A 56,508-nucleotide genomic window follows, 5' to 3' on the forward strand; every position below is an offset into this window, starting at 1 on the left:
TCGCCGCGGGCCAGGGCGTCGACCATGCGGGCGTGCGAGTTGATCCACGCCTCGTGCGCCGACCGGGCGGCCTCCACCGCTTCGGCGCCGGCCTCGAGGGCAGAATCGCGTCCGTACTCCTCGAGGATGCCGCCGAGTCGCGACATGTTGGTCCCGAAGGTGTCGTCGTACGCGCCGGTCGTGTCGCGCCGGGCGATCAGCAGGGTCTCGGCGGTACGCGACTGCTGGGCGAGGATCCGTCCCTCGGTGAGATCGGCGAGCGGTGCCGCGCCGCGGTCGATGGCGCGTTCGGTTGCGCTCGACGAGGCGAGGCCGGCGACGAGCAACCAGCACAGCAGCGCCCCGGTGGCACCGATCGCGACGAGGAGCCCGGGATTGAGGGTGCGACGACAGAGGCGGCTCACGACGACGTGCGCCACGCACAGTGCGGCGACCGTGACGAGGAGCAGTCCGATCGCGAGCCAGGGCGGCCGCACCGCGTCGCGCTGGGTGTCCTCGACCGCGGCGACACCGCGCGTGTGCAGTTCCTGCGCGGCGGGGAGCAGTTCGGTCTGCATCAGGTGCGAGGCCTCGCCGAGATATGCGGCGCCGACCGGATGCCCGGTGCGGTTGTTGGTGCGGGCCGTCTCGATGAGACCCGTGTAGACGGGCAGCAGCCGCCCGATCTCCGTCAGGTTGTGTGCGGTCTCGCGGTCGGCGTCGGTCAGACCGGTCGCCGCGATGACGAGATATTCCGCGGCCTCGTTGGTCGCCTGGACGTAGCGACTGCGCACCGCCTCCGGTTCGAGTCCGCCCGAGATGAAGCCCGTGACGGCGGCGGCGTCGGCCACCGACAGCGCGCTGTAGAGATTTTGCGCCGCGCTGGCGAGAGGCTCGATGGACGAGAGGAGACGGTCGTGGGTGGCCTGCCTGCCGGAGACGGTGGTCGCGGAGACCACCGCCGAGGCGACGAGCAGCACGGTGAGCACCACCCCGAGGACCACCAACCGGACCGGCGTGGATCGCAACAGCGCGCGGGCGTCGTCGAACCGGGCGTCCGGAGTGTCCGTGTCGGCGTCGTCGCGGATGTGGCTCTCGACGGGCGCGAAGGGAGGGGTGATCCGTACGTCCACCGGGCACTCCCTTCCTCGTGTCGAGCGGTCTGAGGGGAGCATATAAGCAGCCCGGCGGTATTGTTGCCGTCCACGGACGGCGGGATCCGGTACCGGGCACAGGTCCGGGCGAGGGCGGATCGGAGAGGCGGACGCAATGCGTGGAGACGGTGACGGCTGGGCGGTCGGACCGGACGGTGAGAAGCGTTGGGGACGACACGGCGCCGCAGGTCTGCTGCTGCGCGCTCCGCTCGCGGACGGTCGCCCCGCGGTTCTCCTGCAGCACCGGGCGGCGTGGTCGCACCAGGGTGGGACGTGGGCTCTTCCCGGTGGAGCGCGCGACTCGCACGAGAGCACCGTCGACGCCGCCGTGCGGGAGGCCCACGAGGAGGCCGGTATCGACGTCGCGGCCGTGACGGTGCGCGCCGAACGCGTCACCTCCGGTCTCGCGGGCGGATGGACCTACACCACCGTCGTCGCCGACGCCACCGAAACGCTCGTGACCAGCCTCAACCAGGAGAGCACCGAACTACGCTGGGTGCCCGAACCGGAGGTGGAGACGATGCCGCTGCACAGCGGCTTCGCCGAGGCGTGGCCGTCGCTGCGCACCTCACCGGTGCGCATGCTGCTCGACACCGCGAACGTGCTCGGAGCGAGCGGCCCCACCGGATGGTGGCGCGACCGCCCCGGCGCGACGAGCGCCCTGCTCGCCGACCTCGCCGCGGTCCTGCCCCGCACCGTCGAATTTCCCGACGGGACGTTCGGCTGGGTCCCCCGCGTCGAAGCGGTCCTCGCAGGGCACGCCCGCGACGCGACGATCGACGACGTCCGGATCCCGGTGCACAGCGCGGACGGCAGCGGCGACGACGAACTGGCCCGGCTGGCCTCCACCGCGACGGCCGTGGTGGATCCGGGGGTGACGGTCGTGGTCACCGCGGATCGTGGCCTGCGCGCGCGGTTGCCCGAGGGCACGATCGCGATGTCGCCCTCGGCCGTGCTGGGCTGGTTGTAACGCCTCAGGCCGGCAGCAGCCCTCAGGCCGGCAGTGCGGCCTTCAGTGCTGCCGCGGCTGCCCGCGGATCGGAGGCCTTCGTGATCGCCCGCACCACCGCGACCCGCGTGGCCCCGGCGTCGAGCACCTCGGGGAGCCGCTCGAGATCGATCCCGCCGATCGCGAACCACGGCCGCGCCGGCTGCGACTGCGCGACCTCGCGCGTCACCTCCAGCCCCGCCGCGGTCCGTCCGGGCTTGGTCGGGGTGTCCCACACCGGCCCGGACGCGAAGTAGTCGACGCCCTCTTCGATGTCGGCGAGCGCGGCCTGCGCCCGGCTCGACGTCGAGCGGCCGATGACGATCTCGTCGCCGAGGATCTGCCGCGCGTGCCGCACCGGCAGGTCGCCCTGACCGAGGTGCAGGATGTCGGCGCCCGCCGCGAGCGCGATGTCGGCTCGGTCGTTCACTGCGAGGAGCGCACCGTGGCGTGCACAGGCCTCGCCGATGATCTCGAGGGCGGCGAGTTCCTCGCGTGCCTCGAGGCGTCCGAACTTCTTCTCGCCGGCCGAGTCCTTGTCGCGCAACTGGACGATGTCGACCCCGCCGGCGAGGGCTTCCTCGACGAACCGTGCGAGGTCGCCGGTGTCCCGGCGAGCGTCGGTGCACAGGTACAACCGGGCGGTCGCGAGGCGGCCGCGCGGGTCGGGATGGTTGCCGCGATAGGTGGTCACGACCAAGACGGTAGCCTCTAGGCAGAAAGTGTGACGACACGGGAGTCCCGAGGTTCGCGGGGCTGAGAGGGGGCCTGCCGGCCCCGACCGTTATGACCTGACCCGGATCATGCCGGCGCAGGGAGTGAGGTGGACCAATGACAACTGTGGCCGTCGTGGGTGGCGGAGTGATCGGGCTGTCGATCGCATGGCGCGCGGCCCGCTCGGGGCACATCGTGACCGTGCACGACCCGAATCCCGGCAGCGGCGCCTCGTGGGTGGCCGGGGGAATGCTGGCCCCGCTGTCCGAGGGCTGGCCCGGTGAGGACCACGTGCTCTCGCTGGGCGCGTCCTCGCTCGACCGCTGGCCCGGATTCGCGGAGGCACTGCGCGCGGAGACCGGTGTCGACGTGTTCACCGCCGAGGCGTCGCTGACCGTCGCACTCGACGCCGCGGACGCGGCCGACCTGCGGACCGTCGCCGAATGGGTCGGGGAGCGGGGGCACGAGATGCGACTGCTCTCCCGCGCGGAGATCCGCGAGTTCGAACCGTCGCTCGGCCCGAAGGTGCGCCTCGGACTGCTCGCGCCGACCGAGTCGTCGGTCGACAACCGCGCGCTCGTCGACGCCCTGCGTGTCGCGGCCACCGGGGCCGGGGTGCGTTTCTCCGATGCCGCCGTGCACGACCTCGCCGACCTGCCGGACGATCAGGTGGTGCTCGCCGCCGGTTCGGCGTCGGTGCGACTGTGGCCAGGCCTTCCGGTCCGTCCGGTCAAGGGCGAGATCCTGCGCCTGCGGGTGCGGCCCGGCGCGACCCCGCCGCCGCAGCGCATCGTGCGCGCGAGTGTCCACGGCCGCCCCGCCTATCTGGTGCCCCGCCACGACGGTCTCGTCGTGGGCGCGACGCAGTACGAGGCGTCCGACACGCAGGTCACGGTGGCGGGCGTGCGCGATCTGATCGCCGACGCCGAGAGGATCTTCCCGGCGCTCGGCGAGTACGAGCTGTTCGAGGCGAGCGCGGGCCTGCGCCCGATGACCCCCGACAACCTGCCGCTGATCGGGCGGCTCTCCGATCGTGTCGTCGCCGCGACCGGCCACGGCCGCAACGGTGTGCTGCTCACGCCGCTCACCGTCGACGCGGTGCTCGCCGAACTCGGCGGGCGGTCGCTGGCCGACGCGCAACACGCCTGTCCTGGACGAATTACGGAAGCGAGTGTGGGATGACGAACGTGTCCGTGGGCATCACCGTCAACGGTGAGGACAAGTACTACGACGCGGCCCCGACCGTGTCGCAGCTGCTGAACGAGCTCGGTCTGCCCGAGAAGGGAATCGCGGTCGCCGTCGACGGTGTCGTGTGCCCTCGCGGTCGCTGGTCGGAGCCGGTCACGCGCGGAGCGAGCATCGAGATCCTCACGGCGGTCCAGGGTGGCTGACACACAGGACCCCGGCGCCGACCTGCCGCAGCTGACCATCGCCGGCCGCACCTTCGGGTCGCGGCTGATCACCGGAACCGGTGGCGCGGCGAACCTGGCCGTGCTCGAGGAGGCGCTCGTCGCGTCGGGCACCGAACTGACCACCGTCGCGATGCGCCGCGTCGACGCGGCTTCCGGAACCGGTGTTCTCGACCTGCTGCGCCGCCTCGGCATCGAACCGCTGCCGAACACCGCCGGGTGCCGCGGTGCGAAGGAGGCCGTGCTGACCGCGCAGCTCGGGCGGGAGGCGCTGGAGACCGACTGGGTGAAACTCGAGGTCATCGCCGACGAACGGACGTTGCTGCCCGACGCCATCGAACTCGTCTCCGCGGCCGAACAACTCGTCGACGACGGCTTCGTCGTCCTGCCGTACACGACCGACGATCCCGTCCTCGCGCGACGCCTCGAGGACGTCGGCTGTGCCGCGGTGATGCCGCTCGGCTCGCCGATCGGGACCGGCCTCGGCATCTCGAACCCGCACCACATCGAGATGATCGTCGAGGCCGCGGGTGTGCCGGTGATCCTCGACGCGGGCATCGGGACCGCCTCCGACGCGGCGCTCGCGATGGAACTCGGTTGCGACGCCGTGCTGCTCGCGACCGCCGTCACCCGCGCGAAGGATCCGGCGCTGATGGCGTCGGCCATGCGCCACGCCGTCGAAGCGGGATTCCGTGCCCGGCACGCAGGCCGGATCCCGAAACGCTTCTGGGCCCAGGCATCTTCGCCGCTGGAGCCGTGACCGTCACGGGAAACCCCTGAGCACCTTGGTGTTCAGGGGTTTTCCGATTATCGGGCGACGGGATACCGATCGGTATGTACGATCCCCGGGCATGACAATTGCACACAGAATTCTCTCTGCCGCCGCTGCCGGGCTCATGGGTGTTGCCGTCGCCGTCGCGGCGCCGGGTGTCGCGGGCGCCCAGGAACCGTGTCAGATGGGCTGGTCGAACACCGGACCGAGGTCGTGCGCGACGACGGAGTTGTCCACACCTCCGGTGCTGACATTGGGCGACGGCATCTGCGCCGGCATCGTGCGCGCCGGTGGAACCGCCTTCGACGGCCCGCTCTACGAGTACTCCTCGGCGCCGGGTGCCACCCACGGGATCGAACTGCGGATCACGCAGGGCTACTCGCTCCTCGGCGAGTGGACGCCGAGCATCCTGAACTGCGATGTCACCGTCGCTTTCGACTGGCACAACCTCGACACCGGCGCCCGCGGTACGGAGACCCGATTCGTGCCGGCCTTCCACACGAGCACCCGGCCGATGGTCATGCACGTGTTCCCCGGGCCCGGCCGCGTCGCCCTGACGATGCGTACCGAACGACCGAGCATCCCGGTCACCACCGAGGTCTTCGTCCCCTGATGCACCGCGTGCGGCTCCGGGGTGCGTGATCGGATGCGCTCGCCGGAGCCGCACGTAGGGTGGTGCGCATGATCGAAGTGACCGGCTTGACCAAGACCTTCGGGTCCACGACCGCGGTCGACGACCTGACGTTCACGGTCCGTCCCGGCATCGTCACCGGCTTCCTCGGCCCCAACGGGGCGGGGAAGTCCACCACGATGCGCATGATCCTGGGGCTGGACCGGCCGACCTCGGGAACCGCACTGATCGAAGGGAAGCCGTACAGCGAGCTGACACGGCCGCTCACCACCGTCGGGGCGCTGCTCGACGCGAAGTGGGTGCATCCCAACCGGTCGGCGCGGTCGCATCTCGCCTGGCTGGCCGCGTCGAACGGTCTGCCCGCCTCGCGCGTCGACGAGGTGCTGCGCCAGGTGGGTCTGACGGAGGTCGCGGGCAAGCGCGCCGGCGGCTTCTCGCTCGGCATGTCGCAGCGGCTCGGTCTCGCCGCCGCACTGCTCGGCAACCCGCGCGTGCTGCTGTTCGACGAACCGGTCAACGGCCTCGACCCCGAGGGCATCGTGTGGATCCGGCGGTTCATGCAGGCGCTCGCCGCGGAGGGCCGCACGGTGCTCGTGTCCAGCCACCTGCTCTCGGAGATGGCGCAGACCGCAGAACATCTCATCGTCATCGGCCGTGGACGGCTCATCGCCGACACCTCGGTGAAGGAGTTCGTCGACCGCGCCTCCGACTCGTTCGTCGTCGTGCGCAGCCCGCAGCTCGACGAGCTGCGCACCGCGCTCGCCGAGCGCGGGCACACCGTGCGGGAGGACGACGGCGCCCTGCACGTCTCGGGCGCTCCGGCCGCGGAGATCGGCGAACTCGCCGCGACCCGGTCGATCGTGTTGCACGAACTCGCGGGACGCAACGCGTCGCTCGAGGAAGCGTTCATGAAACTCACCGGCGGCGAGGTCGAATACCACGGATCCGGAGTCGACGACGTCATGAAGGGTGGACTGTGATGAGTACGGCGCTCGACACTCTGCGGGCCGAACGGATCAAGCTCACGTCGGTGCAGTCACCGCTGTGGTGCACCGTCGTCATCGTCGCCCTCGGCCTGGGGTTGGCCGCGATCCTCGGGTCGGTCTCCCGCGCGTCGGCCGGAATGGACGACGAGCTGGGACGCTTCTATCCGACCGTGGACGTCGCGGTCAGCGGCGTCACCGGCTTCGGCGTGCTGGTGCTCATGATCCTCGCGGCACTGTCGGTCACCAGCGAGTACCGCTTCGGGGTCATCCGCACGACCTTCCAGGCCACCCCGAACCGCACCCTGCTCCTGACGATGAAAGCCCTGCTCATCGGTGTGCTCGGCGCGGTGCTGACGCTCGCGGTCTCGTTCGGTGCCTTCTACCTCGCGAAGGCGCTGGCCGGGCCGGACGCCGGTCGCGAACTCGTCCTCAGCGGTGAGACGGCGTGGCGCGCGGTCTACGGCACCGCGATCTACGCCTTCCTGTGTGTCTTCCTCGCGATCGGTGTCGGCACGCTGCTGCGGCAGTCGGCCGGCACGATCGCACTGCTGATGCTGTGGCCGCTGCTGCTCGAGTCGTTGTTCGCGTTGTTCGGTTCGGTGGGCCGCGAGATCCAGCCGTTCCTGCCGTTCGCGAACGCGAACAACTTCCTGGGCATCGGGCAGGGAATCGAATTCCACTGGGGTCCATGGGGTTCGCTCGTGTACTTCGCGGCCTTCTCGTTCCTGGTGTTCGCGGCCTCGCTCGTGGTGGTCAACCGCCGCGACGCCTGAGGTACTACCTCGACACGCTGCAGGTTCTGCCTCCACACACTGCGCCGCACGGTTTCCCCGTGCGGCGCAGTGCTTTTTTGTACGCTCGGGCGATGGCGCGGGCGCAGACGAGATACGGCATGCGGGGAGCGGCGCTGATCGCCGCCGGTGTACTCCTGACGGCGGGATGCTCGGAGGCGGAGGTGGAGGCGCCGCCCGTCGACCCGACGGCGCTCGCCGACGCCGTGCAGCTCGATGCCGTCACGGCGCACCTGACGGAACTCGAACGGATCGCCGGCGAGAACGACGGCAACCGTTCGCTCGGGACCCCCGGTTACGATGCGAGCGTCGACTACGTCGCCGGAGCCCTGCGCGACGCCGGATTCGACGTGCAGACACCGGAGTTCGACACGACCCTGTTCGCCGTCGAGAACGAGCAGCTCACCGTCGACGGGGAGCCGATGGGCGTGAGCGCACTCGGCATGTCGCCGTCGACGGGACCGGAGGGGCTCACCGCGCGTGTCGTGCGCATCGCCCCCGACGACACCCCCGGCTGCGAGGCCACCGATTACGACGGTGTCGACGCGGCCGGTGCGGTGGTGATCGTCGATCGCGGCGTGTGCACCTTCGCCGTCAAGGAGCAGGTCGCCGCCGAACGGGGAGCGGCCGCGCTGCTCGTCGCCAACAACGAGGACGGCCCGCTCGAGGCCGCCGGTCTCGGCGCGGAATCGAACCCCCGCATCCCGGTCGGGGGTGTGGCGGGGGTCGACGCCGAGCGTCTGTCCGCCGCGACCTCGGTGACGGTGACGCTCCAGACCCGCACCGAGGACCGGAAGTCGCGCAACGTGATCGCACAGACCCGCACCGGCTCGACCGACGACGTGGTCGTCGTCGGCGCGCACCTCGACAGCGTCCCCGAAGGACCGGGGATCAACGACAACGGAACCGGTGTCGCCGCAGTCCTCGAGACCGCGCTGCAACTCGGCAGCGAACCGGGCGTCACCAACGCGGTGCGGTTCGCGTTCTGGGGCGCCGAGGAGGTCGGACTGGTCGGTTCCACGAGGTACGTCGAGTCGCTGTCCGACGAGGAACGACTCGACATCGCCCTGTACCTGAACTTCGACATGCTCGGCTCACCCAACGCCGGATATCTGGTGTTCGACGGCGACGATTCCGACTCCGTCGGCGAAGGACCCGGACCGGAGGGTTCGGCGGGTATCGAACGGACCTTCGCGCAGTTCTTCGACGAACGCGGAATCGAGGTCGGCGGAACGGATTTCGACGGTCGCTCCGACTACGGCCCGTTCGTCGCCTTCGGCATCCCCGCGGGCGGGGTGTTCACCGGCGCCGACGACGTCAAGACCCCCGAGCAGGCCGACCTGTGGGGTGGCACCGCCGACCAGCCCTTCGACCCGAACTACCACACCCCCGAGGACACCCTGGCCGGCATCGACCGCGACGCGTTCGCTGCAGCGGCCGCCGCCGTCGCCTACGGCACGGCCGTCTACGCGAATTCGATCGACGGACCCGACGGGGTGCCGATAGGCGACCAGCGGGCCGAGGTGCGCGCCGAGTTCACCGAGTGAGGGCGGGCGCGGTCAGCGCTCGTGCAGTCGCCACAACGGGTTGACCGGGCCGTGGCCGTGACCGAGGTCGTAGGACCACTCGAGGCACTTCGTGATCCATTCCTTCGCGAACTCGACGGCCTCGGGCACCGACCGGCCGTGCGCGAGGGCCGACGCGATCGCGGCTGCGAGCGTGTCGCCGCCGCCGTGGTCGTTGCCGGTCTCGATGCGCGGCGTGCTGAACTCGAGGAAACGGTCGCCGTCGAACAGCAGGTCGGTGCTCTTCTCCGAGCTGCGCAGGTGGCCGCCCTTGACGATCACCCATTGGGCGCCGAGCGCATGGAGCGCTTCGGCGGCGCGCCGGGCGGATGCGTCGTCGACGACGTCGATGCTCGTGATCAGCCGTACCTCGTCGAGATTCGGGGTGACGACGGTGGCGAGGGGGATGAGCACCCCGCGGATCGCGTCGAGTGCGTCGGAGTGCAGCAGCGGATCGCCGTGCATCGACGCGCACACCGGGTCGACGACGAGCGGCACCTCGTTGTCGCGGCCGATGCCCACCTCGCAGCACACCTGCGCGACGGCCTCGATGATCTGCGTGGAGGCGAGCATGCCCGTCTTCGCTGCGGACACCCCGATGTCCTCGACCACGCACCGCACCTGGTCGGCCACGGTCTCGGCGGGGATCTCGTGGAACCCGCGGACGCCGACGGAGTTCTGGACGGTCACGGCGGCCACCGCGACGCACGCGTGCACACCGCACATCGCCATCGTGCGGGAATCGGCCTGGATGCCGGCTCCGCCTCCGGAGTCGGTGCCGGCGATGGTGAGGGCTCGAACCGGGGTCTCGCCTCGAGGCGACAGGGGCAGAAGGTCCACGCGGACACCCTACCGAGGGTGTGTTCGATCACGGCCGGGCGGCGCTGAGGCGGGTGCACTTTTCGAAACACCACAGCGTTGCCGTCGGTGGTCGCCCCGTTGCTCTATAGTGGCATAGGTCACAGTTCGATCACGCACCACCCCTATTGGAGGCGCTCATGAACACGAGTTCGCCGGACCTCGCCGTGTCGGACAACGCCGACCAGAACCGGTTCGAACTGCGCCTCAACGGCGATCTCGTCGGCATCCTGGGGTACTACGACTTCGAACGCGTTCCGGCGCCGAACCCGCCGGTCGTCGACTTCATGCACACCGTGATCGTCGAGGATTTCGGCCATCGGGGTCTCGCGGCCGTCCTCGTCGGTGGTTCGCTCGATCTCGCCCGCAGACGGGGTTGGCGGGTGCGACCGGTGTGCACCTATGTGCAGCGGTTCCTGTCGTCGCACGAGAACTACCGTGACGTCGTCGTGCCTCTCGAGCCGCCACGCACGGAACCCCACCGCAAGGAGACCCGGCGCAAGCAGCCGCAGCGCAAGGTGCCCGCCCGCAAGGCCTGATGCCTGCGCGGGCGGTTCACCCGATGCGGGACCTGCTCAGAGGTCGAGGTCGACGATGACCGGTGCGTGGTCGCTCGCGCCCTTGCCCTTGCGTTCGTTGCGGTCGATCTCGGCGCCCGTCACCCGTGCCGCGAAGGCCGGCGATCCGAGGACGAAGTCGATCCGCATGCCCTGCTTCTTGGGGAAGCGCAGCTGGGTGTAGTCCCAGTAGGTGTAGACCCCGGGGCCGGGCGCGTACGGACGGACGACGTCGGTGTAGCCGACCTCGGCGAACGCGTGGAAGGCGTCGCGCTCGGGCTGCGAGGTGTGCGTCTTGCCCTCGAAGAACGCCGGATCCCACACGTCGTCGTCGGTGGGGGCGACGTTCCAGTCGCCGACCAGCGCGATGGGCTGCTCGGGCGTTGCGGTGGCCCAGGCGTGCGCGTCGGCGCGCAGCTTGGCGAGCCAATCGAGCTTGTAGGTGTAGTGCGGGTCGTTCAGGTCGCGGCCGTTGGGGACGTACAGGCTCCACACACGCACACCCGCGCACGTCGCGCCGATGGCACGCGCCTCGAGCGCCGGATCGACCTCCGGGTCCTTCGAGAAACCGGGCTGGTCCTCGAAGCCGATCTGTACGTCGTCGAGGCCCACGCGCGACGCGATGGCCACACCGTTCCACTGGCTCAGGCCGACGTGCGCGACGCGGTAGCCGAGTTCCTCGAAGCGTTCGTACGGGAACTGCTCGTCCTTGCACTTGGTTTCCTGCATCGCGAGCACATCCGTGTCGGTTCGCTGCAACCAGTCGAGGATGCGGTCGGTACGGGCACGGACGGAGTTCACATTCCAGGTAGCAAGGCGCACACGCCCACTGTAGGCGACCTATCCGACGGGTTCGGAGGCGTACCGGTAGCGGTGGTGATCGACGAAGCCGAGTTCGCGGTACAGGGCGCGGGCCGCCGTGTTCGACTCCTCGACCTGCAGATATGCGTGGGTCGCGCCCTGCTCGCGGGCCCAGCGCAGCAGGGCACCGCACACGAGGGTGCCGAGTCCGCGACGCCGGTGCTCGGGCGCGACCTCCACGGTCGACAGACCCACCCAGCGGCGTCCGTCCGGTGCGTCGGTGATCGCCGCGCGGCAGATCGCCAGGGGCGGCTGCCCGGGTGCACCGATGCGGCCGAACCCGAGGATCCCCGCGGCCACCGAGCCGAGCACGTCCTGCGCGAGCAACGGGCCGGCGTCGGCGCGGTGGAGCGACATCCAGTCGGCGTCCGGCCGGTCGGTGATCGTGACCGGGGTGGGCTCCGGAGGCAACGGCACGTTCGCGAGGTCGGCGCCCATCACGAGCACCGGCTCGGAGGTCGGCCACCCCTCGGGGATCCGGGCGAGTCGATCGGGCACCAGCAGCCGCAGCGGCAGTCCGCGCGCCGCGAACCATTCACGGAGCCGGGCGCGGACGGCCGGATCGGTGGGGTCGGCGACGGTGCCGCGTTCGCCCAGCGGCGTCGCCGAATTGGCGCGCCGGGTGAAACCGTGCCCGGCGCGCACGAGCCAGCCGTCCACCCAGGCCGATTCGAGACCGGGCCACCCCGCGGCGGCGGCGTGCTCGAGCGCGCGGATCTCCGACGCTCGGATCGGCCGCGCCGCGATCGGCTTGAGCGCGACGACCGAGGTGGGGGACACCTGGACGACGCGACCGTCGGCGGTGCGCACCGCGACCACCGGTTCGACGGAGACGAGTTCACCGATGACGTCGGTCATCGGATGGCTGTAGCCGGCGGGCAGGCGGTACCGCAGCACCACCCGGGTGCCGAGGGGTACGGACGGGGCCGGACGGTCGGTCGTCATCGACGGTTCGTCGGTCGCCTCGTCACTCCTCCTCGTCGTCGTGGCCGAACGGGTCCTCCACCGAACCGGGGAGCCAGGTCAGGCCCGGGACACCCCATCCGGCGCGCTTGATGGTCTTCTTCGCGGCGCGGGCGTTGCGTCCGATCAGGACGTCGACGTACAGGAAGCCGTCGAGGTGCCCGACCTCGTGCTGCAGCATGCGGGCGAAGAATCCGTGGCCCTCGATCTCGACGGGCTCACCGTTCTCGTCGGTACCGGTGACCTTCGCCCAGTCGGCGCGACCGGTGGGGAAGTTCTCGCCGGGCACGGACAGGCAGCCCTCGAGATCGTCCTCGGGGTCGGGCATCGTCTCGGGGATCTCCGAGGTCTCGAGGATCGGGTTGACGACGACACCGCGGCGGCGCGCGACCTTGCCGGACTCGTCGCGGTCGGGGCAGTCGTAGACGAACAGTCGCTTGTCGACACCGACCTGATTGGCGGCGAGACCGACCCCGTTGGCCGCGTCCATCGTCTCGAACATGTCGGCGATCAGCTGAGCGAGTTCGGCGGGTGACTCGGTCACCGGCCGGGTCGGGTTGTGCAGGACGGGGTCGCCGACGATGACGATGGGAAGAATGGCCATGGTGACACAGGATAATGGGATCGACTCGCGGCGTTCTCGAACCGGTATGTGTCCCCACCCCGTGATTGAATGACTTCCGCCGGGACGCAAGGACTCTTCGTCACGGTGTGATCCAGTCAGTCGAGGAGGGAAATGGACGGCGCAGCAGCGCACGGCAACGACCGGTCCGATCTCGTGTCCCCGCAGGGCGACGGTGCATCCGCGCAGGAGCCCACCGGCGACGAGGCGAACGGCCTGAGCCGTCGCGATCTCGACATCCTGGCGTTCGAGCGGCAGTGGTGGAAGTACGCCGGTGCCAAGGAGGACGCCATCAAGGAACTCTTCGGTCTCTCCGCCACCCGCTACTACCAGGTGCTCAACGCTCTGGTGGATCGTCCCGAGGCGCTCGCGGCCGATCCGATGCTGGTCAAGCGGCTGCGGCGGTTGCGTGCGAGTCGTCAGAAGGCCCGCGCGGCCCGTCGGCTCGGTTTCGACACCCGTTAGACGGGCGGCCCGAGGGCCGGATACTGCGATGTCGACACGCGCGGCCGGTCGGCAGCGCTGCGTGTGCTCGGGCAACTATGGTCGAGGTCGTGAGCAGAACCCCCGAGATCCCCAGCCGCGCGCCCGCACCCTCGGGACCGCCTCTGCGTGCGTTCGCGATGGTCCTGATCTCCCTGGGCATCCTGTTCGCCGGTCTCGGCTTCGCCTCGCTCGGTGATTCCGACGACGAACCCGCTCCCGCGGCGGCACCCACGACGACGACCGCTGCCGCGCCGTCGACGCGCTCGGCCGCGGTGCCCTCTGCGCCGGCCCCCGCCGCCGCGAACGGTGGCACGTCCGCCCCCGCCGCCGCGAACGGTGGCACATCCGCCGCCGGGACCGGCGCGACCACCACCACTGCGGCCGCGTCCTCGGCTCCCTTGCCGGTGGCGAGCGGAACCTCGTTCGCCTCCGACACCTCGGCCGCCGCGGCGGCGCCGGTCCGCGTGTTCAACAACTCCGAGATCGCGGGCCTGGCCGCGCAGACCGCCACCTACCTCGAGGACGAGGGCTTCACCATCTCCGAGACCGGCAACTACAGCGAGGGCCTGCTGACGCAGACCTCGGTGTTCTACGGGTCGTCGCCCGGCGAGCAGCAGACCGCGACGGCCGTCGCGGAGTCGCTCGGTGTCACCGCGCAACCGCGCTTCGAGGGCATCCGCGATGCCGCCCCCGGAGTGATCGTCATCGTCACTTCGCCGTAGTACCGGAAGCGTGTCGGTCCGCCACTGGGTGAGCGCCGGAGACGCCCGGTTATGATCGGGTGACTTTTCGGCACTTCGAAGGAGCGGTTTGATGGTCTCCAGTTCCACCCGTCGCATGTCCTGGCGTGCTCTGGCCCCGATCGTCGCGATCGCTGCGGTGGGCCTGACTGCGTGCTCGAACGGCCAGGAGCCGACCACCGAGCCGGGGACGACGCCGCCGGTGTGGACGGGATCCGCCGCACCCGCTTCCGAAGCTCACGGCGACGATCACGGCACCGAGGGCGGAAGCGAGTCGCACGCCGGTGGTTCCGCCTCCGCTGCTGCGCTCACCGCAGAGCTCACCACGGTCGACGGTGAGTCGGCCGGCACCGTGTCGTTCGCCGAGAGCGGCGGCAACGTCGAGGTGACCGTCGAGGTCGAGGGTCTCGAGCCCGGATACCACGGTGTCCACATCCACGAGTTCGGTCGTTGCGAGGCCGAGTCCACCGCTCCGAACGGCGGCGAGCCCGGCGCGTTCCTGTCCGCCGGTGCCCACCTGCAGGCCGGCGGCAACACCTCCGTCCCGGAGAGCGGCGACCTGGTCTCGCTCGTCGTCCGTGAGGACGGCACTGCCACCGCCACCGTCACCACCTCGGCCTTCGGCCTCGAGGACCTCGAGGGTGAGGACGGCGCCTCGGTGGTCGTGCACCAGGACAACCTCGGCGCACGCCTCGCGTGCGGCGTCATCGAGTGACCGGAGACCTCATCTCCTGAGACTCGATCTCGCAGGTAATTCCCGACACAGGGCCCCGCAGACGGACATCCGTCGGCGGGGCCCTGTGGTTGGATCGAGACGTGGCAGTTGCGTTTCCGGGATCACCCCGTCCCACGATCGGCGTGGAATGGGAGATCGCTCTGGTGGACAAGACCACCCGCGATCTCTCGAACAGCGCGGCGGTCGTCTTCGACAGGGTGAAGGAGATCGCGGGGGAGACCCCGCGGTTGACCAAGGAGTTCCTGCGCAACACCGTCGAACTCGTCACCGGCGTCCATGACACCGTCGCCGAGGCGGTCGACGACCTGTCCGAGTCGCTCTCGCTGCTACGACGTGCCGCCGACCCGAACGGCGTGGACCTGATGTGCGCAGGTACCCACCCGTTCGCGCAGTGGACCGACCAGACCGTCACGCCCTCCCCGGACTACGACGAGATGATCAACCGCACCCGCTGGTGGGGACGGCAGATGCTCATCTGGGGAGTGCACGTCCACGTGGGGATCTCCTCCGCGGAGAAGGTCATCCCGATCCTCAACGCCATGCTCGTGAAGTATCCCCACATGCTCGCCTTGTCGGCCTCGTCGCCGATCTGGGCGGGCTACGACACGGGCTACGCGAGCAACCGGGCGTTGATGTTCCAGCAGTTGCCGACCGCCGGCCTGCCCTACCACTTCGCCGACTGGCCGCAGTACGCGGAGTTCATCGCCGACCAGCTCAAGTCCGGCGTCATCAGCCATCCCGGGGGCATGCACTGGGACATCCGGCCGGCGCCGAAATGGGGCACCCTCGAGGTCCGGGTCTTCGACGGCATCACCAACCGCGCCGAACTGGCCGCCCTCGTCGCGTTCGTGCATTCGCTCGTCGTCTACTTCGACGAATGTCTCGAACGGGGTGAGGAACTGCCCGTGCTGCAGCCGTGGCACGTCAAGGAGAATAAATGGCGTGCGGCGCGCTACGGACTCGAGGCGGAGGTGATCCTCGACCCGGTGTGCACCGAGCGGCTGGTCACCGACGACCTGAACGACCTGCTCGAGCAGATCATGCCCACCGCGGTGCGGCTCGGCTGCGCCGACGAACTCGCGCGGGTCGCGGACATTCCGGTGCGGGGCGCGTCCTACCAGCGTCAGCGCCGGCTCGCAGAGCAGACCGAGGGCGATCTCGTCGCGGTGGTGGACTCGCTCGTGCAGGAACTGAAGGAGTGATCGGCCGAGAACGCCCCTGCCTTCAGGTCCTCGTCGGTTGTCAGGCCCCGCCGGGAGCGTCCTCGTCGAGCAGGCCGTCGCGACCGAGCTGCTCCCGGTAGGCGATGCGGCCGACCCGGTGGGCGATCACGGGTGCGGTGAGCACCATGAACATGCCGGCCAGGGCCATCATCCAGATGTCGATCGAGCTGCGCAGCATGATCATGGCACCGCCCAGCACGAACAACAGGCCGACCACTTGGGGCTTGGTGGCGGGGTGCATGCGCGACAGGGTGTCGCGGAAACGCACGACGCCGATTGCGGCGGTCAGCGAGATGACCGACCCGATGAGGATCAGGATGTGGGCGAAGGTGTCGATGATCGTCGTCATCCTTCGTCACGCACCCGGAATCGAGCCACGGACACCGACCCGATGAAGCCGACCAGGGCCAGGGCCACGGTGGCGGGCAGCACCGAGGTGTCGCGCGTGTACACCGCCCAGATCGCGATGCCGCAGATGCCGAGCGCGAGCAGGGCGTCGACGCCGACGAGCCGGTCGAGGGAGTTGGGGCCCGCGATCACGCGGTAGGTGATCAGGACCGCGGAGACGAACAGCAGTGCCCCCGCGATCACCAGTGTCACGGTCACGTCAGTTCCTCCGTTCCGCTGCGCCAGGGGCTGGCCTGCCATTCCGACTCGCGTTCGAACGTCTGGATGAGAAGACGCTCGATGAGGCGGGCGGAACGGTAGAAGTCGGCCACGGCCTTGTCGGTACTCACGTCGAGGACGTGCACGTACATGATCCGCCGCACCTGGTCGATCTCGAGCACCATGGTGCCCGGGATGTTGTTCATGATGTCCGTCCACAGTGTCAGCACCAGGTCGGACTTGATGGTGAGCCGGCAGCGCAGCACGCCGGTGACGGGCGGCGGGGACGGCCGGATCGCGAGCCACGCCACGTTGATCGTCGAGCGGATGGTCTCGCCGAAGATCACCGCGCCGAGTCGCATCGCGGACCACACGTGCACGCGCCCTTCGACGGGCACACGCGGCAGCGGCAGCACGAACATGATGACGAGCGAGACGACCACGCCGCCGAGGATGTTGGCGATGCTGAAGGTGCCCCACAGCAGGACCCAGACCAGCGTCGTCCATCCCACGACGAACATGCGCAGGACGTTGGCGCGTTTCATCATTGCTGCTCACCACCCAGCACGGCCTCGATGTACACGGTGCGGTCGCGCAGGTTCTCCGCGGCACGGTTGCTGATGTCGAGCAACGGACCGGCGAAGACCGTCAACGACACACCGATCGCCACGAGCCAGACCGTGGGGACGAGCATCGCGGGCGGCATCCGGCCGACGTCCGGGCGTTCCTCGAAGGAGATGTCGGTGGCGGATTCGTCGATCAGCGCCGACGGGCCGATGTCGGCGAGATCGCCCTCGGGAGCGTCGGCGCGTGCCCGCCAGAACGCCTTCGTCCAGATACGCGCCACGACGTACAGGGTCAGCAGGCTCGTCACGACACCGCCGGCGACGAGGACCCAGGCGAGGACCGAACCGTCCTCCGCGCCGGCCTGCAGCAGGGCGACCTTCCCGATGAACCCGGAGAACGGCGGGATACCGCCCAGGTTGAGCGCCGGGACGAGGAACAGGACCGCCAGCAGCGGGGACATGAGCGCGAGGCTGCCGAGGCGTCGCAGCGACGCCGACCCGGCCTGGCGTTCGATCAGACCCACCACGAGGAACAGGGTGGTCTGCACGAGGATGTGGTGGCCGACGTAGTAGACGGCGCCCGCGAGGCCTGTCTGCGACGACAGGGCGACGCCGAAGATCATGTAGCCGATGTGGCTGACGAGCGTGAACGACAGCAGACGCTTGATGTCGTTCTGCGCGATCGCACCGAGGATGCCGACGATCATCGTGAGCAGACCCGCGACGAGCAGGACGTCGTCGAGTTCGCCACCCGGGAACAGCAGGGTGTGCGCCCGGATGATCGCGTACACACCGACCTTGGTCAGCAACCCGGCGAAGACGGCGGTGACCGGTGCGGGTGCGGTGGGGTAGGAGTCGGGCAGCCACGACGACAGCGGGAAGACCGCGGCCTTGATGCCGAAGGCCACGAGCAGCACACCGAAGATCGCGGCCCGGGTGCCCGGTGAGACCTCGTCCATCCGCAGGGCCATCTGGGCGAGGTTCAGGGTGCCGGTGGCGGCGTAGGCGAAGGCGATGCCCACGAGGAAGACCAGCGAGGACACCATCGAGACCATGACGTACGAGACGCCCGCGCGGACGCGGTCGGCGCTCGCGCCCAGGGTCAGCAGGACGAACGAGGCGGCGAGGAGCACTTCGAAGCCGACGAAGAGGTTGAACAGGTCGCCCGCGAGGAAGGCGATGTTGACGCCCGCGGTGAGCGCGAGATAGGTCGGCAGGAAGATCGAGACGGGCTGTTGCTCGTTGCCGTCGTGGATACCCTGACCGACCGCGTACAGCATCACCGACAGCAGCACGATCCCGGAGACGACCAGCATCAACGCCGACAATCGGTCGACGACCAGCGAGATGCCGATCGGCGCCTCCCACCCGCCGATCTGCAGTACGGCGATGCCGTCGGCGTCGGCGTAGTACAGCAGCGCCACGCACACGGCGAGCGAGGCGACCAGCGCGAAGACGGTGATCCACCGCTGGGCGCGGGGACGACGGCCGACGATCAGGGTCGCGGCCGCGGCGAGCAGCGGGATGAGGACGGGGAGGGGAACGAGGTTCGCGACGCTCAGGTTCATCGGCGATCCTCCTTCCCGTTCTTGTCGTCGTCTCCGGTCCGCTCGCCCTCGGCGGGATCGGGGGCCTCGGGGTCGGGGTCGTCCGCACGGACGGCCTCGTCGACTTCACCGGCACGCACGGCTTCGTCGGCGTCCTCGGCAGCGTCGGCACTACCGGGCTCGTCCGTCCCGCCCTGGTTCTGCGTGTAGGCCGAGTCGGTCGGGTCGTCGAAGTCGCCGTCGTGCAGGTCCTCGTACGCCTCGAGGTCCTCGATGTTCTTGAGCTGGTCGAGCGGGATCGGGTTGCCCGCGGCGTCGAAGGCATCGCCGCTCTTGCTCGGGATACCGGTGAGCGGGTCGTCGGAGCGGTCTCGCGACGGCAGGTCGGCGAGACTGCGCCGCTGCGACACGAGGGTGTCCTCGGGGTCGTTCTCGATCTCGTCCCGTGCGCGGTAGGTGTAGGAGCGGTAGGTCAGTGCCAGCACGAACGCCGCCACACCCATCGTGATGACGATCGCGGTGAGGATCATCGCCTGCGCGAGGGGATCGGCCATGTCCGGCTCGACGTCGCTCTCCACACCGACGATGGGTGCATGACCTGCGGGACCGCCGAGGGTCAGCAGCAACAGGTTGATGCCGTTGCCGGCCAGCAACAGCCCCAGCAGCATCTTGATGATGCTGCGTTCGAGCAACAGGTACACACCGGCCGCGACGAGCACGCCGACGACGGCGAGGAGCGTGATGTTCGCGGTCATCGGCCCTCACCCACGGTCTCGGCGTCGAGGCGAGCACCGAGGCTGCGCAGCACGTCCAGGATCAGGCCGACCACGATGAGGTACACACCGAGGTCGAAGAACAGTGCGGTCACGAGCTTGATGTCGCCGAGCAGCGGCAGCGTGAGCTCGAGGGTCGCCGACGACAGGGCCGGGGCGCCGAGGAACATCGACACCAGTGCGGTGCCCGCGGCGAAGGTGAGTCCGAGGCCGAGGATCTTGCCGGCGTCGATGGGAACCGCCTCTCCGAGCTCGTAGCGTCCGCCGGCCAGGTACCTCAACACCAGCGCGAGACCGGCGACGAGACCGCCCGCGAAGCCGCCACCGGGCGCGTTGTGCCCGGAGAAGAAGAAGTACACCGACAGGATCATCAGGGTGGGGAAGACCAGCCGGGTGGTGACCTCGAGGACCAGCGAGCGGTAGCGCGGATCGATGAGATCGCCGCCGAGCAGCCAGGTCGTCTCGTTGCTGGCGGAGACCGCGTCGAGCTGCGCCGCGGGTGCGTCCGCCACACGTGGGGCGGTGCCGAAGCGGCGGGTGCGGAAGACCAGGCTGGCCACGCCGGTCGCAGCGACCAGCAGTACCGAGATCTCGCCCATCGTGTCCCAGGCGCGGATGTCGACGAGCAGGACGTTGACGATGTTCTTGCCGTCACCGCCGTAGTAGGCGGCGTCGGGCAGTAGCAGCGAGATCGGATCGGTGGTGCGTGCCGCGACGGCGTAGGCGCCGATCCCGACGACCACCGCGCCCACGGCGATGCCGAGCATCGCGCGGGCGAACTTGCTGCCCATCACCGCGGCCGGGTCGGTCTCGGCGGGCAGCTTGCGCAGGACCAGCACGAACATCACGAGGGTGACGGTCTCGACGAGGAACTGGGTGAGCGCGAGGTCGGGAGCTCCCTGGAGGGCGAACAGCACACCGAGCCCGTAACCCGTCACGCCCACGACCAGCACACCGCCGAGGCGATTGCGCAGGACCGTCGCGGTGACCGCGGCGGCCATCATGATCAGCCCCACCCCGAGCTGCCAGATCGAGTCCCATGCGCGCGTCGACGGCATCGTGCTCAGCCCGAAGAAGAACATCAGCACCGTCGGGAGCGCCACCAGGGTGATGAGGATCGTCGCCTGGGTCAGGGGGAGCGAACCGCGCTGCAGAAAACCGGTCAGGCGCAGGGACAGGGTGTCCATGCCCTGGAGGGTCGCGTCGTACATCCGGTCGGCGTTGCCGAGCGGCGGGTGCTCGAAGCGCAGGCGCGCGATGGTGCGGTGCGCGAGGAACAGGGCCGTGCCGCCCACGATCACCACGCCGGTCAGAGCGAGCGGCAGAGTGAATCCGTGCCACAACGCCAGGTGGTAGGGCTTGTCGAGTTCGGTGGGCAGCTCGTCGGCGTAGGGGGCGATCAGGTGATCGATCCACGAGCTCGCGAAGCCCGCGGCGAGACCGGCGAACGCGAGAACGCTCGGGGCGGTGAGCAGCAGCGGGCCGGGCGCGTGCAGGTTCTGCACCGCGGGGCTCGGACGTTTGAGCTGCTTGCGACCGAACGCACCCCAGATGAACCGGATGCTGTACGCGAGGGTGAGGATCGACCCCACCACGATGCCCGCGGTCATGGCGATCCGCGCCCATTCGGGCAGCACTTCGGCCACCAGCGACGATTCGAGTGCGGCTTCCTTCGCGACGAACCCGATGAACGGCGGCAGACCTGCCATGCTCGCCGCCGCGAGTATCGCGATCACCATCAGGTAGGGCGCGGCGGTGCCGAGATGTGCGAGCTTGCGAATGTCGCGGGTGCCGGTGGAGTGGTCGATGATGCCGACCACCATGAACAGGCACGCCTTGAACAGGGCGTGGGCGATCACCATCGCCAGGCCCGCCAGGGCTGCTTCCCGGCTGCCCGTGCCGACGAGGGCCGTGAGGAAACCGAGCTGGCTGACGGTGCCGAAGGCCAGGATGAGCTTGAGGTCGAAGGCGCGGAACGCTCGCCAGCCGGCGAGGATCATCGACGCGAGACCGAGCCCGATGACGATCGGCCGCCACGCGGCGCTGTCCGCGAAGCCGGGTGCGAGCCGGGCCACGAGGTAGATACCGGCCTTGACCATCGCCGCGGCGTGAAGATATCCGGAGACCGGGGTGGGGGCGGCCATCGCACCGGGCAGCCAGAAGTGCAGCGGGACCACGGCGGACTTCGACAGTGCACCGACGAGCACGAGCACCACGGCCACACCGGCGAGCCAGCCGTGGGGTGCCGCCGCGACGACGTCGGACAGGTTGTAGCTGCCGACCATCTCGCCGAGGACGATGATGCCGACCAGCATCGCCAGACCACCGGCCGTGGTGACGAGCAGCGCCTGGGTGGCGGCACGACGACTCGAAGCGCGTTCGGCGTAATGCCCGACGAGCAGGAACGACAGGACGGTCGTCAGTTCCCAGAAGATGTAGAGCAGCAACATGTTGTCGCTGACCACCAGGCCGAACATGGCGCCGGCGAAGGCGACCATCTCGGCGGCGAACAGGCCCAGGCGGGGCTCGTCGTCCTCGAAATAACGCGAACAGTAGAGCAGGATCAGCGAGCCGATGCCCAGGACGAGCACGCACATGATCGCCGAGAGCGTGTCGAAGCGCAGATCGACATTCATCGACAGCGTCGGGGCCCACGCGATCTGTAATTTCTGATCGGTTCCCCAATTGGTGATCACCCAGCCGAGACTTGCGAGGGGCACCAGCGCGAGCGGCAGGAATGCATTTCTCCCCATGACTCTGACCAGAAGCGGCGCCAGAAGAGCAGCGACCGCATGGGCAACGAGTATGGCGATCAAAAGGCACTCCGTCGGGGTCGGGCCTGTCGGCGGGGTGAAACTGACTGCGGGCCGTGGGACTCGCTGTCGTCACAGCGGACGGCACACCGCCGAAACGGGGATCGCCCCGACATGCACGCCGCTCGCCGTCATCGGGCAAAACGGATTGTGCCCATCCTAACGGTTGTCTTCGCACGCTTGCGAATCGGGGAGGTGAGAGCTCTAGCGCACCTGCCACGCGCAGATCACGGCGGCGGCGAACAATGCGAGCGCCGACCATTGCGTATCAGCCGGAAGCATCCACACCGCCCCCACGACGGCCGTCGCCGGCACCGGCAGCGCCAGGCCGAGAGCCGCCACGGACGCCGAACCCGGCAGCGATGCGCCGAGCGCGAGACCGGTGCCGAGCGCGACGAGCGCGACCCGCACCGCGAGAGGAATGCCCTCGCCGATCTCCGCCGGCCACCACACCGTCGCCGCCGAGATCGACGCGGCGAGCACCAGCCCGGGAAGCGCGTACGGCATGTAGGGGGAGAGCCGCACCCCGGCGACCACGGCGGCCACCGCGACGAGCAGCACCCACCACGGCACGGTCGCCGACTGCATACCCGACCACAACTCCACGAGGACGGGGTACGCCGCGGCCACGGCTCCGGTGACCGCGAGGACGAACCGGTCGTCGCCGGGTGGAACGAGGCGCGCGACGATCTCGGCGCCGACGACCGCCACCGCGAGCGCTCCACCGGCGACCAGCCACAGGAGCACCCCCGTGTCGTTCGCGCGGGAACCCACGAACTCACCGAGCAGCCGATAGCCCACCGAGAGTACCACCGCGGCGGACACCATGATCGCGAGCAATCGCGGATCGGCCCGCTGCACGCGCATCCCGGCAGGAACCGTCAGCGCGGCGGCGACCGTTGCCACGAGTGCGAAGGCCAGCGCCCACTGCGGCACCGTCCAGCGCAGGGCGTCGACGGGGACCTCCGAGCCGACGGCCGCGGCGGTGAGGAAGGCCGCCCACCCACCGGCGATCAGGGCCCACTGACCGGTCGCCGAACCCCACGAGCCCGCGGTCGCCGCCCCGAGCAGCACACCGGTGATCGCGGCGATCACCCATCCGACGACCGTCAGGCTGTCGGCCGAGATGCCTGCGGGAACGAGATAGCGGATCGAGCCGAGCACCACGATCGACGCGGCGGCCAGCATCCACGCCGTGCGGCGGGAGCCGGTCCGCTGCAGCCCGGCCGCCGAGAGGACGGCGAGCGCGGCGGTGACCACGGGCGCCCATTCGCTGCGCGCGCCCTCCGGAAGGACGGATTGGCCCGCGGCCGGGACGAGGATCGCGACCGCGGCGGCGAGGAAGGCCGCGAGAACGGCTGCCGGTCCGGCGACGCGGACCGCGGTGGTCACGGCCATCTCAACGGCCCTCCGCGTAGGCCTGCAGATGGGCGACCTGCGCGGGATCGAGCGAGGGCCGCACCTTCTCCCGGGCCACCGCGACGTCCTCCGCGGTCACCACGGCGGCGTCGACGTTGCGCCGCATCGCCGCGAGCGCGGCCTCGCGCAGCAGCGCCGAGCAGTCGGCGGCCGAGTAGCCGTCGAGCCCGGCGGCCAGCTCGTCGAGGTCGACGTCGTCGTCGAGCGGCACCGACCGGCCCGCGGTCTTCAGGATCGCGGCCCGGGCGTCGGCGTCCGGCGGCGGCACGAACACGAGACGTTCGAGCCGGCCGGGACGCAGCAGCGCCGGATCGATGAGGTCGGGCCGGTTCGTCGCCCCGACCACCACGACGTCGCGCAGCGGCTCGACACCGTCGAGTTCGGTGAGCAGCGACGCGACGACCCGGTCGGACACCCCCGAATCGGAGCTCTGCCCGCGGCGCGGCGCGAGCGCATCGATCTCGTCGAGGAACACCAGCGCCGGTGCCGAGTTGCGGGCACGCTCGAACAGTTCGCGCACCGCCTTCTCCGACGCACCGACCCACTTGTCCATCAGTTCGGCGCCCTTGACGGCGTGGACGCTCAACCGACCGGTACCGGCGAGGGCGCGGACGAGATAGGTCTTGCCGCAACCGGGCGGGCCGTACAACAGCACACCGCGCGGCGGGTCGACGCCGAGACGCTCGAACGAATCGGGATGTTGCAGCGGCCACAGGACGGCCTCGGTCAGGGCCTGTTTCGTCTCGACCATGTCGCCGACGTCGTCGAGGCTCACACTGCCGATCGCCAGTTCCTCGGTGCCCGACCGCGACAGGGGACGGATCACCTCGAGCGCGCCGAGCAGATCGTCCTGGACGAGCGACGGTTCGTCGTCGTCGCGGTTCGCCCGGGACGCCGCGCGCAGTGCCGCCTCGCGACACAGCGCCGCGAGATCGGCGACGACGAAGCCGGGGGTGCGACCCGCGACGGCGGCGAGGTCGAGACCGGTGGACGGCACCGAGCGCAGCAGCACGTCGAGCAGGGCGCGGCGGGTCGCGCCGTCGGGCAGCGGCAGGGACAGTTCGCGGTCGCAGATCTCCGGGGCGCGCAGCCGGGAGTCGACGTCGTCGGGATGCGCGGTGGTCGCGATCAGCACCGCGCCCTCGGTGTCGACGACCCGCCGCAGCTCGTCGAGGATCAACGTCGCGACGGGTTCGGTGTCGGCGGGCAGCACGGCGTCGACGTCGGTGAGCAGCAGGACGCCACCGCCGCGCACCGCGTCGGCCGCCGCGGAGATCCGGCGCAGCCGCTCGTCGGCGGCGAGTGCACCCACGCCCGGCCCGTCGACCTCCACCAGACGCCGGTCCGCGACGACCGAGCGCACGAAGGTCGCCTTGCCGACCCCGGCGGGACCGGTGACGAGCACCCCGAGATGCGGCGACGCGCCGAGGGTGCGCAGCAGTTCGGGTTCGTCGAGCGAGAGGGTGAGCCATTCGGAGAGCTTTGCGACCTGGGCCTGCACACCCACGAGATCCTCGACCGGCGGTGCCGGAGGCGTGGCGGGGGCCGATTCGGGACGGTCGGTCGCGGGGGAGGAGGCGACGAACCCCGACGAGACGAATCCGGAGGCGGACGGCACGGAGGACGGCAGGGCACCCGGCCCACCCCACACGACGGCGGTGTTCGGCTGCACGCTCACCGGTCCGGCCGGATCGACCGACGAGACGGTGAGCAGTTCGGTGGTCCACGCGATCGCGAACGTCCGCGACAGTGCCCGCGTCGTCTCGGCGTTGCTCGTGCCCGGCCCGAGATCGCGCGGGAGCAGCGACACCGCGTCGCCGACGGTGAGGACCTTCCCGAGCAGCGCTTGACGCAGGGTGGTCTCCGGGATCGACTGCCGCGCGAGCGTGGAGCCGGTGACCGTCACCGTGCGCGCGCCGTAGACCGTCACCGGTGCGACGACGACCGTCGCGTCCTCCTTCAGGCCCGTGTTCGAGAGCACCACGTCGTCGAGCAGGATCGTGCCGGTCGGGGTGCCGGCTGGGGCGAGACCCGCCACGACCGCCGTGCGGCGCGCTCCCACCAGTGCGATCGCGTCCCATTCCCGCAGGCCCAGCGCGGCCAGCGCCTCGGGGTGCAGACGCACGACACCGCGCCGCGAGTCGGCGGCGGAGGTGTTGAGCCGGACGGTGAGTGAGAGTTGTGGGGTCGTCACCCCGCCGAGCCTAGAACGTGACTAGCGTCCTCGCGGGTCGTGCATGTCATCGCCCTCGCGGACGGCGCAGCCCGAGTCGCGCCTGAGATCTCGCCGACGTGGCGACACGCCGGGCCGCGACACGACGCGGACGCTGCGCGCGGTTGCGGGCACGCAGTGCGCGTCGCTCCGAGGGCTTGATGTCCCAGGTCTCGGGCCGGGCCGCGACCCAGCGCCGCGAACGCACCGCGAAGGGGATGTGCGCGAGGTAGACCGCGACCAGCACGAGCATGAGGATGAACGGATAGGTGACCAGCGCGGCCGCCGCCACCGCGACCAGCACGAGCAGCACCGCGGCGAGTCGCGCGGGCACGGACGCCGACTTCATCGCGAAGGTCGGGATGCGGCTGATCGCGAGCCCGGCCGTCCCGAGGATCCACACCGCGACCAGCCCGTAGGCGGTCCACCAGCCGTCGCCCCACTGGATGTGGGCGGCGACGGGTGCGAGCGCGATGAGGGCGGCCGCCGGTGCGGGCACACCGACGAAGTACTCGCGTGCGTAGGCGGGGACGCTGTCGTCCTCGAGGAGGGTGTTGAAGCGTGCGAGTCGCAGCACGAGGCTCACCGCGTAGAGCAGGGCGACGATCCAGCCGAAGGGGCTGCCGTCGAGCAACGTCACATACAGCACGAGCGCCGGGGCGACACCGAACGCGACGGCGTCCGACAGCGAGTCGAGTTCGGCGCCGATCTTGCTGGTCGCGTCGAGCATGCGGGCGATGCGACCGTCGAGCGAGTCGAGGACGGCCGCGGCGCCGATCATGCCGAGCGCAGTGCCGAGTTGTCCGTCGAGCGCGAACTTCACCGCCGACAGTCCGGCGGAGAACGCCAGGATCGTGATGACGCTCGGCAGCAGGCGGACGACGTTGGGCCGATTGCGGGACCGCCCGGTCGCGACCGCACGCGAACCCTGCGTGTGCGGACTCACGACACCGTGGGCAGCTGAGCGAGGACGGTCTCGGCACCGATGGTGCGCTGACCGCGTTCGACCAGCAGGGTGCTCCCGACCGGCAGGTAGGTGTCGACCCGGGATCCGAAGCGGATCAGGCCGTAGGTGTCGCCGATCGGCAGGGTGTCGCCGATCTGCGCGTCGTTGACGATGCGCCGTGCCAGCAGGCCGGCGATCTGGACGACGGCGACCTCGGCGCCGTCGCGCGTCTCGATCAGCATGCTGGTGCGCTCGTTGACCTCGCTCGCGTCGGCGAGATCGGCGGAGAGGAACTTGCCCGGGGTGTGGACCACCGAGCGGACGGTGCCGCCGACGGGGCTGCGCTGCACGTGCACGTCGAGGACGGACAGGAAGATGCTGACCCGGGGGCGCTCCTCGCTGCCGAGCCCGAGTTCGGCGGGCGGCACGGCGTGGTCGACGAGAGCGATCTCACCGTCGGCAGGAGCGACGACCACCCCGACGCGGTTCGGCGGCACGCGGTGCGGGTGCCGGAAGAAGGTGGCGCACGCCAGTGCCGATGCGAGACCGGCGCGGCGCAGCCAGGGCTTGCGGCGGCCGAGGGTCGCCACGGCAAGCGGAGCTGCGACGAAGGGGATGCCGCCCGGATGCATGGGCGGCACGACATGCCTGACCAGGTCGACCATGTGGGCTACCCCGCTGGTGGGGGGTGTTCCGGCGGGCGTCGGCTTACGTGCCACGGGCTCCTCTTATCGCTGACGATCGGTGATCCGGGACCGCAGTGGACCCGCCCGTCGCGCGGGCGGGTCCTGTCGGTCCGCAGGCACTCCAGCGTACGTGAGCGGAGGAGGGAAGGTCAGACCCGCGCGCCCGCCTCGATCTCGTTCTTGAGACGGGCGAGAGTCGCGTTCATCCCCATCGTCAGTTCGTCGTCGAACGCCTCGGTGCCGCCGAGAACATACTTGACCAGGGTCTGCGAGACCTTGCTGGTCCCGGTGGGCGCCTCGCGCCGCTGGGTGACCCGCGTGCCGGTGGCGGTGGGTTCGAGGGTGAACGACCAGATGGACCGGTTCTCGTTGATCCGGAAGCTCAGGCGACGGCCGGGTTCGAAGTCGATCACCTTCGACGTCGTGGGCCACACCAGCAGGCCCTTCTTGTTGATGTTGATCGTGGTGGTGCCGGCCGACACCGGCCCGCCGCGCACGATCATCCGACGGCACTGCGGGCTCCACTCGCCCATCCGCTTCAGATCGGACACCACGCGCCACACCTGCTCGGGGGAGGCGGTGATCTCGATCGTGGCCTCGAGGGTCTTCGACACGTGTACTCCTGTGCTCGGGGGACCGGGTCTTCTCGGGGGACCGGGTCCCGTGTATCTGATACCTGAGGTAACAGGATCGTCATCGATCCTATCGGACTATGTGAGTGCGGTCACGCCTCGGTCGGGTCGGCTCCGGTCAGCCGCATGAACGCCCCGAGTTCGATCAGGCCGTCCGGGGTCGGCGGGAGGTGATCGGTCAGGGCGCCGGACCGGACGATCACCGCCGACCACTTGCCACGTGAGAGGGCCACGTTCGACCGGTTGCGGGACAACAGGAACGACATGCCCCGCGGCACGTCCTCGACGGCGGAGGCCGTCATCGACACGAACACCATCGCCGCCTGGCGGCCCTGGAACTTGTCGACGGTGCCCACCTGGACGCGGTGCAGACCTGCGGCGGCGAGATCCTGCCGTAGGCGGGTGACCTGAGCGTTGTACGGCGCGACCACCAGGACGTCCTCCTCGCCGAGGGGGCGCGGCGGGGAGCCGGCGTCGTCCGTCCACGCCGAGCCGAGCACGGCCGCGATGGCGCGCACGATCTCGGCGCTCTCCTCGGGCGAGCAGGTCGCGTTGCCCTCGTGCGCGACCTCCACGAGCCGGACGCCGGGCGGGACGCCGTCGAGCGCGCGGCGCGTGGTGATCTCGGACTTCGACCGCAGTCGTCCCTCGTAGGACAGCTCGGACACCCGCGCACACAGATCCGGATGCATCCGCCAGGTCACCGGAAGGAAGTAGCCGCGATCGGCGGGCAACGCACCGTGCCCTTCGGCGAGCCATCCGAGGGCGGACTCGTCCACCGGTTCGGGGTGGGTGCCCTGCGAGACCTGCGGCAGTTGGCGGGGATCGCCGAGCAGCAGCAGATTCGACGCGGCCGTGGCCACGGCGATGGTGTTGGCGAGACAGAACTGACCGGCCTCGTCCACCACCAGCAGGTCGAGACTGCCGGGCTCGATGCAGTTCGGATTCGTGAAGTCCCAGGCCGTTCCGCCCACCGCATAGCCGGTGGTGGATGTACCGATATGGGCCGCAAGGGACTTCGCGTCAGGGAAGGCGGTCCACGTCGGTTCGGGGCTCTGGCATTTCGCCTTGGCGACCCGTTCCGGCGACACTCCCGCGGCGACGATGCCGGCCAGCATGTTCTCGACCACCGAATGCGACTGCGCGACCACGCCGACGCGCCAGCCGTGCTCGTTCACGAGCGCCGCCACCACCCGGGCCCCGGTGTATGTCTTGCCGGTGCCGGGTGGGCCCTGCACCGCCAGGTACGAATTCTCCAGGGTGAGAACGGCTGTGACGATCGTGCCGGCCGCGTCGTCGCCGAGCGGCGGCAGCGCGGCACCGGAGCGCAGGCGGGGCGGGATGCGGCGCAGCACGTCCACCGCCGCGGTCGACGGCAGAGCCGGCAACTCGCTGCACATCGCCTCGGCGGCGGAGGCGATCGCCGCTTCGATGTTCTTCGACGAGATCGGCGCGCCGGGTGTGACGGCCACCGGCAGCACGGAGTACTCCTCGTCCGTCCGCAGCGACTCGTCCACGACGAGCACGTCGGGATGGTCCGTCCCCGTGGTGCGTTCGACGACCACGGCGCGCGACCACGCGCGCGTCCCGGTGCCGCCGTCGGGCAGTCCGTCCGGTCCCGGAGCGTCGTACAACAGGAAGACGTCCTGCCCGGCGCGCAACGTGCTGCCCGGCTCGAACTCGCCCGCGAGGCGCAGCCGGCGCCGGAGCAGTCGCTGGCGGGGAGTGGCCTTGTGCCAGTCGGTCTCGAGCGTGCACGTCGCCGCGACCAGCGTGTCTCGGGCGTCCGCCCACTCGTCCGGAGACGTGGACAGACGATCGAAGTGCCCCCACCAGAATGGTTTCCGCTCGCGCCGGTGATAGCCCATGGCCGCGGCGACGAGTGCGGCCGCCTGCTGTTCCGGGGTGCGGTCGCCCGCAAGTGCACCGCCGACGTAGTCGAGGAGTTTCGTCTCGACGGGGTCCGCCTCCGAGTCGGGAGCGGCCTCGTCGTGGGTCGTCTCGGTGGGGGAGATGCCGCGGTCGCGGGCGTGGGTGAGCAGCCAGTCGCGCAGACGCAGGGTGGAGATGCAGTCGGCCTCGTTGTAGGAGGCGATCGACGCGAGTTCGCGTTCCGCCTCCTCGAGGTGCCCGGCGTCGCGCAGTGTGCAGTAGTCGGCGTACGCGACGATCGAGGCGCCCGCGTCGACGACATCGCCGTCGCGTGCCTCGCTCTCCTCGGTGTAGAGCGGTTCGAGCTTCTTCAGTCCGTACGCCCGGGCACCCACCCGGATCGAGTTGCGCACCACGGGATACAGGTCGACGAGCACACCTTCGCGCAGCAGGTCGTCGACGATCTCCTCGCCGACGCCGTAGCGCCCGGCCAGCCGCAGCAACGCCGTCTTCTCGTACGGGGCGTAGTGGTAGACGTGCATCCTCGGGTGGCGACGCCGGCGGTCGGTGACGTAGTCGAGGAAGTCCAGCAGCGCCTGCCGCTCCTGCTCGCGGTCGTGTGCCCAGAAGGGCCGGAAGACCGGTGCGTCCGCCGGTCCCTCCACGACGCCGAACAGGTACTCGAGTCCCCACTCGGAACTGCCGCCCTCGGACCACAGTGGGTCGCCCTCGAAGTCGAAGAAGATGTCGCCCTCGTCGGGCGCGGGCAGGATGCCGAGCGGGGTGGCGTCGTAGACCTCCGCGTAGGGACTGCCCCGCCTCTCCTCCTCGAGCTGCGCCCGTGCCTGGGCGCGCAGGACCTCGAAGGTGCGGCGGGCCATCCCGTCGACGGGTGCTGCGCATGCGGCGAGGTCGTCGATGGTCGACACGCCCGCTTCGATCAGCCGCAGCCGCTGGGTACTGCGCATCCCCGCGACCAGCAGCAGGTCGCGGTGACGTTCGAGTTCCGGGGTGCAGTCGTCGCAGCGACCGCAGGCGGTGTGCCCACCCGCTCCCCACCGCACCGGCCCGGGGGCAGCGCGGTGCGACGCCAGAAGGGTTTCGAGGCAGGCGCGTCGGTGCCGATAGACCGGCATGATCTCCGCGAGCGGGTAGGAGGCGATCGAGCCGTCCCCGAGGACGAGATGCGCGTGCGAGGACACCGTCGTCCCGGTGCGCGCGAGTGCGTCCGCGTAGGCGGCGAGCTGCAGCAGGGCCTCGACCTTCGCGTGCCGGGAGAGTTTGCTGTCGTAGACGGCGTAACCGTCGTCGTCGAGGACGAGGAAGTCGGAGAAGCCGATCATGCCGAGCGGATCGGGGGCGGTGTCGAAGAAAGCGCCCTGATAGACGACGGGCGCGCCGGCCCGGACGGCGTCGAGGGTTGCCTGCGCCGCCTCGGTGAGCGCCTGCGCGGTGTACTCGGGCCGGGCGATCTCGACGACCTTCTCCGCACCCACCTGCGCGCGGAAGTGGTCGAGGACGCGCTGCTCGTGACGACCGCCGAGCGCGGCGACACGGTCGAGCATCGCATCGGGTTCGGTGTCGGCGCGCGGGAGGCGACCGAGCGTCGAGTCGAGGTTGCGGAGCAGTGCGAACTCGCACGAGGCGGCGCGGGTGAGATCTCCGGCGCCGAAGACCAGCCTGTCGTCGAGAAGAAACATCGGCAGCTCCGTCTCCGGCGTGCGGGATGCCCGGGATGGGCACGGCTGGTCCCGACTATCGCAGACCGGTCGGACCCATCGGACTGTTGTGTTCGCACTCGCCGGATGAGAACATCTCTCTCACGAAAAAGAATAAAATTCTTGACGAGGATTCGTGCAGGTAGGAGGACTGATGAGTGGAAACGGCACGCTGCGCACGCGCGGCGCCGGGATCTCGATGACGAAGGAGGAGATCGATCTCTTCCTCTCCGCCGAGCGGACGTGCCGCGTCGCCACGATCGGCGGTGACGGAAGCCCTCACGTCGCTCCGTTGTGGTTCGTCTGGGACGGCGCCTTCCTGTGGCTCAACTCCGTCGTCCGCAGCCGCCGGTGGACCGACCTGCAGAAGGATCCGCGCATCGCGGTCGTCGTCGACGGTGGGGAACAGTTCACGGATCTGCGCGGTGTCGAGGTGCGCGGCACCGCGGTGAGCGTCGGCGACGTGCCGCGCGGTTCCCGTCCCGAGGTCGTGGCGCGCACCGTCGAGGACGAACTGCTGCGCGGCGTCGAACTGTCCTTCGCCCGCAAGTACGCCGGTCGCGACGAGTTCACGACGGACGGCCGTCATGCGTGGCTGCGGGTCACTCCGCACAGTGTGCGCAGCTGGGACTTCGGAAAGATCCGCCGGTCGCGCTGATTCGACGAATCCACGCTCGCCGACCGGACGGGAGTCTTCCGGCTCTTCCGCGGAGCCGTCCTCGACGTACGCGACCGGGAGGGCTGGCGCAGCGTCAAACAGGAGGCGGAGAACGCCTTCGGCCCGGTCGACATCCTCGTCAACAACGCCGGGATCGGTTTCAACGGAACCGATTTCGCCGACCTCGATCCTCAGGTCTTCGACACCGTCATCGACATCGACGTCACCGGGGTGTTCAACGGCGTCTCGACCTTCGCGGGTGACCTGCGGGCGCGCGGGCGCGGACACATCGTCAACACCGCCTCGGTCATGGGACTGACCGCGGGTGTGCCGGGCCGCGGTGTGTACAGCGCAGCGAAGGCCGCCGTCGTCGCGATGTCCGAAGCGCTACGCGCCGAACTCGCCCCGCACGGTGTCGGGGTCTCGGTCCTGTGCCCGGGGCTCGTGCGTTCGGGACTCGACGACAGCACCGCCCGGCTCGACGGCGAGGTTCGGCGCGTGGACCACATCAAGGGCGGGAACGCCGGTATGGCACCGGAGACGGCGGGGGAGATCGTCGTCCGCGGCATCTCGATCGACGCCCCCTACATCCTCACGCACCCGCACTATCTCGGGAACATCAGTACCAGGTACGACTCGATCGCCCGCAGTGCGGATTCAGTCCACGCCGGTGCATGACGGCACGCCGGTGGACGACGGCCGCGCGGCGCATGTGTTCGCGGTGCAGTCGCCGGGCGTTGCGGATGTGGTCGTCGGTCCTGCGGTGGTCCGGACCGCCCTCGAGTCCGAGTGCGGTGCGTCCCGCCAGGACGAGACCCCAGGGGACGATGACCCAGATCGGCCAGAAGTAGATCAGCGAGGCCGTTCCGAGCGAGACCAGTGCCCACACCACGAGATTGATCGATCCCACGGTGGCCCAGGCTCCCCACTCGATGCGCTGGTGGAGCGGCAGGCGCAGACGGGGGAACGGTTTGCCGGCCGGCGGGGACGGGGTGGGAACGGGTGCCGACGGCAGGTCGGCGAGAACGGCGCCGGCGTCGTCCTGCGTCACGGCGCGGTAGACCCGGGCCACACGTTCGTCGAACTCGCCGATCGTCAACCGTCCGGCGGTGAGATGGCGCCCGAGCTCCTCCACGATCGTTTCGCGCTCGGCATCGGAGATGCGCAGCGGCGATGTCGCAGTACCGGGGCCGGTGGTGGATGTGTGTTCCATGGTGCCCTCCGGGATCTTCCACAATGGAATGTCACCTGATTCCAGGGTGGATATGCCACAGTGGAATGTCAAGTCTTTTCCGTACCCGGATCGAGAAAGGAACCGGCAATGACCGGACGACCGCTCAACGCCACCGCCGCGTCACTGCTCGGATTCCTCCACGAAGGCCCCAAAACGGGCTGGGACCTGGTGTCCACCGCCCAGACGCGCATCGGCAAGTTCTGGTCACTGACGACGAGCCAGGTCTACCGGGAATTGGCGGCGATGGAGCGGCAGGGACTGATCGAGGCAGGGGAGAAGGGCCCGCGCGACCGCAAGCCCTACGTGCTGACCGAGGCCGGACGCACGGCCTTCGCCGAATGGATCGACCGCGAACCGGGCGACGAGAACATCCGCCATCCGCTGCTGCTGACCGTCGCCTTCGGCGATCACCTCCCGCCCGAGCGCCTCGCCGAGATGCTCACCGACCATCGCCGCAGACACGAGGAGCAGCTCGCCGCCTACGAACAGCAGGCGGCGGCCGACATCCTTCCGCCGCACGCCGCGGCGACCCTCGACTTCGGCATCCTCTACGAACGGGCCGTCCTCGAATGGTTCGACCGCGTGCGCGACCGTCTCGAACCCGGACCGGTCAGCGCAGCGGATCGAACGACCTGAGCAACGGATCCGGCTCGCCGGTCATCGACCCGGCGAGCAGCCGTCCGGTGAGGGGACCGAGCGCCACACCCCACATCCCGTGCCCGCCGGCGACGTACACCCGCTCCGAACGGGTGCGGCCGATCAGCGGGAGCCCGTCCGCCGTGCACGGCCGCGAGCCCACCCACTCCTCGCTGCGCCCGTCCCAATCGACATCGCGCAACAGCGGACGGGTCGCGTCGACGATCGCCCGGATGCGTCGCGGATCGAGCGGGGCGTCGGGGCTGCGGAACTCCATCATTCCCGCGACCCGGAAACGGTCCTGGAGAGGTGTGCACGCCACCCGCTGGGCCGGGAAGTAGACCGGGTTCTTCGGCAGACTCGGCGGCCGCACGCTGAAGCTGTAGCCGCGACCGGCCTGGACCTGCGTGCGCACCCCGAACGGCCGGGCGAGCGACCCGAGCCACGCTCCGTTCGCGAGTACCACCGCATCCGCCGACCGCGAGTCCCCACCGGCGACGACGACATCCACCCCGCGACCGGTGTCGCGCACCTCCTCGACGTCGACGTCGGTGACGATCTCCGCACCCCGGGCGCGGACCGCGTGCGCCAGCGAGGCGACGAACCGCGGCGGATCGATGAACCGCTGCCCCCGGATCCGGAGACCCACCCGCACCGAGTCCCCGAGCAGCGGTTCGAGCGAATGCAGCGTGTCGGTGTCGAGCAGGTCGAAGTCGATCTCGCTGCCGGCGGCACGCGCGTGCTCGACCTCCTCGACCAGCAGCCGACGGTCGTCGTCCGAGGTGAACGCCGCGAGGAACGGATCGGCGACCCGCGTCGGTTCGGTGACGATCGTGTCGCCCGACCCGCGGGCGAGATCGTCGTAGGCATCGAGGGCGAGGCGGTTGGCGCGCGCGAAGACCTCCATCGACGACGTCCACTGCCGTCTCGTGCAGTGCCGGGCGAAGTCGGCGAGGAAGCGCAGCAACCGCACATCCGTCGTGGGCGGCACGTACACCGGCGAGGACGGGCGGAACATCGAGCGCAAGCCGTAACGCAGCACCCCCGGCTCGGGTAGCGGCAGGGTCAGTGCCGGCGCGAGCCAACCGGCGTTGCCCCACGAGGCATCACCCGCCACGCCGACCCGATCGAGCACCGTGACCTCGATGCCTCGATCCTGCAGAAACCACGCGGTGGACAGACCCACGATGCCCGCACCGACGACCACCGTCCGACGAACCGTCATCGCAACCTCCTGTGAACGACGAAGCCTGCACCTCCATCATGGACCCGGAAGCGCGAACGGGCCGGACTCGCGGACGGCTTACTATTTCCGGGGAAGTTCTGCTTGTGGAAAGGGAACCCGGAATGAGTACGAACGTCGAACAGCGTGAATTCCAGGCCGAGACGCGGCAGTTGCTGGATCTGATGATCCACTCGATCTACTCGAACAAGGACACCTTCCTGCGCGAGTTGATCTCCAACGCGTCGGACGCCCTGGACAAGCTCCGGCTGGAGTCGTTCCGAAACAAGGATCTCGACGTCGACACCTCCGACCTGCACGTCGAGCTCGAGGTGGACAAGGACGCGCGCACCCTGACCGTGCGCGACAACGGCATCGGCATGAACCGCGACGAGGTCGTCGATCTCATCGGCACCCTCGCGAAGTCCGGCACGGGCGAACTCCGGCAGAAGCTGCGGGAGGCGAAGGACGCCGCCGCTTCCGAGGAGTTGATCGGCCAGTTCGGTATCGGCTTCTATTCGTCGTTCATGGTCGCCGACAAGGTCACGCTCGTCACCCGCAAGGCCGGGGAGAAGACCGGTACGCGCTGGGAGTCCAGCGGCGAATCCACCTACACGATCGCCGAGGTCGACGACGCGCCCCAGGGCACCTCGGTGATCCTGCACCTCAAGCCCGAGGATGCCGAGGACCACCTGTTCGACTACACCTCGCAGTGGAAGCTCGAGGAGATCGTCAAGAAGTACTCGGATTTCATCGCGTGGCCGATCCGCATGGAGGTCTCGCGCACCACGAAGTCGGAGGACGGCACCGACGAGGTGACCTTCGAGACCAAGACCCTCAACTCGCAGAAGGCGTTGTGGGCGCGTTCGAAGGACGAGGTCTCCGAGGACGAGTACAAGGACTTCTACAAGCACATCGCCCACGCCTGGGACGAGCCGCTCGAGATCATCCCGCTCAAGGCCGAGGGCACCTTCGAATACCAGGCGCTGCTGTTCATCCCGGAGCACGCGCCCTTCGACCTGTTCGCCCGTGAGCGGCGCACCGGCGTGCAGCTGTACGTCAAGCGCGTGTTCATCATGGACGACTGCGAGGATCTCGTCCCCGAGTACCTGCGTTTCGTCAAGGGTGTGGTCGACGCACAGGACCTGTCGCTCAACGTCTCTCGTGAGATCCTGCAGCAGGACCGGCAGATCCGGGCCATCCGCCGCCGCCTGACGAAGAAGGTCCTCGCGACCGTCAAGGACATGGCCGCGAAGGAACCCGAGAAGTACACGAAGTTCTGGCGCGAGTTCGGCCGGGTCGTCAAGGAAGGCCTGATCTCCGACACCGACAACCGCGACACGCTGCTGGCGATCTCGTCGTTCGACTCGACGGCGAACGAGGAGGAGCAGACCACGCTCGCCGGTTACGTCGAACGGATGAAGGACGGCCAGGACGCGATCTACTACCTGACCGGCGAGTCGCGGCAGCTGCTCGAGAGCTCCCCGCACATGGAGGCGTTCCGAGACAAGGGCATCGAGGTGCTGCTCCTGACAGACCCCGTCGACGAGATGTGGGTGACCTCCGTTCCGGAGTTCGAGGGCAAGCGCTTCCAGTCGATCGCCAAGGGCGATGTCGACCTCGGTACCGAGGACGAGAAGAAGGCCGCCGAAGCCGAACGCGAGGAGAAGGAGAAGGAGTTCGGCGACCTGCTGTCGTGGATGAAGGAGATCCTCGACGAGCAGGTCAAGGACGTGCGGCTCTCGTCGCGCCTGACGTCCTCCCCGGCGTGCATCGTCGGCGACACCTTCAGCATGTCGCCCGCACTCGAGCGGATGTACAAGGCCTCCGGTCAGCCGGTGCCGCGGGTCAAGCGGATCCTCGAACTCAACCCCGGTCACCCGCTCGTGTCGGGTCTGCGCACGGCCCGGGAACAGCGTCCGGACGACGCCTCGCTCGCCGACGTCGCCGAGCTGCTCCACGGCATGGCGCTGATCGCCGAGGGTGGCGAGGTGGAGGATCCGGCGCGGTTCACCCGCCTGCTCGCCGAGCGTCTCGCCGGAAGCGTGTGAGCCGAGCCTGTCGCCGTAGGCACGCACGCGGATAGGCTCGATGCATGACGCGTGTGGACGGGGTGTTGTTCGATATCGAGGGCGTGCTCGTCACCGAGTGGCAGCCCGTCCCGGGCGCGGCGGACGTCCTGGCACGACTGCGTGCCGACGGCGTCCGCCGCGCCTTCCTCACCAACACCACCTCCCGGACGTGCGCCGAGATCGCGCAGCGGCTCACCGATCTCGGGATGGAGGTGTCGCCGGACGAGATCGTCACCGCGGTGTCCCTCACCGTCGACCACGTCCGGCAGACCTATCCGGGTCTGCGCTGCTGGGTCCTCAACGAGGGTGACATCGCCGCGGATCTCGACGGTCTCGTGCTGGACGAGGACGATCCGGAAGTGGTGATCCTCGGCGGCGCGGGGGATGCCTTCACGCACCGGGCGATGAGTCGCGTCGCCGAACTGATGCTCGAGGACGTCCCGGTGGTCGCGATGCACCGGGCGCTCGCGTGGCAGGCCGCCGACGGGTTGCGCATCGACACCGGCGTCTACCTGGCCGGACTCGAGGAGCTCACCGGCCGGTCGGTGGTGGCGGTGGGCAAGCCGTCGCTGCGCGGCTTCCTCGTCGCGTCGGAGCGGATGGGTGTCGAACCGGATCGGATGGTGGTCGTCGGCGACGACATCGCTGGCGAGGTCGTCCCGGGGCAACGCCTCGGTATGACGGGAATCCTGGTGCGTACCGGAAAGTTTCGGCAATCCGTCCTGGACCTGGCGGTCGATCGTCCCGACCACGTCATCGACTCCGTCGCCGATCTCCCCGGGCTCCTCGACAGTCTGTGACACGTGGTCTCGCGTGAGACGCATGTGATCGGTACCCTACCGCCGGGGCGCCGGCCCCCCGTTCGCGCGGGGCGCTCGTTCCCCAGTTCGCGCAGACGCAGCCTTTCGCGAAGAGGCACTCCAGTGCAGAGGAGCCCGTTCTTGTCCATTCGTTCCTTCCGGTCCGTTCTCACCGCGCGCCGTTCGTTCCGGGCCGGTGTGCTCGTCGCCGTCGGTGTGGCCTCGGCTGCGCTGTTCGGTGGGGGTACCGCCGCAGCGGCGCCGGTGACCTGTGTGTCGCCTCCTTCTGCCAACGACATCCTGGTGTCCGATACCGCCAGCTGCGGTGCCACCGCCGAGGACGCCTTCGCTCGCGCGTATGCGGCCGACAGCGGCACCGCGGTGTCGGTCGCCGAGTCGGCCGGTGCCGCCGAAGCCCACGCGACGGGCTTCGGCACGGCGCTCAGTGCAGCCCGTGACGGCGGCCGTTCGTTCGCCTACGCGCTCGGCGGCGGACTGAGCCACTCGTGGGCGCAGGGTCCGGCGACGACCCTGTCGGTGGCCGGCTACGGGTCGGGCGCCACGGCCGACACCACCGGCGTCACGTGCGTCGGAGCCCAGTCGTTCGCGGTCAACACCGCGACGGGGCAGTGGTGCGCCGTGGGGGTCGGTTCGACGCCGCGCTGAGCGAGCGCCGCACCGATGATCCGGACGACCGGGTAGTCGGTCTTTCGCGGATTTCGTGACGGGGGTGGCAGGTGCCGGTAATCTTGCACTCGCCACCCCCGAGTGCTAAGAATGCACTTAGCACTCGCAACACGTGAGTGCCAGGTCGGTAGGGTGAGACCGGGTTTTCGACACCCCTGGTCGTCCGTCGCGGGCACTGCTTCCGGCCGAAGGCGTACATGGAGCGATCCGACGAGCGATCGCTCCGGTGTCACCCCCATACCCGGAGGATCACTTCGCAATGGCCAAGATCATCGCGTTCGACGAAGAGGCCCGTCGCGGCCTCGAGCGGGGCCTCAACAGCCTCGCCGACGCAGTCAAGGTGACGTTGGGCCCCAAGGGTCGCAACGTCGTTCTCGAGAAGAAGTGGGGCGCCCCCACGATCACCAACGATGGTGTGTCCATCGCCAAGGAGATCGAGCTCGAGGATCCGTACGAGAAGATCGGCGCCGAGCTGGTCAAGGAAGTTGCCAAGAAGACCGACGACGTCGCGGGTGACGGCACCACCACCGCTACCGTGCTCGCCCAGGCGCTCGTCCGCGAGGGTCTGCGCAACGTTGCTGCGGGCGCCAACCCCCTCGGCCTGAAGCGCGGCATCGAGAAGGCCGTCGAGGCCGTCACCGCCAAGCTGCTCGACACCGCCAAGGAGGTCGAGACCAAGGAGCAGATCGCCGCCACCGCAGGCATCTCCGCCGGCGACCCCGCGATCGGTGAGCTCATCGCCGAGGCCATCGACAAGGTGGGCAAGGAAGGCGTCATCACCGTCGAGGAGTCCAACACCTTCGGCCTCCAGCTCGAGCTGACCGAGGGCATGCGCTTCGACAAGGGCTACATCTCCCTCTACTTCGCCACCGACGCAGAGCGTCAGGAGGCCGTGCTCGAGGATCCCTACATCCTGCTCGTCAGCTCCAAGATCTCCACGGTCAAGGACCTGCTGCCGCTGCTCGAGAAGGTCATCCAGTCGGGCAAGCCGCTGCTGATCATCGCCGAGGACGTCGAGGGTGAGGCTCTGTCCACCCTGGTCCTCAACAAGATCCGCGGCACCTTCAAGTCGGTTGCCGTCAAGGCTCCGGGCTTCGGCGACCGCCGCAAGGCCCAGCTCGCCGACATCGCCATCCTCACCGGTGGCGAGGTCGTCAGCGAAGAGGTCGGCCTCTCCCTCGAGACCGCCGGCATCGAGCTGCTCGGCCAGGCCCGCAAGGTCGTCGTCACCAAGGACGAGACCACCATCGTCGAGGGCGCGGGCGATCCCGACGCCATCGCCGGTCGCGTCAACCAGATCCGCGCCGAGATCGAGGCGTCGGATTCGGACTACGACCGTGAGAAGCTGCAGGAGCGCCTCGCGAAGCTGGCCGGCGGCGTCGCCGTCATCAAGGCCGGTGCCGCGACCGAGGTCGAGCTCAAGGAGCGCAAGCACCGCATCGAGGACGCCGTCCGCAACGCGAAGGCTGCCGTCGAAGAGGGCATCGTCGCCGGTGGTGGCGTGGCCCTGCTGCAGGCCGCTCCGGTTCTCGACGACCTCAAGCTCGAGGGCGACGAGGCCACGGGTGCCAACATCGTCAAGGTCGCTCTCGAGGCGCCGCTGAAGCAGATCGCCTTCAACGCCGGCCTCGAGCCCGGCGTCGTCGCCGAGAAGGTCCGCAACCTCGAGGCCGGCCACGGCCTCAACGCTGCGACCGGCGACTACGAGGACCTGCTCGAAGCGGGCATCAACGACCCGGTCAAGGTCACCCGCTCGGCGCTGCAGAACGCTGCGTCGATCGCGGCTCTGTTCCTGACGACCGAGGCCGTCGTCGCCGACAAGCCGGAGAAGGCCGCCGCTCCCGCGGGCGACCCGACCGGCGGCATGGGCGGCATGGACTTCTGATCCAGCGCCCCTGAGTCACACGAGGCCCGATCCCACTCCGGTGGGGTCGGGCCTCGTGCTCTTCCCCGATCGTTCCGGCCTCCCGTACCGAACGATCACATATTCGTTACGAAACGCGCTCCGCGGACGATGAATGTCACGAAAGTGTCACTTCATCCGGTTCCGGAGGTTCGTACCGATCCGCAACCGGTCCGAGGTGCGCAGACAGACGGATCGACGAGGGGAAGAGAATATGCGGTCGTCCTGGTTACGGCGGGTACTGCTCACGGTGGCGGTGGGAACGTCGATGGTCCTCGCAGCCCCCGGGGGCGCTCTCGCGCAGCCGACAGAGGCGGACGACCAGCGACCGGTGGGGGAGCTGACCTCCGTCGAGCGCGAGAGCGACCGCACCGTCATCGCGAACGTCTACTCGCCGTCGATGGACAAGGTGATCCCCCTCCGGGTCCGGACGCCCGCCGACACGAGCGAACCGCGCCCCACCCTCTACCTGCTCAACGGTTCGGGAGGCGGGCAGGGAATCGCCACCTGGGAGAAGCAGACCGACGTCGAGAACTTCTTCTCGGACAAGAACGTCAACGTCGTCACGCCTCTCCTCGGCGGCTACAGCTACTACACCGACTGGCGCAACGACGATCCCGCGCTCGGCCGCAACATGTGGACGACCTTCCTGACGCACGAACTCCCGCCGGTCATCGACACCGAGTTCGGGACCTCGGGGCGCAACGCCATTGCGGGCCTGTCGATGTCGGGGACATCGGTGCTCGGCCTCGCCACCGCGGCTCCCGAGCTGTACGAGGCGGTGGGGGCCTACAGCGGATGCGCCGAGACGAGCACGCCGCTGGGGCAGTCCTATGTGCAGGCCGTCGTACGCGTCAAGGGCGGCGACCCCGAGAACATGTGGGGCCCGGTCGGTGATCCGGCCTGGATCGAGAACGATCCCTATCTCCAGGCCGAGAAGCTCCGCGGTATCGACCTGTACATCTCGTCGGGTTCGGGTCTGCCCGGGCAGTACGAGCGGCTCGGGTCGCGGTCGGTGAACAACGACCCGATCGGGCTCGTCGGTCAGGTGGTCGTCGGCGGCAGCATCGAGGCGGCGGTCCACCACTGCACGCAGCGGATGGCCCAGCGGCTCGAGGAACTGGACATCCCCGCCCAGATCGACCTGCGGCCGGCGGGTACGCACTCCTGGGACTATTGGGAGGACGATCTGCGCAACTCGTGGCCGCTTCTGTCGCAGGCGGTCGGACTGTAGCGGTCCCGGATCCACCGGAAATGCCCGATTCGATTGCGGTCGAATCGGGCATCTTCTTTCGGTCGATATTTCTTCGCCGGATCGGTCGATTCGCCGTAAACGGTCACCGAACAGGATGAATCGGGTCGAACGGAAATATCGAATTCAAACGAAAATAAATGGGTACGGACGTTCCGTTTTCTTTCCTTGACGCCGTGAACTGGGCATTTGTGAGCCCGTACAGCCTTCGCCGCGAGTGTGAATGTCATCACATCCGATTTGCGTATTCTCGGCTCGCGCGGGCGCGTCGAATGTGTTGAAAATTGATGCGAGCCCGACGGAATTCCGATCGGAATTCCGGGTAGGCGAACAGCAATCGGACGAGACCCGTCCGGTATGTGATCGGACGAAGGAGATACACATGGACGTCATCGAACTCATCGGCTCGGCCCTCGACCTGCTCGGCGGCACGGAGCTCCTGAAGACTCTGCTCGATACCGGCAGTGCTCTGCTGGGCAGCGTCCAGCAGTAGTTCGCAATCGCCGCTGCCACCCGCAGCGAAGCACGCAACCCTCGGTGGATGTCCACCGAGGGTTGCGTGTTCTCTGCAGCCGGGGGCCGATCAGTGCTCGGGGATGATCATCCACAGTGCGAGGTAGAGCAACACGGCGGTGCCACCCGTGACGAAGGCTGTGAGGACTGCGCCTGCACGCACGAGGTTGAGGTCGACGTTGAAGTACTCGGCCAGTCCGGCGCACACACCACCGAGCATGCGCTGGGACGAGGAGCGAGTGAAGGGGCGGGGAGCCTGGTTCTCGAAGTTCATGCATTCATCCTGTCGCCGAGACGATCCCGGCACATCGGGGAACGGCCCGGATCTTCACCCTGATCTTCGTCTCGGGGTCGGTCGAGTGAACCGGCCCGGGCGCCGCTGGAATCATGCTGAGGACAATGCTCGGCGACCGGGGTGCGAGGAGGCAGACTCGACCGTCGGTACTGCCGATCAGAAGGAGATCTCCCGTCATGACCGACGTCGTCCTCGACGAACAGCTCGCCGCATTGCGCCGCAGGTACGGCACCCGGGCCGCCGAGCAGGTGGCCGGACACGGTGGTTCCGGCGCGTGGAACGACGTCATCGCTCTCCAGCTGGCGCATCGCTCCGTGCGGAAGTTCCTTCCCGAAGCCGTCTCCGAGGACGATCTGCGCGCGATCGTGGCCGCGGCCTCGTCCGCCGCGAGCTCGAGCAACCTGCAGTTGTGGAGCGTCGTGGCCGTCACCGACCGCGACCGGCTCGCCCGGATCGCGACGCTCGCCGGCAACCAGCCGGCGGTGTGTGACGCTCCGCTGCTGCTCGTATGGGTGGCCGACCTCGCCCGTGCGGCGCGAGTCGCCGAGCAGCACGACAAGGACCTTGTCAACGTCGACTACGTGGAGTCGGCGCTGCTCGGGGTGGTCGATGCCGCCCTCGCCGCACAGAACGCGGTGCTCGCCGCGGAATCGCTCGGCCTCGGCACCGTCTACATCGGGGCCATCCGCAACCATCCGCGTGACGTGGCCGCAGAACTGGCTCTGCCCGACCACAGTTTCGCTGTGGTCGGGCTGGTGGTGGGCCGTCCCGATCCCGAGGTGGAGTCGGAGGTCAAGCCGCGGTTGGGTCAGGATGTGGTGCTGCATCGCGAGCAGTACTCGACCGAGGAGCGGGATGCCGGCCTCGCCGCGTACGAGGAGGAGATCGCCGGCTTCTACCGCGATCAGGGTCTGGCGGAGAGCTGGGTCGAACGTGTACTCGGGCGCTTCGCGTCGCCCGGTGCGCTCGGGAGCAGGGAACAGATGCGAGAAGCTCTGCGGGAGCGCGGTTTCGGTCTGGACTGACCGCAGGGACGCGTCAGCGGCACACGACCGTCAGGCCGACCCCGCGCCACACCTGGCGTTCGACACGGTCGAACTCGTTGTCGTCGCTGTCGTATTCGTACTCGACCTCGGTCCGGTATCCCCGGTCGCGCTGAGCGGTCACGGTGCAGTCGCCGCCGGCGGAACCGGACCGGTTGACGATCGAGAACGGCACACCCTCCGCGGTGAGCACGCCGACCGCGGCCTGCTCGCTCATGCCCACGACACCGGGCGCGGGTTGTGCTGCGGCAGTTCCTGTTCCGAGAAGTACTGCGGCGGTGCCGAGCGACAGGACGGTGGCGGTCGCGAGACGGGAGCGGATGGCAAGGGTACGCATGGGTTCCTCCGAAAGGATGCTGGACCGGACATTTCGATCGTCCGCCGCGACCGGGCCCGAGCACATCCGGGCACGACCCCCATCCCGACCCTGAATTCCGGGCTCGGGGTGGCAGGGAGACTCACAGGCAAACCGGCACCCGCCGCGTCCGGATCGGCCTAGTCTGGGCCGGTGGAGACCGTACCGATCCAGCTTCCCGGGGGCACCACGACCCCGGTGCGCCTCTTCGCGGGACCCGACCACGAACACGAGACCCGCCGCGATGCTTCCCGCGCCGTCGTGGTGATCGTGCCGGGGCTCGGTATCCCGGCCGGTTACTACGAGCCGTTCGCGCAGGCGATCACCGAGCACGGATTCGACGCGGCGATCTGTGAACTGGCCGGCCAGGGCGACAGCCGTCCGAGGCCCGGACCCGACAGCACCTACGGCTATCACGAGATCGTCGCGACGCATTTCCCCGCCGTCGCCGAGGTGGTGCGGGAGCGCTTCCCCGACTCGACGCCCTACCTGCTCGGCCACTCCATGGGTGGGCAACTCGGCGTGCTCTACGCCGCGCGCATCCGCGGCCGCCTCGGCGGGCTGATCCTCGTCGCCTCGGGCACGCCCTACTACCGCCACCACGGCGGCATCCGCGGACCGGGGCTGTGGCTCGGGTCGACCGCGATGTCGCTGACCGCGGCGGTGGCCGGTTTCTGGCCCGGCGACCGCATCGACGTCGCCGGTTTCGGCCGGCAGTCGCGCGTGCTGATCTCCGACTGGGCGCGACTGGCCCGCACCGGCCGGTTCGAACCGGCCGGTGCGGACATCGACTACGAGGAACGGGTCGGTCGTCTCACGCTGCCCGTCCTGTCGATCACGATCGAGGGCGACGACCTCACCCCGGTCGCGTCGGCGCAGCACCTGCTCGAGAAACTGCCCGCCGCCGACGTCGCCCGGTGGCACAACCCGCGGGCACTGGGCCACAACGGATGGATCCGCGACAACGACGACACCGTCGCGAAGATCGTGGCCTGGCTACGCGACCGCTGATCCCGCGCGGGCGGCCGCGGCGAGCCGGACGTGGGCGTTGGGGGAGCCGTATCCGGTGTAGCCGCCGCGCCGTTCGAGGAGTTCGACCTGGAAGCCGCCCTGCACCGGGAGCGTGTAGGCGTGCAGGAACTCGCCGCCGTCGTCGTTACGGTCGTAGAGCAGCCCGTTGTCCTGCAGGACTGCGAGCAGGCCGGGGTCGAGCACGAACCGCGCGTCGAGATCGGCGTAGTAGTTCGCGGGCGGTCGGAGGAACTCCACACCGCGCGCACGCGCATGCCGTACCGAGTCGACGACATCGGCCGTGGCGAAGGCCAACTGGGTCACGCCGTGCGGTTGGGGCGCAGCACCGGTGTCGGAGACGTTCAGCGCGACCCGCAGGTCACCCTTCTCCGCGCGCAGTGCGCGAATACGCAGGCGGCCCTGCGGCTGGATGTACTCCTCCGGGTCCTCCGGCCGCAGTCCGAACAAGGTGCGGAAGAACGACAATTCCTGGTTCAGGTCGTCCGCCGCGACCGTCACATCGACGTGGTCGAGACCGAGCCATCCCTCGTCGGCCATGGAAGTGGCTGCGGCGTCGTCGGACACGAAAGTGCCCGGGGCGTCGTCGGACACGAAAGTGCCCGGGGCGTCGTCGGTGACGAAGTCGTTGTGCCAGTCGTCGGTCTGTCCCGCCTCGGCGCTGACGAAGACGTGCAGACCGGAGGGGGAGGTGATGCCCGGCAGACCCGCCTCGCCCTCCCCGCGCGTGCGGTCGACCGCGGGCCACAGCAGGCTCGCGGCACGTTCGGCCACCGCGGCGACGTCGGGGGCGACGAGACCCAGCGCGGTCGCGGCGGGGCCCGGCGCGGGCTCTTCGTTGAGGACGACGTTCGCACCGCCGTTGCGCCACCACACGACGGGCTTGCTGCGGTGCCGGCCGGCGATGTGGAATCCGAGTCCGGTGAGCAGCGCCGGGTAGTCGGTGCGGTCGGGGTCGGCGAGTTCGACGAACGCCGCGTCGGTCCGCGCCGGAAGCGGCGGTGCGACCGTCACCTTCTCGCGTGCGGGGCCGGTGACCCGCGCACCGAGCCGGTCCTCGAGGAACAGCAGCGACCGCATCGCGTCGCGCGCGGTCACATGCGGATCCGCTTCGCGCACCACGTCGCTGAAGACCTCGAGCGAGAGCGGACCGTCGTAGCCGGCGTCGAGCACGGCCGCGACCACCCCGGAGACGTCGAGCATGCCCTGCCCCGGGAAGCACCGGAAGTGGCGGCTCCATTCGAGGACGTTCATGTCGAGCACCGGGGCGTCGGCGACCTGGAGGAAGCCGATGCGCTCGCCGGGGATGCCGGCCAGGGCGCGTCCGTCGTCACCGCGCGCGAGCATGTGGAAGGTGTCCACGGCCAGCGTCACGGCCGGGTGGTCGGCGCGTTCGACGAGATTCCACGCTTGCCCGACCCGGTTGACGTGACGTCCCCAGGCGAGGGCCTCGTAGGCGAAGGTGACCCCGTGCGAGGCGGCGAGATCGCCGACGGCGCGCAGCTGTTCGGCGGACAGCTCCGGGTCGTCGATCGCGGTCGGCAGCGCGTTCGAGCACGCCAGAAAGGTCGTTGCGCCGAGCTCGTTCATCACCTCGAGCTTGCGGCGGACGCGGTGCAGGACGTCGGGGAACCGCCGTGGGTCGACGCCCTCGATGTCGCGGATCGGCTGGAACAGGTCGATCGACAGACCGAGATCGGCGCAGCGCCGGGCCACCTCGGCGGGTGAGAGCGGCGACGCGATCAGGTCGTTGTCGAAGATCTCGATCCCGTCGAATCCTGCAGCGGCGATCGCGTCGAGTTTGTCGGCGAGAACACCGGAGAGCGAGACGGTGGCGATTCCGCGGCGCATCAGCTGGTCAGCTCCTCGAAGTGTCGGACCATTCGTTCGGCGTCGGGTTCGACGCCCGTGAAGTACTCGAAGGCACCCACGGCCTGGAAGACGGCCATGCCCCCACCGGGCACCACGCGGCATCCGCGGGAGCGGGCGAGGTGGATCAGCTCGGTCTCGAGCGGGAAGTACACGACGTCGGAGACCCACAGGTCCTCGCGGACGAGTTCGGCGGGGACGGGCAGCCCGGGGTGGCCGGTCATGCCCGTGGGGGTCGCGTTGACCAGACCCTGCGCCGAGGCCAGCGCCCCGGCGAGATCGGTGGTCGCGCGGACCCGGTCGTCGCCGAACCGCTTGGCCAGGCGGGTCGCGCAGGCCTGCGCCTTCTCGGTATCGACGTCGACGATGGACACGTGCGCGGAGCCCTGTTCGAGCAGTGCGTACCCGACGGCCGAACCGGCACCACCGGCCCCGACCAGCACGGCGCGGTCGGAGACGGCCTCGGGCAGCCGGCGGCGGAACGCGCGTCCCCAGCCGGACCAGTCGGTGTTGCGGCCGATCGCACGACCGTCCCGGAACACCACCGTATTGACCGCGCCGAGATCGTGGGCGTCGTCGGACAACTCGTCGAGCAGGGGGATGACGACCTGCTTGAAGGGGTGCGTGATGTTGAGCCCGTCGAAACCGAAACGCTGTGCCCAGTCGAGCATCTCGGCCAGGTTCTCGGCGCCGTAGCCGAGGCGCTCGGCGTCGACGAGGCGGTAGGTCAGGTTCAGTCCCGAGGCGAAGCCCTCCCGTTCCTGCATGGCCGGGGTGAGCGAACCGCCGATCCCGGCGCCGAACAGGCCCAGCAGGAAGGACGTACGTGCGGGCGCTGCGGAGGTCATCGGGAACTTTCCTTCTTCTCGGTGTCGAGTGCGAGTGCGGCCAGGTGACGGACGGCGAAGCCGTATCCGTCGGGGCCGCATCCGGCGATCACGGCCGTCGCGACGGGAGCGACGAACGAGCGGTGCCGGAACTCCTCGCGGGCGTGGACGTTGGTCAGGTGCACTTCCACGATCGGTGCCGCGACGGTGACCAGCGCGTCGTGCAGTGCGACCGAGGTGTGCGTGTAGGCCGCGGCGTTGACCACGAAACCGGCGGCCGATTCGCGGAGTTCGTGGACGGTGTCGATGAGTGCGCCCTCGTGGTTGCTCTGCCGGAAGTCGATGTCGAAGCCCAGGTCGTCGGCGGTGCGACGGCACGACTTCTCGATGTCCGCCAGCGTCGTGGTGCCGTAGAGATGGGGTTCGCGCGTGCCGAGCAGGTTGAGATTGGGCCCGTTGAGGACGGCGATCGTCGGACGGGCGGTCACGATGCGGCTCCGGCGGGGACCGGCGCGGTGTTCCGGTCGTGGGGGCGCAGGCCGATCTCACGGGTGGGGACCTTGTGGGTTCCGGAGGGTCCGGTGGCCACCGCGATCAGCGAGATGGCGACCGCGCCGACGCAGAACAGGGCCACGCGGTACCAGTTGTCGGCGTTGCCGTCCATGAGCGAGCCGGCGATGGCCGGGGTGAAACCGGCGAGCGCGAAGCCGAACTGGGTGCCGATCGCCATGCCCGACAGGCGGACGCTGGTGGGGAAGTACTCGGCATAGGTGGCGGGCCACACCGCGTTCGGCATGCTGTAGACCACGCCGGCGAGCAGGATGCCGGTGACGAGCACGAGCGGCACGTCGCCCCGGGAGATCGACCACAGGAAGGCCGTCACCATGACGGCGCTGCCGATCAGGCCGGTGACGAAGACCGGCTTGCGGCCGATGCGGTCGGACAGCAGGGCCCACATGGGGATGGTGCCTACGGCGATGACGTTGGCGACGATCGCCAGCCACAGCATCGTGGTGTCGCTGATGCCGATGCCGTACTCGTCGGCGGTGGCGAAGTTGAGGGCGAACACCTGGAATGCGGTGTTGACCATGGCGATGAAGGCCGCGAAGAAGACGCGCAGGACGCCGGTCCAGTGGTGGCGGAAGAGCACGGCCAGCGGTGCCTTGGGTGCTTCGTCGTGCGCCTTCTCGGCGTGGAACTCGGGGGTCTCGTCGAGGCTGCGGCGGATGAGGAAGCCGATCAGCACGATCACGGCGCTGATCCAGAACGGCACGCGCCAGCCCCACGACTGCAACTGCTCCTCGGAGAGCAGGGCGATCACCGGCAGGAACATCAGCGGTGCGAGCACCTGCCCGCCCTGTGTGCCGCTCAGCGTCCAGCTGGTGAAGAAACCGCGCTTGTCGTCGGGGGCGTGTTCGAACGACATCGAGTTCGCGCCGGCCTGTTCACCCGCGGCCGACAGGCCCTGGAGGAGTCTCAAGGTGACCAGCAGGATCGGCGCGAGCATGCCGACCTGTCCGTAGGTCGGCAGGCAGCCGATGAGGAAGGTCGAGACACCCATGAGCAGCAGCGTGCCCACGAGGATCAGCTTGCGGCCGAAACGGTCGCCGATGTGTCCCATCAGGACGGAACCGAAGGGGCGCGCGACGTAGGCGACGCCGAAGGTGGCGAGCGACGCGACGGTCGCAACCGCCTGGTTGCCCTCGGGGAAGAAGATCTTCGGGAAGACGAGCGCGGCGGCGGTGCCGTAGATCGCCAGGTCGTAGTACTCCAGTGCGCTGCCGCTCCACGCGGCGAGGGCCGCCTTGCGGGGCGTGCGCTGCACCGTGGTGTTTTCAGTCATCGGATGCCTCGGGGGTGGGTCTTCAGTATCGGATACACGGACGTTATGGGTGTGGCGCAGCCCACGGCAATCGTTTGCCATTTTTTGCCATACTGTCCGCATGTCGGCCTCTCCGCGTTCACGCAAACGCGCCACCATCACCGATGTGGCCCGCGAGGCAGGGGTGGCGGCGTCCACGGTCTCGCGCACCTTCACCAACCCCGGCCGCGTCAACGCCGCCACCCGCGACCACGTCCTCGAGGTCGCCGACCGGCTCGGCTACGCCCCCAACCCCGCGGCCCGCGCCCTCGAATCGGGACGCACCAACACCCTGGCGCTGCTCGTCCCCGACATCACGAACCCCTTCTTCTCCGGCGTGATCAAAGGAGCCGAGCGCGCCGCCGTCGCCTCCGGGCGGACCCTCGTCCTCGCCGACACGCAGGAGAGCGCGGCCACCGAAGCGCACATCATCCGGCGGTTGGGGCCGGCCGTCGACGGCTTCGTCCTGGCGGCCGCGCGCATGCCCGACGACGAGCTCCGCCGCGTCGCGGAACTCGACGCCGTAACCCTCGTGAATCGCGCGATCCGCGGAATATCCTGCGTCGTCGCCGATTACGAGACGGGCACGCGGCAGATCGTCGACCACCTCGCGTCGCTCGGACACCGCTCCTTGCTGTTCCTCGGCGGTCCGCCCGAGTCGTGGTCGGGAGCGCGGCGCTGGGCCGGTCTGCAGGTCGCGGCGCAGGCCCACGACATCGCGGTACGTCGCTTCGGTCCCTACTCGCCGACACTCGGTGGCGGTGCCGCCGCGGCCGACGCCGCCGTGGCCGCCGGTGCCACCGCGGTGGTGTGCCACAACGACATGCTCGCCATCGGGGTGCTGCGCCGGATGCGGGAACGCGGGGTGTCCGTGCCGGAACACGTGAGCGTGGTCGGATTCGACAACATCTTCGGCTCCGACCTGTGCCAGCCTTCGCTCACGACGCTCGCCGAACGCACCGAGGACGCCGGGGCGCGCGCCATCGAGATGCTCGCCCGGCAGGCCTACGAGCGGGTCGCGGTGGCCGACGAACTCGTGCTCCCGACGCAGCTCGTCGTCCGCGAGTCCACCGGACCGGCGAGATGAGGGAGGTTGTGTGCGTCTTTCTCGACGAGAACGCACACAGCCTCCCCGAAGTTCACCGGTTCGCGAGCTTGTCGGCCAGGAAGGTGAACGTCAGCGCCGACTTGAACGCCGCCTGGGCGTTGTCGGCCGCGCCGCCGTGGCCGCCCTCGATGTTCTCGTAGTACCGGACTTCGTGACCCTGCTCCTCGAGCCGCGCCACCATCTTCCGTGCATGGCCGGGATGCACCCGGTCGTCGCGCGTCGACGTGGTGACGAGGATCGGCGGGTAGTCGGCGTCCGGGTCGGTGTTCTGGTAGGGCGAGTACTTCGACAGGAACTCCCACTCCGCGGGGTTGTCGGGGTCGCCGTACTCGGCCATCCACGACGCGCCGGCGAGCAGCAGGTGGTAGCGCTTCATGTCGAGCAGCGGCACCTGGCACACGATCGCCCCGAACAGTTCGGGATAGCGGGTGAGCATCACGCCCATGAGCAGACCGCCGTTGCTGCCGCCCTGGGTGCCGAGCTGCTCGGCCGTCGTGATCCCGCGCGCGACGAGATCCTTCGCGACCGCGGCGAAGTCCTCGAAGACCTTGTGCCGGTTCTCCTTCAGCGCCTGCGTGTGCCAGGTGGGTCCGTACTCGCCGCCGCCGCGGATGTTGGCGATGACGTAGGTGTAGCCCTTCTCGAGCCACGCCCGCCCGACTCCGCCGCTGTAGGCGGGCACCATCGAGTTCTCGAACCCGCCGTATCCGTACAGCAGTGTGGGCGAAGGGGTTTCGGTGTTGCGGCCGACCACGAAATAGGGCACCTGCGTGCCGTCGTCGGAGGTCGCGAAGAACTGTTCGACGGTGATGCCCTCGGCGTCGAAGAACGACGGGGCCTGCTTGATCGCCTCCACCGGGCCGCCGACCGTCCCCGACAGCAGGGTCGCTGGGATGGTGAAACCGCTGGAGTTGAGGAAGAAGTCGTCGCTGTTGAGCGGATCGACGTCGATGATCGAGGTCGACGTGGCATCGGGGACGCCGGGCAGCTCCTCGTCCGACCAGCCGTCCTCACCCGGCGTGAGCACCCGCACGCGTGTCTGCACGTCCTGCAACGTGACGACGAGCAGGTGGTTCTGCGTCCACGCGTACTGTTCGAGCGAGGTGTGCTCGTCGGGGCCGAACAGCACCGTCACCTCGCGCGACCCGGCGAGGAAGGCCGGATAGTTCGCGGCCAGCAGGGTGCCGGCGGGATGGCCGAGCCATTCGGAGCGGGTGCGCACGAGCAGATGGTCGCGGTAGACGCTCACCCGTGCGTCGTCGGGAACATCCAGTTCGACGAGTTCGCCGTCCGCGGTGAGTTCGAAACGCTGCGCCCGGTAGAAGTCGATCGCGCGGTCGACGAAGCTGCGTTCGTAGCCGGGGGTGTTGTCGTACCAGGCGGAGACGGCGACATCGGTGCGCTCACCTTCGAAGACCGTCTCGGCCTCCTCGATCGGGGTGCCGCGCCGCCATTTCTTCGCGAGTCGCGGATAACCCGAGTCGGTGAGCGATCCGTCGCCGAAATCGCTTCCCACGTAGACGGTGTCGGCGTCGATCCACCCGATGTCCGTCTTCGCCTCGGGCAGTTCGAAACTGTCCGGGCCCGAGACGAACCGTCGCTCGACGAGATCGAACTCGCGGATCACGCTCGCGTCGGCACCACCGCGCGACAGGCTGATGAGCGCGCGCGTCTGATCGGGCCGCAACACCTGGGCACCCGACCACACCCAGTTCTCGCCCTCCTCCTCGGCGACGGCGTCGAGGTCGACGAGGACGTCCCATTCGGGTTCGTCGCGCAGGTACTGCTCCATCGTCGTGCGACGCCACAGGCCGCGTACGTGCTCGGCGTCCCGCCAGTAGTTGTAGAGGTACTCGCCGCGCCGACGCGCATAGGGGATGCGGGCGTCGGTGTCGAGGATCTCGCGGATGCGGGACTCGAGGTCGGTGAAGCTCTCGGTGCGGGTGTACTCCTCGACCGTTCGGTCGTTCCGGGCACGCACCCAGCCGAGTTGTTCCTCGCCGGTGACGTCCTCGAGCCACAGGTACGGATCGGTCGTGTCGTCGCTCATGATCCATTCATACCCGCCCCGCACGTGCCGGGGGCGGCAGGCAGACTGTGACCTCGTGCAGATGCATCCGTCGGACGCGCGCCGGGAATGGCTCGGCGACCGCATCCCGGGCGACCTGTTCGCCCTCTACTGTTTCGACGCCCCCGTGGCTCCCGTCGCCGATGTGCTCGACGAGCTGCGGTCGCGGGCGGCGGTGATGGGGGAGTTGCAGGTGCGGATGGTCGAGGTCCCCGCGGGTCTCGACTATCCCTACTGGTCGGCACACGCCCCTACCGAGGATCCGTTCGTCGTCCACGTATCCGATAGCTACGACGACCTGCTCGACACACTGTCCGGGCTCGTCGCGACTCGCGTCGACGTCACCGTCTCGCCGTGGCGACTGCACGTCTTCCCACAGGTCACCGGTGCTCCGCGCGGGGACGGTCCCGCGCTCGTCGTCGTCCTGCAGATGTCGCACGCCTTCGCCGACGGGGTGCGCACCTCCGCGCTCGCCCGCGACCTGCTGGCGGGCACCGCGACACCCACGACACCACCGCGTGCCCCCTCGCCGGCCGGGATGCTCACGCGTGCCGCACTGCGACTGCCGTTCTCGATCCCGCGGGTCATCGCCGACGGGCGACGGGCGGTGGAGGCGCAGCGGCAGCTCGCCGATCCGTCGGTGCCGCAGCCCGCTCCGGGCCGACCTCTGGTCGCCGTGAACACCGCGCCCGGGCCGCGCCGGACGGTCCGCACCCTCGTGTTCGACGCAGCCGACCTGCGTCGCGTCGGCACGGTCACGATCGGCGCGCTCACGGCGATCGGCGCTGCCCTGTCGGAGTTCCTCGGCGTCGACGAACTGTCCGCAGAGGTGCCGGTCGCGGTGGCGCCGGGCACGGCCCGCAACAGCTACCGCAATGTCGGCGTCGACCTGCACTGCGCGATCCGCGACCCGCACGAACGTGCCGCGGCGATCACCGCCGACCTGGCGTTGCAGCGGATCCGCGCGCGGCACCCCGCCATGGCGATCCGGGCCCGCACCGACGACCACGTCCCCGCGCCGCTGCTGCGGTTCGGCACCGGCCGACTCGACCTGTCGGTCGTCCCGCCCACCGTCACCGGCAACACCGTCGTGTCGAGCGTCGACCGGGGACCGGCAGACCTCGAACTCGGCGGTGGACGGGTGCGGTTCACTTCAGGCTTCCCCGGCCTGTCGCCCGTGCAGGCGCTCACCCACGGCGTACACGGGATCGGTGGCACCGTGACCCTGTCGGTGACGACCTCCCCGGACGTCCTCGACGCGGCAGGTCTCGCTCGGTACGTCGCCCTGCTGCACGCGGCGGTCGCCTCGCTGTAACGTGCCCCGAATCCAACGATGGAGGGGCACATGGCGGTATATGCGGTGACGGGTGCCGCGTCGGGAATGGGCCGGGCGAGCGCGGAGCGGTTGCGGGCCGCCGGGCACACGGTGATCGGCATCGACCTGAAGGACACCGAGGTCACGGCGGACCTGTCCACTCCGGAGGGTCGATCCCACGCCGTCCGGGCGACGCTCGAGCTGGCAGGCAGCCGTCTCGACGGTGCCGTGCTCGCCGCGGGTCTGGGCCCCACCCCGGGCAAGGAGAAGATCATCGCGCAGGTCAACGTACGGGGCGTGATCGACCTGCTCGTCGGCTGGCGACCGGCTCTGGCCGCGTCCGCGAACAGCAAGGTGGTGGTCTTCGGGTCCAATTCGACGACCACGACTCCCGGCGTGCCGAACTCGGCGGTGAAGGCCTTCCTCGCCGGGGACATGGACAAGGGCGTCGCGCGCACCACCCGCATCCCGCAGGCGGGTCCGCCGTTCACCTACGCGGCGTCGAAGATCGCCGTGACCCGATGGGCACGGCGCGCGGCAGTCACCCCCGAATGGGCGGGTGCCGGCATCCGCCTCAACATCCTCGCGCCCGGAGCGATCTCCACCCCGCTGCTCGACGCGCAACTCGAGAGCCCCCTCAAGAAGGCGGTGGAGAGCTTTCCCGTTCCGCTCGGGGGTTTCGGGAAGCCCGACGAGATCGCGCAGTGGGTCGAATTCATGCTGTCCCCGGCGGCGGACTTCATGACGGGCAGCGTCGTGGTGGTCGACGGCGGGACCGAGGCGTACTTCCGTCCCGACGACTGGCCGGTGCGGGTCCCGTTCCGGTCGATCCCGCGCTACCTGCTCGGCATGCGGAGATTCGGGCGGCGGAAGTGACGTGAGGGTCCGCGCAGGGCGGACCCTCACCGGCCCGTCACCTCAGGCGAAGTAGTCGCCGAAGCCGTAGATCGCGTCGAACGCGCTGGTGGGCAACACGTCCACCGCGTTCACGCGGTACGACGGGTACGAGTCCTGCATCAGGTCGCGCACGAACCGCAGGGCGTGGATCGCGTCGACGGCATCGACGGTGATGATGAGCTGGGCGCGGCCGTTGTCGCTGCGCCCCACCGCCCCGTGGTGCGGGACGATCGGTTCGATGAGGTCGACGGTCTCGTCGTCGGTCAGGAGATCGAGGTCGGCGTCGATTTCGATCATTGCGTTGTATTCCATGTGGGTTCTCCCGTGTCGAACACCCGAGCGGCCTCGCGCCGCGCGGGTTGATCTCGACGGGGAACACGCACGGCGACATCATGCCCGAACCGGATGACACACGCCATCATCCGATCGGAGGACGGTCGGGCCGGCCGAACACCGCGCGCTCGCGGCGTCGCTGCCGGCGGGAGAAGACCGCGACCATCACCCGCACCGGAAGGGGCAGTTCGCGGCGGACCCGCTCGGTCTCGTCCTCGGTCATCACGGCGAAGAAGCGGGTGAGGTCGAAGTCGGCCCGGCCACCGCGCTGGGCGTCCTTCTCGAACCGCTGCCACGCGTCGGCGGAGACATGCCCGGTGATGAGCGGGAAGACCGTCCGTTCCTCGTCCGCGATGTGCTCGTGGAGGTGCTCGCTCAGTGTTCGGAGTGTGCGCGCGAAGCCGGCCACCGCTGCGGGGTCGGGGAGCGCACGGGTGAACTCGCCGAGCTCGTCGAGGAGCGGGTCGAGTTCGTCGTGGTCGTCGGTGAGTTCGGTGAAGTCGACGTGGGGGCCGGCCGACGCGGTGATCAGCGGCCAGAGCGCGAGGTCCTCCACGTTGTGATGGTGGTGGAGACTCGCGACGAACATTCCGACGTAGTCGGCGGTCGCCGCGTAGCGGGCCCTGTCGAAGCTCGACGGATCTGTGAGCATCCGGTCGGCCAGTTCGCGGAGCCAGGTGACGTCGCGGAGGATCACGCGGTGCGC

Annotated in this window: 53 protein-coding genes, 2 pseudogenes and 1 riboswitch (1 of these 56 only partly in view); of the genes and pseudogenes, 26 read left to right on the forward strand and 29 right to left on the reverse strand. The window is 69.5% G+C overall.

Annotation, left to right across the window (positions count from 1 at the left end; all coding sequences use genetic code 11):
- On the reverse strand, positions 1-1,112 hold a 1,112-nt coding region (locus B9C99_RS03485), incomplete at its 3' end, for a hypothetical protein (protein ID WP_088896987.1).
- Positions 1,113-1,248: 136 nt separating this feature from the next.
- Between B9C99_RS03485 and B9C99_RS03490 the strand changes: the two genes are divergently transcribed.
- Complete coding sequence (locus B9C99_RS03490) at positions 1,249-2,103, forward strand: NUDIX hydrolase (protein ID WP_088896988.1); 855 nt, start codon at positions 1,249-1,251, stop codon at positions 2,101-2,103.
- A 22-nt stretch (positions 2,104-2,125) separates the two neighbouring features.
- Here the strand turns inward: B9C99_RS03490 and thiE are convergent, their stop codons facing one another.
- Positions 2,126-2,815, reverse strand: coding sequence for a thiamine phosphate synthase (gene thiE / locus B9C99_RS03495; protein WP_016691589.1), 690 nt, complete (start codon positions 2,813-2,815; stop codon positions 2,126-2,128).
- Positions 2,816-2,843: 28 nt separating this feature from the next.
- Positions 2,844-2,958: riboswitch (TPP riboswitch) on the forward strand.
- Here thiE and thiO point away from each other — a divergent pair.
- The 7 genes from thiO (at position 2,953) to B9C99_RS03530 (ending at position 8,971) form a co-directional block, all read left to right on the forward strand.
- Positions 2,953-4,017, forward strand: a complete 1,065-nt coding sequence (gene thiO / locus B9C99_RS03500) for a glycine oxidase ThiO (protein WP_026061017.1) — start codon at positions 2,953-2,955, stop codon at positions 4,015-4,017. It overlaps the preceding riboswitch by 6 nt.
- Positions 4,014-4,226, forward strand: a complete 213-nt coding sequence (gene thiS, locus B9C99_RS03505) for a sulfur carrier protein ThiS (protein WP_006553656.1) — start codon at positions 4,014-4,016, stop codon at positions 4,224-4,226. Before thiO ends, thiS begins: the two co-directional genes overlap by 4 nt.
- A complete protein-coding gene (locus B9C99_RS03510; RefSeq protein WP_016691591.1) occupies positions 4,219-5,004 on the forward strand; it encodes a thiazole synthase in 786 nt (261 codons plus the stop codon). Before thiS ends, B9C99_RS03510 begins: the two co-directional genes overlap by 8 nt.
- A 91-nt stretch (positions 5,005-5,095) precedes the next feature.
- On the forward strand, positions 5,096-5,629 hold the full coding sequence (locus B9C99_RS03515; RefSeq protein WP_232622097.1) for a hypothetical protein: 534 nt from the start codon (positions 5,096-5,098) through the stop codon (positions 5,627-5,629).
- Between the two features lie 68 nt (positions 5,630-5,697).
- Complete coding sequence (locus tag B9C99_RS03520; protein WP_026061020.1) at positions 5,698-6,627, forward strand: ABC transporter ATP-binding protein; 930 nt, start codon at positions 5,698-5,700, stop codon at positions 6,625-6,627.
- Positions 6,627-7,406, forward strand: a complete 780-nt coding sequence (locus B9C99_RS03525) for an ABC transporter permease (protein ID WP_016691594.1) — start codon at positions 6,627-6,629, stop codon at positions 7,404-7,406. Before B9C99_RS03520 ends, B9C99_RS03525 begins: the two co-directional genes overlap by 1 nt.
- 92 nt (positions 7,407-7,498) lie before the next feature.
- Positions 7,499-8,971 (forward strand): M20/M25/M40 family metallo-hydrolase, encoded by a 1,473-nt coding sequence (locus B9C99_RS03530; protein WP_253249969.1) that lies wholly within the window; start codon positions 7,499-7,501, stop codon positions 8,969-8,971.
- 12 nt (positions 8,972-8,983) lie between these two features.
- Here the strand turns inward: B9C99_RS03530 and thiD are convergent, their stop codons facing one another.
- The gene (thiD, locus tag B9C99_RS03535) at positions 8,984-9,829 is read right to left on the reverse strand and encodes a bifunctional hydroxymethylpyrimidine kinase/phosphomethylpyrimidine kinase (RefSeq protein ID WP_016691596.1); all 846 of its coding nucleotides are present in this window, start codon (positions 9,827-9,829) and stop codon (positions 8,984-8,986) included.
- Positions 9,830-9,987: 158 nt separating this feature from the next.
- Here thiD and B9C99_RS03540 point away from each other — a divergent pair, with 158 nt between their 5' ends.
- Positions 9,988-10,386, forward strand: coding sequence for a GNAT family N-acetyltransferase (locus tag B9C99_RS03540; RefSeq protein ID WP_016691597.1), 399 nt, complete (start codon positions 9,988-9,990; stop codon positions 10,384-10,386).
- Between the two features lie 36 nt (positions 10,387-10,422).
- Here B9C99_RS03540 and B9C99_RS03545 read toward each other — a convergent pair whose 3' ends face one another.
- From B9C99_RS03545 to B9C99_RS03555, 3 genes are read right to left on the reverse strand one after another with little or no spacing between them, the layout of a single operon-like run.
- Entirely contained in the window at positions 10,423-11,226 is an 804-nt protein-coding gene (locus B9C99_RS03545) for an exodeoxyribonuclease III (protein ID WP_026061022.1), read from the reverse strand.
- Between the two features lie 18 nt (positions 11,227-11,244).
- Positions 11,245-12,210 (reverse strand): GNAT family N-acetyltransferase, encoded by a 966-nt coding sequence (locus tag B9C99_RS03550; protein WP_016691599.1) that lies wholly within the window; start codon positions 12,208-12,210, stop codon positions 11,245-11,247.
- Positions 12,211-12,232: 22 nt separating this feature from the next.
- Positions 12,233-12,832 carry a peptide deformylase gene (locus tag B9C99_RS03555; RefSeq protein ID WP_016691600.1) on the reverse strand — a complete coding sequence of 200 codons (600 nt, stop codon included), beginning with the start codon at positions 12,830-12,832 and terminating at the stop codon, positions 12,233-12,235.
- Positions 12,833-12,964: 132 nt separating this feature from the next.
- Between B9C99_RS03555 and B9C99_RS03560 the strand changes: the two genes are divergently transcribed.
- The 4 genes from B9C99_RS03560 (at position 12,965) to B9C99_RS03575 (ending at position 16,014) form a co-directional block, all read left to right on the forward strand.
- Complete coding sequence (locus B9C99_RS03560) at positions 12,965-13,315, forward strand: DUF3263 domain-containing protein (protein WP_016691601.1); 351 nt, start codon at positions 12,965-12,967, stop codon at positions 13,313-13,315.
- 77 nt (positions 13,316-13,392) lie between these two features.
- Entirely contained in the window at positions 13,393-14,058 is a 666-nt protein-coding gene (locus B9C99_RS03565; RefSeq protein WP_016691602.1) for a LytR C-terminal domain-containing protein, read from the forward strand.
- Between the two features lie 91 nt (positions 14,059-14,149).
- Positions 14,150-14,791: a superoxide dismutase family protein gene (locus tag B9C99_RS03570; protein ID WP_016691603.1), complete on the forward strand. Its 642-nt coding sequence runs from the start codon at positions 14,150-14,152 to the stop codon at positions 14,789-14,791.
- Positions 14,792-14,892: 101 nt separating this feature from the next.
- On the forward strand, positions 14,893-16,014 hold the full coding sequence (locus B9C99_RS03575; RefSeq protein ID WP_026061024.1) for a glutamate--cysteine ligase: 1,122 nt from the start codon (positions 14,893-14,895) through the stop codon (positions 16,012-16,014).
- 40 nt (positions 16,015-16,054) lie between these two features.
- On the opposite strand, the gene mnhG is transcribed toward B9C99_RS03575, so the two are convergent.
- The 12 genes and pseudogenes from mnhG to B9C99_RS03635 all read right to left on the reverse strand — a co-directional run bounded on the left by mnhG (position 16,055) and on the right by B9C99_RS03635 (position 31,807).
- Positions 16,055-16,384: a monovalent cation/H(+) antiporter subunit G gene (gene mnhG / locus B9C99_RS03580; RefSeq protein WP_016691605.1), complete on the reverse strand. Its 330-nt coding sequence runs from the start codon at positions 16,382-16,384 to the stop codon at positions 16,055-16,057.
- Entirely contained in the window at positions 16,381-16,641 is a 261-nt protein-coding gene (locus B9C99_RS03585; protein ID WP_016691606.1) for a monovalent cation/H+ antiporter complex subunit F, read from the reverse strand. Before B9C99_RS03585 ends, mnhG begins: the two co-directional genes overlap by 4 nt.
- Positions 16,638-17,186, reverse strand: a complete 549-nt coding sequence (locus B9C99_RS03590) for a Na+/H+ antiporter subunit E (protein ID WP_016691607.1) — start codon at positions 17,184-17,186, stop codon at positions 16,638-16,640. Before B9C99_RS03590 ends, B9C99_RS03585 begins: the two co-directional genes overlap by 4 nt.
- On the reverse strand, positions 17,186-18,775 hold the full coding sequence (locus B9C99_RS03595; RefSeq protein ID WP_016691608.1) for a Na+/H+ antiporter subunit D: 1,590 nt from the start codon (positions 18,773-18,775) through the stop codon (positions 17,186-17,188). Before B9C99_RS03595 ends, B9C99_RS03590 begins: the two co-directional genes overlap by 1 nt.
- A 182-nt stretch (positions 18,776-18,957) precedes the next feature.
- Positions 18,958-19,509 (reverse strand): annotated as a pseudogene (locus B9C99_RS03600) (Na(+)/H(+) antiporter subunit C); the annotation flags it as partial.
- Positions 19,506-22,343, reverse strand: a complete 2,838-nt coding sequence (locus tag B9C99_RS03605) for a Na+/H+ antiporter subunit A (protein WP_088896990.1) — start codon at positions 22,341-22,343, stop codon at positions 19,506-19,508. The pseudogene B9C99_RS03600 and the gene B9C99_RS03605, both read right to left, overlap by 4 nt.
- 201 nt (positions 22,344-22,544) lie before the next feature.
- Positions 22,545-23,738 (reverse strand): hypothetical protein, encoded by a 1,194-nt coding sequence (locus B9C99_RS03610; RefSeq protein WP_088896991.1) that lies wholly within the window; start codon positions 23,736-23,738, stop codon positions 22,545-22,547.
- 1 nt (position 23,739) lies between these two features.
- A complete protein-coding gene (locus B9C99_RS03615) occupies positions 23,740-25,953 on the reverse strand; it encodes an AAA family ATPase (protein ID WP_088896992.1) in 2,214 nt (737 codons plus the stop codon).
- Between the two features lie 46 nt (positions 25,954-25,999).
- Positions 26,000-26,917, reverse strand: coding sequence for a phosphatidylcholine/phosphatidylserine synthase (locus tag B9C99_RS03620; RefSeq protein ID WP_088896993.1), 918 nt, complete (start codon positions 26,915-26,917; stop codon positions 26,000-26,002).
- On the reverse strand, positions 26,914-27,636 hold the full coding sequence (locus tag B9C99_RS03625; protein WP_088896994.1) for a phosphatidylserine decarboxylase: 723 nt from the start codon (positions 27,634-27,636) through the stop codon (positions 26,914-26,916). The genes B9C99_RS03620 and B9C99_RS03625 overlap by 4 nt, the downstream gene beginning before the upstream one ends.
- 116 nt (positions 27,637-27,752) lie before the next feature.
- Complete coding sequence (locus B9C99_RS03630; RefSeq protein ID WP_085469694.1) at positions 27,753-28,217, reverse strand: SRPBCC family protein; 465 nt, start codon at positions 28,215-28,217, stop codon at positions 27,753-27,755.
- 110 nt (positions 28,218-28,327) lie between these two features.
- On the reverse strand, positions 28,328-31,807 hold the full coding sequence (locus tag B9C99_RS03635) for a bifunctional RecB family nuclease/DEAD/DEAH box helicase (RefSeq protein WP_088896995.1): 3,480 nt from the start codon (positions 31,805-31,807) through the stop codon (positions 28,328-28,330).
- Positions 31,808-31,979: 172 nt separating this feature from the next.
- Here B9C99_RS03635 and B9C99_RS03640 point away from each other — a divergent pair, with 172 nt between their 5' ends.
- On the forward strand, positions 31,980-32,483 hold the full coding sequence (locus B9C99_RS03640) for a pyridoxamine 5'-phosphate oxidase family protein (protein WP_088896996.1): 504 nt from the start codon (positions 31,980-31,982) through the stop codon (positions 32,481-32,483).
- A gap of 60 nt (positions 32,484-32,543) precedes the next feature.
- A pseudogene (locus B9C99_RS03645) lies at positions 32,544-33,161 on the forward strand (SDR family oxidoreductase); the annotation flags it as partial.
- On the opposite strand, the gene B9C99_RS03650 reads toward B9C99_RS03645, so the two are convergent.
- The gene (locus B9C99_RS03650) at positions 33,103-33,696 is read right to left on the reverse strand and encodes a DUF1707 domain-containing protein (RefSeq protein WP_088896997.1); all 594 of its coding nucleotides are present in this window, start codon (positions 33,694-33,696) and stop codon (positions 33,103-33,105) included. The pseudogene B9C99_RS03645 and the gene B9C99_RS03650 overlap by 59 nt on opposite strands.
- 108 nt (positions 33,697-33,804) lie before the next feature.
- Between B9C99_RS03650 and B9C99_RS03655 the strand changes: the two genes are divergently transcribed.
- On the forward strand, positions 33,805-34,353 hold the full coding sequence (locus tag B9C99_RS03655; protein WP_088896998.1) for a PadR family transcriptional regulator: 549 nt from the start codon (positions 33,805-33,807) through the stop codon (positions 34,351-34,353).
- Here the strand turns inward: B9C99_RS03655 and B9C99_RS03660 are convergent.
- Positions 34,328-35,578 carry an FAD-binding oxidoreductase gene (locus B9C99_RS03660; protein WP_088896999.1) on the reverse strand — a complete coding sequence of 417 codons (1,251 nt, stop codon included), beginning with the start codon at positions 35,576-35,578 and terminating at the stop codon, positions 34,328-34,330. The genes B9C99_RS03655 and B9C99_RS03660 overlap by 26 nt on opposite strands.
- 122 nt (positions 35,579-35,700) lie before the next feature.
- Between B9C99_RS03660 and htpG the strand changes: the two genes are divergently transcribed.
- From htpG to B9C99_RS03685, 5 genes are all read left to right on the forward strand, one after another.
- A complete protein-coding gene (gene htpG / locus B9C99_RS03665) occupies positions 35,701-37,626 on the forward strand; it encodes a molecular chaperone HtpG (protein WP_088897000.1) in 1,926 nt (641 codons plus the stop codon).
- Between the two features lie 44 nt (positions 37,627-37,670).
- Entirely contained in the window at positions 37,671-38,447 is a 777-nt protein-coding gene (locus B9C99_RS03670; protein ID WP_088897001.1) for an HAD-IIA family hydrolase, read from the forward strand.
- A gap of 141 nt (positions 38,448-38,588) precedes the next feature.
- Positions 38,589-39,113, forward strand: a complete 525-nt coding sequence (locus B9C99_RS03675; protein WP_016691625.1) for a DUF6764 family protein — start codon at positions 38,589-38,591, stop codon at positions 39,111-39,113.
- Positions 39,114-39,393: 280 nt separating this feature from the next.
- A complete protein-coding gene (groL, locus tag B9C99_RS03680) occupies positions 39,394-41,019 on the forward strand; it encodes a chaperonin GroEL (protein ID WP_016932760.1) in 1,626 nt (541 codons plus the stop codon).
- Positions 41,020-41,251: 232 nt separating this feature from the next.
- The gene (locus B9C99_RS03685) at positions 41,252-42,271 is read left to right on the forward strand and encodes an alpha/beta hydrolase family protein (protein ID WP_016691627.1); all 1,020 of its coding nucleotides are present in this window, start codon (positions 41,252-41,254) and stop codon (positions 42,269-42,271) included.
- 601 nt (positions 42,272-42,872) lie between these two features.
- Here the strand turns inward: B9C99_RS03685 and B9C99_RS03690 are convergent.
- A complete protein-coding gene (locus B9C99_RS03690; protein WP_088897002.1) occupies positions 42,873-43,076 on the reverse strand; it encodes a PspC domain-containing protein in 204 nt (67 codons plus the stop codon).
- Positions 43,077-43,273: 197 nt separating this feature from the next.
- Between B9C99_RS03690 and B9C99_RS03695 the strand changes: the two genes are divergently transcribed.
- Positions 43,274-44,122 carry an NADPH-dependent oxidoreductase gene (locus B9C99_RS03695; RefSeq protein WP_033096165.1) on the forward strand — a complete coding sequence of 283 codons (849 nt, stop codon included), beginning with the start codon at positions 43,274-43,276 and terminating at the stop codon, positions 44,120-44,122.
- A 13-nt stretch (positions 44,123-44,135) separates the two neighbouring features.
- On the opposite strand, the gene B9C99_RS03700 is transcribed toward B9C99_RS03695, so the two are convergent.
- The gene (locus tag B9C99_RS03700) at positions 44,136-44,477 is read right to left on the reverse strand and encodes a hypothetical protein (RefSeq protein WP_088897003.1); all 342 of its coding nucleotides are present in this window, start codon (positions 44,475-44,477) and stop codon (positions 44,136-44,138) included.
- A 171-nt stretch (positions 44,478-44,648) separates the two neighbouring features.
- Here B9C99_RS03700 and B9C99_RS03705 point away from each other — a divergent pair, with 171 nt between their 5' ends.
- Entirely contained in the window at positions 44,649-45,506 is an 858-nt protein-coding gene (locus tag B9C99_RS03705; protein WP_016693047.1) for an alpha/beta fold hydrolase, read from the forward strand.
- On the opposite strand, the gene B9C99_RS03710 is transcribed toward B9C99_RS03705, so the two are convergent.
- The 4 genes from B9C99_RS03710 to B9C99_RS03725 are packed head-to-tail and all read right to left on the reverse strand — an operon-like array spanning position 45,492 to position 50,063.
- Entirely contained in the window at positions 45,492-47,375 is a 1,884-nt protein-coding gene (locus B9C99_RS03710) for a sugar phosphate isomerase/epimerase and 4-hydroxyphenylpyruvate domain-containing protein (protein ID WP_088897004.1), read from the reverse strand. The two genes, B9C99_RS03705 and B9C99_RS03710, sit on opposite strands and share 15 nt — an antisense overlap.
- On the reverse strand, positions 47,375-48,241 hold the full coding sequence (locus B9C99_RS03715; protein WP_088897005.1) for a shikimate dehydrogenase: 867 nt from the start codon (positions 48,239-48,241) through the stop codon (positions 47,375-47,377). Before B9C99_RS03715 ends, B9C99_RS03710 begins: the two co-directional genes overlap by 1 nt.
- Positions 48,238-48,708 (reverse strand): type II 3-dehydroquinate dehydratase, encoded by a 471-nt coding sequence (aroQ, locus tag B9C99_RS03720; RefSeq protein ID WP_088897006.1) that lies wholly within the window; start codon positions 48,706-48,708, stop codon positions 48,238-48,240. The genes B9C99_RS03715 and aroQ overlap by 4 nt, the downstream gene beginning before the upstream one ends.
- Positions 48,705-50,063, reverse strand: a complete 1,359-nt coding sequence (locus B9C99_RS03725; RefSeq protein WP_088897007.1) for an MFS transporter — start codon at positions 50,061-50,063, stop codon at positions 48,705-48,707. Before B9C99_RS03725 ends, aroQ begins: the two co-directional genes overlap by 4 nt.
- Positions 50,064-50,163: 100 nt before the next feature.
- On the opposite strand from B9C99_RS03725, the gene B9C99_RS03730 reads away from it, so the two are divergent.
- Positions 50,164-51,168, forward strand: a complete 1,005-nt coding sequence (locus tag B9C99_RS03730; protein ID WP_088897008.1) for a LacI family DNA-binding transcriptional regulator — start codon at positions 50,164-50,166, stop codon at positions 51,166-51,168.
- A 52-nt stretch (positions 51,169-51,220) separates the two neighbouring features.
- Here B9C99_RS03730 and B9C99_RS03735 read toward each other — a convergent pair whose 3' ends face one another.
- Positions 51,221-53,239, reverse strand: a complete 2,019-nt coding sequence (locus B9C99_RS03735) for a prolyl oligopeptidase family protein (protein WP_088897009.1) — start codon at positions 53,237-53,239, stop codon at positions 51,221-51,223.
- Between B9C99_RS03735 and B9C99_RS03740 the strand changes: the two genes are divergently transcribed.
- A complete protein-coding gene (locus B9C99_RS03740; protein ID WP_088897010.1) occupies positions 53,238-54,572 on the forward strand; it encodes a wax ester/triacylglycerol synthase domain-containing protein in 1,335 nt (444 codons plus the stop codon). The two genes, B9C99_RS03735 and B9C99_RS03740, sit on opposite strands and share 2 nt — an antisense overlap.
- A 30-nt stretch (positions 54,573-54,602) precedes the next feature.
- Complete coding sequence (locus B9C99_RS03745) at positions 54,603-55,448, forward strand: SDR family oxidoreductase (protein WP_026061310.1); 846 nt, start codon at positions 54,603-54,605, stop codon at positions 55,446-55,448.
- A 42-nt stretch (positions 55,449-55,490) separates the two neighbouring features.
- Here the strand turns inward: B9C99_RS03745 and B9C99_RS03750 are convergent, their stop codons facing one another.
- Positions 55,491-55,781, reverse strand: a complete 291-nt coding sequence (locus B9C99_RS03750; protein ID WP_016693056.1) for a hypothetical protein — start codon at positions 55,779-55,781, stop codon at positions 55,491-55,493.
- Positions 55,782-55,887: 106 nt separating this feature from the next.
- Positions 55,888-56,508, reverse strand: partial view of a hemerythrin domain-containing protein gene (locus B9C99_RS03755; protein WP_088897011.1) — the 3' portion only. The gene runs 63 nt beyond the window's last position; the window shows 621 of its 684 coding nt (coding positions 64-684); its start codon lies off the right edge, out of view — the gene reads right to left on this strand; its stop codon occupies positions 55,888-55,890.

This window comes from Rhodococcus sp. BUPNP1, from assembly GCF_002215235.1.
Taxonomy (GTDB): domain Bacteria; phylum Actinomycetota; class Actinomycetes; order Mycobacteriales; family Mycobacteriaceae; genus Rhodococcus.

What these genes read in the sequence shown, in the direction of transcription:
- B9C99_RS03490 (WP_088896988.1), top strand. Translation starts at nt 1,249, where the DNA reads ATGCGTGGAGACGGTGACGGCTGGGCGGTCGGACCGGACGGTGAGAAG.
- thiO (WP_026061017.1), top strand. Translation starts at nt 2,953, where the DNA reads ATGACAACTGTGGCCGTCGTGGGTGGCGGAGTGATCGGGCTGTCGATC.
- thiS (WP_006553656.1), top strand. Translation starts at nt 4,014, where the DNA reads ATGACGAACGTGTCCGTGGGCATCACCGTCAACGGTGAGGACAAGTAC.
- B9C99_RS03515 (WP_232622097.1), top strand. Translation starts at nt 5,096, where the DNA reads ATGACAATTGCACACAGAATTCTCTCTGCCGCCGCTGCCGGGCTCATG.
- B9C99_RS03520 (WP_026061020.1), top strand. Translation starts at nt 5,698, where the DNA reads ATGATCGAAGTGACCGGCTTGACCAAGACCTTCGGGTCCACGACCGCG.
- B9C99_RS03525 (WP_016691594.1), top strand. Translation starts at nt 6,627, where the DNA reads ATGAGTACGGCGCTCGACACTCTGCGGGCCGAACGGATCAAGCTCACG.
- B9C99_RS03530 (WP_253249969.1), top strand. Translation starts at nt 7,499, where the DNA reads ATGGCGCGGGCGCAGACGAGATACGGCATGCGGGGAGCGGCGCTGATC.
- B9C99_RS03540 (WP_016691597.1), top strand. Translation starts at nt 9,988, where the DNA reads ATGAACACGAGTTCGCCGGACCTCGCCGTGTCGGACAACGCCGACCAG.
- B9C99_RS03550 (WP_016691599.1), bottom strand. Translation starts at nt 12,210, where the DNA reads ATGACGACCGACCGTCCGGCCCCGTCCGTACCCCTCGGCACCCGGGTG.
- B9C99_RS03555 (WP_016691600.1), bottom strand. Translation starts at nt 12,832, where the DNA reads ATGGCCATTCTTCCCATCGTCATCGTCGGCGACCCCGTCCTGCACAAC.
- B9C99_RS03560 (WP_016691601.1), top strand. Translation starts at nt 12,965, where the DNA reads ATGGACGGCGCAGCAGCGCACGGCAACGACCGGTCCGATCTCGTGTCC.
- B9C99_RS03565 (WP_016691602.1), top strand. Translation starts at nt 13,393, where the DNA reads ATGGTCGAGGTCGTGAGCAGAACCCCCGAGATCCCCAGCCGCGCGCCC.
- B9C99_RS03570 (WP_016691603.1), top strand. Translation starts at nt 14,150, where the DNA reads ATGGTCTCCAGTTCCACCCGTCGCATGTCCTGGCGTGCTCTGGCCCCG.
- mnhG (WP_016691605.1), bottom strand. Translation starts at nt 16,384, where the DNA reads ATGACGACGATCATCGACACCTTCGCCCACATCCTGATCCTCATCGGG.
- B9C99_RS03590 (WP_016691607.1), bottom strand. Translation starts at nt 17,186, where the DNA reads ATGAAACGCGCCAACGTCCTGCGCATGTTCGTCGTGGGATGGACGACG.
- B9C99_RS03595 (WP_016691608.1), bottom strand. Translation starts at nt 18,775, where the DNA reads ATGAACCTGAGCGTCGCGAACCTCGTTCCCCTCCCCGTCCTCATCCCG.
- B9C99_RS03610 (WP_088896991.1), bottom strand. Translation starts at nt 23,738, where the DNA reads ATGGCCGTGACCACCGCGGTCCGCGTCGCCGGACCGGCAGCCGTTCTC.
- B9C99_RS03635 (WP_088896995.1), bottom strand. Translation starts at nt 31,807, where the DNA reads ATGTTTCTTCTCGACGACAGGCTGGTCTTCGGCGCCGGAGATCTCACC.
- B9C99_RS03640 (WP_088896996.1), top strand. Translation starts at nt 31,980, where the DNA reads ATGAGTGGAAACGGCACGCTGCGCACGCGCGGCGCCGGGATCTCGATG.
- B9C99_RS03650 (WP_088896997.1), bottom strand. Translation starts at nt 33,696, where the DNA reads ATGGAACACACATCCACCACCGGCCCCGGTACTGCGACATCGCCGCTG.
- B9C99_RS03655 (WP_088896998.1), top strand. Translation starts at nt 33,805, where the DNA reads ATGACCGGACGACCGCTCAACGCCACCGCCGCGTCACTGCTCGGATTC.
- B9C99_RS03660 (WP_088896999.1), bottom strand. Translation starts at nt 35,578, where the DNA reads ATGACGGTTCGTCGGACGGTGGTCGTCGGTGCGGGCATCGTGGGTCTG.
- htpG (WP_088897000.1), top strand. Translation starts at nt 35,701, where the DNA reads ATGAGTACGAACGTCGAACAGCGTGAATTCCAGGCCGAGACGCGGCAG.
- B9C99_RS03670 (WP_088897001.1), top strand. Translation starts at nt 37,671, where the DNA reads ATGACGCGTGTGGACGGGGTGTTGTTCGATATCGAGGGCGTGCTCGTC.
- groL (WP_016932760.1), top strand. Translation starts at nt 39,394, where the DNA reads ATGGCCAAGATCATCGCGTTCGACGAAGAGGCCCGTCGCGGCCTCGAG.
- B9C99_RS03685 (WP_016691627.1), top strand. Translation starts at nt 41,252, where the DNA reads ATGCGGTCGTCCTGGTTACGGCGGGTACTGCTCACGGTGGCGGTGGGA.
- B9C99_RS03690 (WP_088897002.1), bottom strand. Translation starts at nt 43,076, where the DNA reads ATGAACTTCGAGAACCAGGCTCCCCGCCCCTTCACTCGCTCCTCGTCC.
- B9C99_RS03695 (WP_033096165.1), top strand. Translation starts at nt 43,274, where the DNA reads ATGACCGACGTCGTCCTCGACGAACAGCTCGCCGCATTGCGCCGCAGG.
- B9C99_RS03700 (WP_088897003.1), bottom strand. Translation starts at nt 44,477, where the DNA reads ATGCGTACCCTTGCCATCCGCTCCCGTCTCGCGACCGCCACCGTCCTG.
- B9C99_RS03710 (WP_088897004.1), bottom strand. Translation starts at nt 47,375, where the DNA reads ATGCGCCGCGGAATCGCCACCGTCTCGCTCTCCGGTGTTCTCGCCGAC.
- B9C99_RS03715 (WP_088897005.1), bottom strand. Translation starts at nt 48,241, where the DNA reads ATGACCTCCGCAGCGCCCGCACGTACGTCCTTCCTGCTGGGCCTGTTC.
- B9C99_RS03725 (WP_088897007.1), bottom strand. Translation starts at nt 50,063, where the DNA reads ATGACTGAAAACACCACGGTGCAGCGCACGCCCCGCAAGGCGGCCCTC.
- B9C99_RS03730 (WP_088897008.1), top strand. Translation starts at nt 50,164, where the DNA reads ATGTCGGCCTCTCCGCGTTCACGCAAACGCGCCACCATCACCGATGTG.
- B9C99_RS03740 (WP_088897010.1), top strand. Translation starts at nt 53,238, where the DNA reads ATGATCCATTCATACCCGCCCCGCACGTGCCGGGGGCGGCAGGCAGAC.
- B9C99_RS03735 (WP_088897009.1), bottom strand. Translation starts at nt 53,239, where the DNA reads ATGAGCGACGACACGACCGATCCGTACCTGTGGCTCGAGGACGTCACC.
- B9C99_RS03745 (WP_026061310.1), top strand. Translation starts at nt 54,603, where the DNA reads ATGGCGGTATATGCGGTGACGGGTGCCGCGTCGGGAATGGGCCGGGCG.
- B9C99_RS03750 (WP_016693056.1), bottom strand. Translation starts at nt 55,781, where the DNA reads ATGGAATACAACGCAATGATCGAAATCGACGCCGACCTCGATCTCCTG.